The 57,671-nt window shown below is 60.3% G+C and carries 31 protein-coding genes; 12 read left to right on the top strand and 19 right to left on the bottom strand.

What is annotated here, in order from left to right; translation table 11 throughout:
* Positions 1–107: 107 nt before the first annotated feature.
* From FVE66_RS19700 to FVE66_RS19675, 6 genes are read right to left on the bottom strand one after another with little or no spacing between them, the layout of a single operon-like run.
* Positions 108–1,592, bottom strand: coding sequence for an RNA polymerase factor sigma-54 (locus FVE66_RS19700; protein WP_151449194.1), 1,485 nt, complete (start codon positions 1,590–1,592; stop codon positions 108–110).
* A 13-nt stretch (positions 1,593–1,605) separates the two neighbouring features.
* Entirely contained in the window at positions 1,606–2,346 is a 741-nt protein-coding gene (gene lptB, locus FVE66_RS19695; protein ID WP_151449193.1) for an LPS export ABC transporter ATP-binding protein, read from the bottom strand.
* A 1-nt stretch (position 2,347) separates the two neighbouring features.
* Complete coding sequence (gene lptA / locus FVE66_RS19690) at positions 2,348–2,899, bottom strand: lipopolysaccharide transport periplasmic protein LptA (protein WP_151449192.1); 552 nt, start codon at positions 2,897–2,899, stop codon at positions 2,348–2,350.
* A 26-nt stretch (positions 2,900–2,925) separates the two neighbouring features.
* The gene (lptC, locus tag FVE66_RS19685; protein WP_151449191.1) at positions 2,926–3,528 is read right to left on the bottom strand and encodes an LPS export ABC transporter periplasmic protein LptC; all 603 of its coding nucleotides are present in this window, start codon (positions 3,526–3,528) and stop codon (positions 2,926–2,928) included.
* The gene (locus tag FVE66_RS19680) at positions 3,525–4,067 is read right to left on the bottom strand and encodes a KdsC family phosphatase (protein ID WP_241673299.1); all 543 of its coding nucleotides are present in this window, start codon (positions 4,065–4,067) and stop codon (positions 3,525–3,527) included. The genes lptC and FVE66_RS19680 overlap by 4 nt, the downstream gene beginning before the upstream one ends.
* Positions 4,067–5,095, bottom strand: coding sequence for a KpsF/GutQ family sugar-phosphate isomerase (locus tag FVE66_RS19675; protein ID WP_151449190.1), 1,029 nt, complete (start codon positions 5,093–5,095; stop codon positions 4,067–4,069). The genes FVE66_RS19680 and FVE66_RS19675 overlap by 1 nt, the downstream gene beginning before the upstream one ends.
* Before the next feature lie 108 nt (positions 5,096–5,203).
* On the opposite strand from FVE66_RS19675, the gene FVE66_RS19670 reads away from it, so the two are divergent.
* Positions 5,204–7,189: a monovalent cation:proton antiporter family protein gene (locus FVE66_RS19670; RefSeq protein WP_151449189.1), complete on the top strand. Its 1,986-nt coding sequence runs from the start codon at positions 5,204–5,206 to the stop codon at positions 7,187–7,189.
* 24 nt (positions 7,190–7,213) lie between these two features.
* Here the strand turns inward: FVE66_RS19670 and FVE66_RS19665 are convergent, their stop codons facing one another.
* A complete protein-coding gene (locus tag FVE66_RS19665) occupies positions 7,214–7,489 on the bottom strand; it encodes an acylphosphatase (RefSeq protein WP_151449188.1) in 276 nt (91 codons plus the stop codon).
* A complete protein-coding gene (uvrA, locus tag FVE66_RS19660) occupies positions 7,486–10,341 on the bottom strand; it encodes an excinuclease ABC subunit UvrA (RefSeq protein WP_151449187.1) in 2,856 nt (951 codons plus the stop codon). The genes FVE66_RS19665 and uvrA overlap by 4 nt, the downstream gene beginning before the upstream one ends.
* 164 nt (positions 10,342–10,505) lie before the next feature.
* On the opposite strand from uvrA, the gene FVE66_RS19655 reads away from it, so the two are divergent.
* The 8 genes from FVE66_RS19655 to FVE66_RS19620 all read left to right on the top strand — a co-directional run bounded on the left by FVE66_RS19655 (position 10,506) and on the right by FVE66_RS19620 (position 22,563).
* A complete protein-coding gene (locus tag FVE66_RS19655) occupies positions 10,506–11,699 on the top strand; it encodes an MFS transporter (RefSeq protein ID WP_151449248.1) in 1,194 nt (397 codons plus the stop codon).
* Positions 11,700–11,709: 10 nt separating this feature from the next.
* Positions 11,710–12,198 carry a single-stranded DNA-binding protein gene (gene ssb, locus FVE66_RS19650; RefSeq protein WP_151449186.1) on the top strand — a complete coding sequence of 163 codons (489 nt, stop codon included), beginning with the start codon at positions 11,710–11,712 and terminating at the stop codon, positions 12,196–12,198.
* A 507-nt stretch (positions 12,199–12,705) separates the two neighbouring features.
* Positions 12,706–13,206, top strand: coding sequence for a hypothetical protein (locus tag FVE66_RS19645; RefSeq protein ID WP_151449185.1), 501 nt, complete (start codon positions 12,706–12,708; stop codon positions 13,204–13,206).
* Between the two features lie 164 nt (positions 13,207–13,370).
* A complete protein-coding gene (locus FVE66_RS19640) occupies positions 13,371–13,871 on the top strand; it encodes a hypothetical protein (protein ID WP_151449184.1) in 501 nt (166 codons plus the stop codon).
* Positions 13,872–14,260: 389 nt separating this feature from the next.
* Positions 14,261–14,761 carry a hypothetical protein gene (locus FVE66_RS19635; protein ID WP_151449183.1) on the top strand — a complete coding sequence of 167 codons (501 nt, stop codon included), beginning with the start codon at positions 14,261–14,263 and terminating at the stop codon, positions 14,759–14,761.
* A 239-nt stretch (positions 14,762–15,000) separates the two neighbouring features.
* Positions 15,001–20,280 (top strand): calcium-binding protein, encoded by a 5,280-nt coding sequence (locus tag FVE66_RS19630; protein ID WP_161993349.1) that lies wholly within the window; start codon positions 15,001–15,003, stop codon positions 20,278–20,280.
* A gap of 896 nt (positions 20,281–21,176) precedes the next feature.
* Entirely contained in the window at positions 21,177–21,506 is a 330-nt protein-coding gene (locus tag FVE66_RS19625) for a hypothetical protein (protein ID WP_151449181.1), read from the top strand.
* A 70-nt stretch (positions 21,507–21,576) separates the two neighbouring features.
* Positions 21,577–22,563 (top strand): ImmA/IrrE family metallo-endopeptidase, encoded by a 987-nt coding sequence (locus tag FVE66_RS19620; protein ID WP_161993348.1) that lies wholly within the window; start codon positions 21,577–21,579, stop codon positions 22,561–22,563.
* Here FVE66_RS19620 and FVE66_RS19615 read toward each other — a convergent pair whose 3' ends face one another.
* The 11 genes from FVE66_RS19615 to FVE66_RS19560 form a co-directional block, all read right to left on the bottom strand.
* Positions 22,564–23,379 (bottom strand): hypothetical protein, encoded by an 816-nt coding sequence (locus tag FVE66_RS19615; RefSeq protein WP_206668798.1) that lies wholly within the window; start codon positions 23,377–23,379, stop codon positions 22,564–22,566.
* 12 nt (positions 23,380–23,391) lie between these two features.
* Positions 23,392–23,691, bottom strand: coding sequence for a DUF4031 domain-containing protein (locus FVE66_RS19610; protein WP_151449179.1), 300 nt, complete (start codon positions 23,689–23,691; stop codon positions 23,392–23,394).
* A gap of 141 nt (positions 23,692–23,832) precedes the next feature.
* On the bottom strand, positions 23,833–24,771 hold the full coding sequence (locus FVE66_RS19605; protein ID WP_151449178.1) for an alpha-glutamyl/putrescinyl thymine pyrophosphorylase clade 3 protein: 939 nt from the start codon (positions 24,769–24,771) through the stop codon (positions 23,833–23,835).
* The gene (locus FVE66_RS19600; protein ID WP_151449177.1) at positions 24,764–25,738 is read right to left on the bottom strand and encodes a thymidylate synthase; all 975 of its coding nucleotides are present in this window, start codon (positions 25,736–25,738) and stop codon (positions 24,764–24,766) included. The genes FVE66_RS19605 and FVE66_RS19600 overlap by 8 nt, the downstream gene beginning before the upstream one ends.
* A 62-nt stretch (positions 25,739–25,800) precedes the next feature.
* A complete protein-coding gene (locus FVE66_RS19595) occupies positions 25,801–26,961 on the bottom strand; it encodes a methyltransferase (RefSeq protein ID WP_151449176.1) in 1,161 nt (386 codons plus the stop codon).
* A gap of 532 nt (positions 26,962–27,493) precedes the next feature.
* Positions 27,494–28,129, bottom strand: coding sequence for a 2-hydroxychromene-2-carboxylate isomerase (locus FVE66_RS19585; protein ID WP_151449175.1), 636 nt, complete (start codon positions 28,127–28,129; stop codon positions 27,494–27,496).
* A gap of 45 nt (positions 28,130–28,174) precedes the next feature.
* Positions 28,175–29,149: a Bug family tripartite tricarboxylate transporter substrate binding protein gene (locus tag FVE66_RS19580; protein WP_151449174.1), complete on the bottom strand. Its 975-nt coding sequence runs from the start codon at positions 29,147–29,149 to the stop codon at positions 28,175–28,177.
* Between the two features lie 241 nt (positions 29,150–29,390).
* On the bottom strand, positions 29,391–30,812 hold the full coding sequence (locus FVE66_RS19575) for an amidase (RefSeq protein WP_151449173.1): 1,422 nt from the start codon (positions 30,810–30,812) through the stop codon (positions 29,391–29,393).
* 32 nt (positions 30,813–30,844) lie between these two features.
* Entirely contained in the window at positions 30,845–32,308 is a 1,464-nt protein-coding gene (locus FVE66_RS19570) for a glutamate synthase subunit beta (RefSeq protein WP_151449172.1), read from the bottom strand.
* 72 nt (positions 32,309–32,380) lie between these two features.
* Positions 32,381–37,066 carry a glutamate synthase-related protein gene (locus FVE66_RS19565; protein WP_151449171.1) on the bottom strand — a complete coding sequence of 1,562 codons (4,686 nt, stop codon included), beginning with the start codon at positions 37,064–37,066 and terminating at the stop codon, positions 32,381–32,383.
* Between the two features lie 132 nt (positions 37,067–37,198).
* Positions 37,199–37,912 carry a transposase gene (locus FVE66_RS19560; protein ID WP_151449170.1) on the bottom strand — a complete coding sequence of 238 codons (714 nt, stop codon included), beginning with the start codon at positions 37,910–37,912 and terminating at the stop codon, positions 37,199–37,201.
* Between the two features lie 511 nt (positions 37,913–38,423).
* Here FVE66_RS19560 and FVE66_RS19555 point away from each other — a divergent pair.
* From FVE66_RS19555 to FVE66_RS19545, 3 genes are all read left to right on the top strand, one after another.
* Complete coding sequence (locus FVE66_RS19555) at positions 38,424–39,869, top strand: TolC family protein (protein ID WP_241673298.1); 1,446 nt, start codon at positions 38,424–38,426, stop codon at positions 39,867–39,869.
* Complete coding sequence (locus FVE66_RS19550; protein ID WP_151449168.1) at positions 39,866–40,696, top strand: efflux RND transporter periplasmic adaptor subunit; 831 nt, start codon at positions 39,866–39,868, stop codon at positions 40,694–40,696. Before FVE66_RS19555 ends, FVE66_RS19550 begins: the two co-directional genes overlap by 4 nt.
* Positions 40,697–40,810: 114 nt before the next feature.
* The coding region (locus FVE66_RS19545) for a cadherin domain-containing protein (RefSeq protein WP_151449167.1) at positions 40,811–57,671 on the top strand (16,861 nt) is incomplete at its 3' end.

Genomic DNA, 57,671 nt, shown 5'->3' with positions numbered 1-57,671 from the left:
GTTGCCGGAGGTACGGCGCAGGCCTCTGCCACGCAGCACGCAGCAACTGGTGTGACAAGACTTCAGTGACTTCAGTACATATTCAGCGACTACAACTACTACAACTACTATAGCGATTTGCGCAGATTGACCGGGGGTATCTTGAGAGCTTCGCGATATTTTGCGACTGTGCGGCGGGCCACCACCATTCCCTGTTCCGCCAGCATCTCTGCGATTTTGCTATCCGAGAATGGGTTCCGGGTATCCTCCGCTCCGATGAGTTGTTTGATGAGCGCCCTGATCGCAGTAGATGATGCTTCGCCGCCCGCTTCCGTTGCGACGTGACTGCCGAAAAAATACTTCAGCTCGAACACGCCGTGTGGCGTCAGCATGTACTTCTGCGTCGTGACGCGTGAGATCGTGCTCTCATGCAAACCCAGTGTATCAGCTATCTCGCGCAACACAAGTGGCCGCATGGCGACCGCGCCATGCGAGAAAAAATTGCGCTGGCGATCAACGATTGCCTGTGCCACGCGAAGAATGGTGTCGAAGCGCTGGCGCATATTCTTGATGAGCCATTTTGCTTCCTGCAATTGTGAACCCAGCGATCCCTCGCCTTTGCTTTGCTTGAGTATGCTGGCGTACAGCGCATTGACGCGCAGCCGGGGCATCACTTCGCGATTGAGCGACACCTGCCAGCCGTTACGGGAGCGTTTAACAATTACGTCGGGCACGACGAAATCTGAAGCGTCGGTGGCAAACGCGCTGCCGGGATGGGGGTTGCACTGCCGGATGACGACTTGCGCCTCGCGCAAATCCTCGTCATCGCAGTCCAGCGCTTTTTTCAGTTTGTTGAAGTCGCGCTGTGCGAACAGCGTCAAGTAGTCTTCGACGATGCGCAATGCCATGCGCCGCGTGACGAGAGCAACCTTCGGGAATCGCCGGATCTGGAGCGCCAGGCATTCGGATGCATTGCGCGCTCCCACTCCAGCGGGCTCGAAGCTTTGTATCAGCTTCAGCGCCATGGACAGTTCGTCGAATTCGATTTCCAGTTCTTCCGGCAGCCGCTGATGTATCTCCTCCAGGGGCTCTTCCAGATAGCCGTTGTCGTTGATCGCATCAATGATCAGTTCGACCAAGGCACGGTCGCGCTGGTTACGCACGGTGACGCGCATCTGTTCCAGCAAATGCTCGCGCAGCGTGGTCTGATGCGCTTCCAACTGTGGACGCGCATCGTCGTCCTCGGGCGCCTTCGAGGTGCGTGCAACGTCGTCAAAGCTCCAGTCGGACTCTGCCGGCGCCGTATTTTCGGCGCTGTCCGAGCCCTCGTAGCTGGCCTCCGGTTCCGCGCTCTCGCTGCGTTCATTGCTTTCGGCAGCCGATTCCGGCGAGGCTGGCGTGGACGCCAGGGTCGATACGGCGCCGTCGGCCAGCAAGCGGACGGAATTATCCAGCGGATCATCAAGCCGCTCGAGCATCGGATTGTCGGCGAGGATCTGTTCCAGTTCCTGATGCAGTTCCAGGGTGGACAGCTGCAACAGTCGAATCGACTGCTGAAGTTGCGGCGTTAGAGCCAGGTGCTGCGATACGCGTAATTGAAGCGATTGTTTCATTGGGTCTGATCCGTCACATCCGGAAATGCTCACCCAGATAAACGCGTCGCACGGACTCGTTGGCGATGATGTCATCCGGACTGCCGCTTGCCAGCACGGCGCCCTGGTTGATGATGTATGCCCGATCGCAAATTCCCAGCGTCTCGCGCACATTGTGGTCCGTGATCAGCACGCCAATACCGCGCTCTTTCAGGAAGCGGACAATGCGCTGGATCTCGATCACGGCAATCGGATCGACGCCGGCGAAGGGCTCGTCGAGCAGGATGAAGCGAGGATTCGTGGCAAGTGCCCGGGCAATTTCGACCCGGCGCCGTTCGCCGCCGGACAGGGACAGGGCTGCGTTTTCGCGCAGCTTTTCGATCTGCAGTTCTGCAAGCAGCTCGTCGAGCTTCTCGTTGATGCGGACCTTGCTGAGTGGCCGCCCGTCTTCCTGTTGCAGTTCAAGCACGGCGCGAATATTGTCTTCCACGCTCAGCTTGCGAAACACGGACGCTTCCTGCGGCAGGTAGGACAAGCCGAGCACGGCGCGCCGATGGATCGGCATGTGGGAGATATTTACCCCGTCCAGTTCGATCTCGCCGGCATCGCAGGGAACCAGGCCCACGATCATGTAGAACGACGTGGTCTTGCCCGCGCCGTTCGGGCCGAGCAGTCCGATCACCTCGCCGCTGTGGACTTCGAGCGAGACGTCGCGCACCACCTGGCGCGCGCCATAACTTTTTTGCAGCCCATTGACGGCCAGCCTGCTTGCCATTTCACTTGCTCCGGTTTTCAAGGCGCGGCTGTATCGTTGCCCGGATGCGGCCGGCGCCGGGCTTGCTTTCACCCGAAGCCGTGTTGTTGACCTTGTAGAACTCCGTCTTGCTGTCGTAGGAGATGAAATCACCCTCGACCTCGTCGGTGATTTTCTTGCCTTCGAGCAGGCGGATACGGGCGCGCGAAAACAGCTTCGCTACTTCGGTCTTGCCGTCGTATTCGATGCGATCGGCCGCTTGCGCCTCCATCCAGAGATCGGGGCCGCCGTCGCGCTTCTGCCGGAACGTGGCAAAGCCGCCCTTCGGGGCATACAGGGTCGCGTACTGGTAGCCGGCCGGATCCTGCACCACCACCATCTTCTCGGCATTCATCACGAGCGAGCCACGGGTAAGGACCACGTTGCCGGTGAACGTGTTGATCTGCTTGACGTCGTCATAGGCCATCTGGTTGGCCTCGACATTGGTTGGCTTGTCCTGGTCCGCCTTTTCTGCCAGCACTGGCTGGGACAGTGCCAGCAGTGTCAGCAGGGACAGGAAATATCGGTTTGTCATTCTTCCTTCTTCCTCGAAAGCCCGGCTCAGCGGGAACGCTCAGGTGAAGCGAAAGTGGCTTGCACGGCGTTGCCAAGTTGCAGCTGCCGGGTGGCATTGTTGGCCACCATGCCGGTGCCGCGCAGCACGGATTTGCCGAGCGTTATTTCAACCGGCTTGTCGGTCCGGACAATGTCTTCGTCGACCAATACCAGCAGGTAGTCCGAATTCAGGTGAAAGTGTCTGGATTGCCCTGACGCGGGCCGGTCGACATGGACGTCGTCGTACAGATGCACCTTGCTGTTGTCCGCGGTGACGATGCCTCGTTGCGCGGTGGATTTCACCGGAGGCCGTTCGTCGCTGAAGCTGTTCACTTCGGGCAGCTGGATATGATGCGTGTCGTCGACCGGATTGTGTTCCAGCCGCTTGCCCGAAATGCTGTAACGCGCTCCGCCTGCCTGCGACAGCCGAAGGAAGGTGAATGTTTCCACGAAATAATCCGGGTCGATCCGCTTTGCCTGCGGACCGCTGTCCTCGGCGGAGCGACGCATCACTTCCAGCACCCAGAAACTGACCAGCACCAGAACGGTGGTCAGCACGAGCAGGGTGACCATGCCAAACCGGCTGATGGAATGTGTCGCCGTCGTCATTGCAGGTATGCCGAAAGGATGTCCTCGTAGCGGCCCTGGGCGCGCAGGATCAGGTCGCAGGTTTCCCGCGCTGCGCCTTTGCCGCCGCCGGCGCTCGTCACGTAGTGAACCCGGCTTCGCACCTCGGGGTGGCCGTTGGGCACGCTGGCAGCAAACCCGGCGCGCCGCAGGATCGGCAGGTCGATGATGTCATCACCGATGAATCCGGCGGCCTCAGGTCCGATGCCAAGCTGCAGCAGCAACTCGTTGAAGGCGGCAAATTTGTCATGAACGCCCTGGTAAAGGTGGGCAATGCCGAGGTCCGCCGCCCTGCGCGCGACGTTGGCCGACTTGCGCGCGGTAATGATTGCCGTTGCAATGCCTGCCTGCTGCAACAGCTTGATGCCTAGGCCGTCCAGCACGTTGAAGGTCTTGATCAGTTCGCCATCCGGTCCGTAATGCAGGCTGCCGTCAGTCAGGACGCCATCGACATCGAAAATCATCAGCCGCACAGCACGTGCCCGCGCCATCAGTTCCGGCTGGATTGTGTCGGCATGCATCAGATCACCTTGGCCCGGGTCAGGTCGTGGATATGGAGCGCGCCCACCAGCACGCCCGCATCGTCGACCACCAGCAACTGGTTGATGCGGAACTGCTCCATGATCTCCACGGCTTCGACTGCCAGCTGGCCGGGGCGCACGAAGCGCGGGTTGGGGTGCATCAGGTTGTCGACCGTGATTCCGGTCAGGTCCTGCTTTGTTTCCAGCATGCGGCGCAGGTCGCCGTCGGTAAAGATGCCAACCGGATGGAACGATTGGTCCACCACAGCCGTCATGGCCATGCCTTTTCGCGTCACTTCGAGCAGGGCGGTTGTCAGCGGAACCTCCCTGAGAACCGCAGGAATCGCATCGCCGGTGCGCATCACGTCGCGCACATGGGTCAGCAGCTTGCGTCCCAGCGCGCCACCGGGGTGCGAGCGGGCGAAGTCCTCCTCCCGGAACCCGCGGGCGTCAAGCAGGGCGACCGCGATGGCGTCGCCAAGCGCGAGCGTGACCGTGGTGCTGGCGGTAGGGGCCAGGTTCAGCGGACAGGCTTCTTTTTCGACGGCAATGTCGATGTGCACGTCCGCCAGTTCGGCCAGGCTGGAACTGCTGTTGCCGGTCATGGCAATCATGCTGGCGCCCATGCGCTTGATGACGGGCACGATTGCCAGCAATTCCGCGCTCTCGCCGGAATAGGAGATCGAGATGAATACGTCGGTTTCGGTGACCATGCCGAGGTCGCCGTGCGCGGCTTCGCCCGGATGGACGAACATGGCCGGCGTGCCGGTCGAGGACAGTGTCGCTGCTATCTTCCGCGCAATGTGGCCGGATTTACCCATCCCGGACACCACCACGCGGCCGCGGCAGGCGAGCAGGAGTTCGAGCGCGCGGGTGAATGCAGGGCCGGCTGCGGACAGCAGGCGCCGCTCCGCCGCTGCGATCGCTTCTGATTCGATCAGGAGGGTGTCGCGCGCAAGCTTCAGCGCCCGGTTCGCTTGCTCAGGAGTAAAAGCGAGGGATTGCGGACTTTCATGGTTTACACTCATGAACGCAGTATAAACGAATAAGAAAAGCAAAAAACCTGCCAGAGCTTATTTTGCTGCTTGAGCGGTCGCAAAGCCGCTCGTCCACGGACCACCTTTACAGGATTTTTCTTGTTCTCCACGCTAGAACTCACACTGATATTGCTGGGTGCCGCCGTACTGGGCGTGGTGGTGTTCCGGATGTTGCACCTGCCACCCATGCTGGGCTACCTGTCGGTCGGAATACTGATCGGTCCACACGCACTCGGCCTGGCCGAGGATAGCGAGACTACCCATCGGCTGGCCGAGTTCGGTGTTGTCTTCCTGATGTTCTCGATCGGGCTGGAATTCTCCCTGCCCAAGCTGATGGCGATGCGGAGGGCGGTTTTCGGACTCGGGCTCGCCCAAGTCGTGGTGACCATCGCCGCGGCACTCGGTATCGGTTGGCTGGCTTCGGCCGTGTTGCCGGATTATTTCAATATTGACTGGCGCGCCGGCTTTGCGCTCGGCGGTGCGCTCGCAATGTCGTCCACCGCCATTGTCTCCAAGCTGCTGACCGAGAGGCTGGAACTGGAAAGCGAACATGGCCGGCGCATCATCAGCGTGCTGCTGTTCCAGGACCTGGCACTGGTGCCGCTGCTGATCCTGGTTCCGGCGCTGGCGGCGCCGGCAGATATCGGGCCGACCCTGATGTGGGCGGGGGCGAAGGCGGTTGCCGTGCTGATTGTCCTGCTCTTCTTCGGCCAGCGCCTGTTGCGCGGCTGGTTCAGGATCGTCGTACAGCGACGTTCGCAGGAACTGTTCATGCTGAACCTGCTGCTGATCACGCTCGGCGCGGCATGGATTACCGAAATGGCGGGCCTGTCCCTTGCGCTGGGCGCATTCGTGGCGGGGATGCTGATTTCCGAGACCGAATACCGGCACCAGGTCGAAGAGGACATCAAGCCGTTCCGCGACGTCCTGCTGGGCCTGTTTTTCATCACCATCGGCATGCTGCTCAACATCCGGCTAGTGCTGGAGAACTGGTGGCTGGTCCTGCTGCTGCTGGTGATTCCGCTGCTGCTGAAGTTCGGGCTGATCGCACTGCTGGCCCGCGCCTTTGGCGCCACCGCTGGCGTGGCGATCCGGACCGGGCTTGGATTGGCCCAGGCCGGAGAGTTCGGCTTCGTGTTGCTCAACCAGGCTGGCGGCCTGAAACTGGTCGATCCATTCCTGATCCAGCTGATCCTTGCCTCCATGGTGCTGTCGATGCTGCTGGCGCCGTTCATCATCAACAAGATGGACGCCATTGCCCTCAAGCTGTCCGCCAACGAGTGGATGATGCAGTCGGTGGCGCTGACGCAGATTGCGGCAAGAACCATGAACGTCCAGGGGCATGTGATCGTTGCCGGGTTTGGCCGCAGCGGCCAGAGCCTGGCAAAACTGCTGGAGGAGGAGGGGATCGGCTACCAGGCCCTGGATCTCGACCCGGAGCGGGTGCATGAAGCCCGGGCGGCCGGCGCCTCGGTATCCTACGGCGACGCCTCGCGGCGTGAGAGCCTGGTGGCGGCCGGCATCAATCGGGCCGCTGTGCTGGTCATCACTTACGCGGATACGCCATCTGCGCTCAAGCTGCTGCATCACGCGCACGAAATCGCGCCGGGTGTCCCCGTCATTGTTCGCAGCTACGACGACACCGATATCGAGAAATTGCTGGCAGGCGGCGCGGCCGAGGTCGTGCCCGAAGCGATCGAGGGCAGCCTGATGCTGGCTTCACATGCCCTGCTGTTGCTCGGCGTGCCGCTGCGCAAAGTGGTGCATCGGGTGCAGGCCGCGCGCGGCGAGCGCTATGCATCGCTGCGCGGCTATTTCCACGGAAGCACCAGTCATACTGACGAGGGCGACCACCTGAACCTGCGCTTGCACTCGGTGTCGCTGGGCGAGCGCGCGCGCGCCGCCGGCCGGCCATTGAGCGAGTTGAAATTGCACGAACTGGGCGCTGAAGTCACCGCGATACGACGGGGGAAGAACAGGATCGCGGTGATGTCCGCCACGGTTCTCGAAGCGGGCGACATCGTGGTTCTGCGCGGCGATACCGAAGGAATTGCCAGGGCCGAAGCACGCCTGCTCGGCGCCTGACGGCGGCAGGTCGCGCCAGCGGCGTCAGCCGCCGGCAGCGATGCGAAAGCCCGGTGCAAGCTGCACGTCTTCCCGGGTCACGGAAACGCCGATCACGCATGCCGCAGGCGGCCCCTTGCGAGACCAGCCGATGATGGCGTCGATCGCATGCTGCTCGCCGGCGACCAGGGCCTCGACCGCGCCATCGCTGCGGTTGCGGACCCACCCGTCAAGTTGCAGGCTGAGCGCCTCGCGGGCAAACGAAGCCCGGTAGCCGACGCCCTGGACCATGCCCGTGATGACGAGGCGGGCCGCCGTCATTTTTTCTTGCTCAGCAATGGCCCGAGATATTTCCCCGTGAAGCTGGCAGAGGCCTCGGCGATTGCTTCCGGCGTGCCTTCGGCGATGATCTGGCCACCGCCTGCGCCGCCCTCCGGCCCCATGTCGACCACCCAGTCCGCAGTCTTGATGACGTCCAGGTTGTGTTCGATGATGACGACGGTATTGCCCTGGTCGCGCAGCCGGTGGATCACCTTCAGCAGCAGGTCGATGTCGTGGAAATGCAGGCCGGTGGTCGGCTCGTCCAGGATATACAGCGTGCGCCCGGTGTCGCGCTTGGACAATTCCAGCGAGAGTTTCACGCGCTGCGCCTCGCCGCCGGACAAGGTCGTCGCGCTCTGGCCGAGCCTGATGTAGCCAAGGCCGACGTCAAGCAGCGTCTGCAGCTTGCGGGCAATCACGGGAACCGGCTTGAAGAACTCGTGCGCGTCCTCCACGGTCAGTTCCAGCACTTCGGTGATGTTCTTGCCCTTGTACAGGACTTCCAGCGTCTCGCGGTTGTAGCGCTTGCCGTGGCACACGTCGCAGGGGACGTAGACATCCGGCAGGAAATGCATCTCGACCTTCAGCACGCCATCGCCCTGGCAGGCTTCGCAGCGTCCGCCCTTGACGTTGAACGAGAACCGGCCGGCCGAGTAGCCGCGTTCCTTGGCCACAGGCACGGTCGAGAACAGGTCCCGGATCGGCGTGAAGACGCCGGTGTAAGTGGCGGGATTGGAGCGCGGGGTGCGGCCGATCGGCGCCTGGTCCACCGCGATCACCTTGTCGAAGTGTTCGATCCCCGAAACCGATTCATGCGCCGACGGCTCGGCATGCGAGCCGTACAGGTGGCGCGATGCGCTCAGGTACAGCGTATCGTTGACCAGTGTCGACTTGCCGGAGCCGGAAACGCCGGTCACGCAGGTCAGCAGGCCCACCGGCAAATGGAAGTCGACCGACTTCAGGTTGTTGCCGGATGCGCCGGTGATGACCAGTTGCCGTTTCGGATCCGGCGCCGTGCGTTTCTTCGGCACCTTGATCTGGAAGTTGCCGTTCAGGTACTGCGCCGTCAGCGACTTCTTGTTCTTCAGTATTTCCGGCAAGGTTCCTTCGGCGATCACTTCGCCGCCATGCACGCCCGCGCCCAGCCCCATGTCGACGATGTAGTCGGCGCTGCGGATCGCATCTTCATCATGCTCCACGACCAGCACGCTATTGCCGATGTCGCGCAGGTGCTTGAGTGTGTCGATCAGGCGGTCGTTGTCGCGCTGGTGCAGCCCGATCGACGGCTCGTCCAGCACATACATCACGCCGGTCAGGCCGGAGCCGATCTGCGATGCCAGCCTGATGCGCTGCGATTCCCCGCCCGACAGGGTGTCGGCGCTGCGATCGAGCGAGAGATAGTCAAGGCCGACATTGTTCAGGAATCGCAGCCGCGACACGATCTCCTTGATGATGCGGTCGGCGATCTCGCGCCGGGAGCCGGTCAGGGTCAGGTTCTCGAAGAACGCCAGCGTCTGGCGCAATGGCGTCGCGGCCACCTCGTAGATCGCGCGCTCCTGGTCGCCGTTGCCGACCTTGACGTAGCGCGCTTCGATCCGCAGGCGGGTACCTTCGCAGGCCGGGCAGGCTTTTTCACTGATGAACTTGGCCAGTTCTTCCTTGACCGCCATCGAGTCGGTTTCCCGGTAGCGCCGCTGCAGGTTGGGAACAATGCCTTCGAAAGTGTGTTCGCGCACGACAGCGCGGCCGCGCTCGTTCAGGTAGGTGAAGGGAATCGCCTGCTTGCCCGAGCCGGCCAGGATCACCTGCTGCGATTTCTCGTCCAGCTTCTCGAAAGGGGTGTCCAGGTCGAACTCGTAGAAGGCGCCCAGCGCGGACAACATCTGGAAATAAAACTGGTTGCGGCGGTCCCAGCCCTTCACCGCGCCCGAGGCGAGGGAAAGGTTGGGGAAGGCGACGATGCGCTTCGGATCGAAGAATTCGATATGGCCGAGCCCGTCGCATTCCGGGCAGGCGCCCATCGGGTTGTTGAACGAGAACAGGCGTGGCTCCAGCTCCTGCAAGGAATAGCCGCAGATCGCGCAGGCAAACTTGCTGGAATACACATGCTCGGTGCCGCTGTCCATTTCCTGCGCGATCGCCCGGCCGTCGGCCAGGCGCAGCGCGGTTTCGAAGCTTTCGGCGAGGCGCTGCTTGATGTCGGCCTTCACCTTCACCCGGTCGACCACCACGTCGATCGTGTGCTTCTCGGTTTTCTTCAGCTTGGGCAGGTCGTCGGCCTCGACGATGCGCGCTTTGCCGGTGCCGCTCTGCACGCGGAAGCGGACGAAACCCTGCGACTGCATCTGTTCGAACAGATCGACATGCTCGCCCTTGCGGTTGGCCACCACCGGCGCCAGGATCATCAGCCGCGTGTCCTCCGGCAACTGCAGTACCGCATCGACCATTTGCGACACCGACTGCGCTGCCAGCGGATGCTCGGGATGGTTGGGACAGTAGGGCGTGCCGACCCGGGCGTAAAGCAGCCGCAGGTAGTCGTGTATTTCGGTGACGGTGCCGACTGTCGAGCGCGGGTTATGCGAGGTTGCTTTTTGCTCGATGGAAATCGCGGGCGACAAGCCCTCGATCAGGTCCACATCGGGCTTCTCCATCAACTGCAGGAACTGGCGGGCATAAGCTGACAGCGACTCGACGTAGCGGCGTTGTCCTTCTGCATACAAGGTATCGAATGCGAGCGAGGATTTCCCCGAGCCGGAAAGACCGGTGATGACAATCAGTTTGTTGCGTGGCAGGTCAAGATTGATGTTCTTGAGATTGTGCGTACGCGCACCCCGGATTCGAATTTCTTCCATGACTGCTTTCGCGAAAGGCACGCGTACGGTGAAGTCAGGGCGCGTGCCGGGTAAATGGACCAACCTGCTACTATAGCGGGTTTTAAAAGCGGTCGTTACGCGACTGTTGGACGACAAGCGTCGACACCATGGCATCCACTCCTTCCTCCCCCCCGGTTTCGCGCATGACGCCAGTCGAGATACGCGCCAGCGCGTCGCTCGCGTCGATCTTCGCGCTGCGCATGCTCGGCTTGTTCCTGATCCTGCCGGTATTTGCGGTACACGCAAAAAGTTTGCCCGGAGGCAACAGCGCCACGATGGTCGGCCTGGCCCTGGGCATTTATGGCCTGACCCAATCCTTCGGCCAGATACCGCTCGGTGCCGCATCCGACCGTTTCGGCCGCAAGCGCATCATCGTCATCGGGCTGCTGCTGTTCGCCATAGGCTCCCTGATCTGCGCGCTGGCCGACAACATCTATTGGGTCATTGCCGGACGGGCAGTGCAGGGCGCCGGTGCGATCTCGGCTGCCATCACGGCCCTGATTGCCGATTCCACGCGCGACGAGCACCGCACCAAGGCCATGGCCATGGTGGGCGGATCGATCGGACTGACCTTTGCCGGATCGCTGGTGGCGGCGCCCCTGCTCTATGACCTGATTGGCATGTCGGGCATGTTCTACCTGATTGCAGCGCTTTCGATCACCGGCATATTCGTTGTCGCCTATATCACCCCGGAGGCGCCGCCCCTGCCAAAGAAGCCGGCTTCATTCACCGAAGTGCTGCGCGATCCGGAGCTGATGCGCCTGAATTACGGCGTGTTTGCGCTGCACGCGACCCAAATGGCAATGTTCGTCGTCATGCCCGCAGCCCTGATCAGCCATGCCGGGCTGCCTCTGCAAGAGCACTGGAAGATCTACCTGCCGGTCGTGCTCGCCTCATTCGTGCTGATGCTGCCGCCAATTTTCGTCGGCGAAAAGAAGGGAGCGATGAAACAGGTTTTCGTGGCAGCGATCGGCTTGCTGCTGCTGGTGCAGGTCGCGATGTGGCTGGTGTTCCGGAATGCCGGCACGCCGGCCTGGGTGCTGGTGGCAATGCTGCTGCTGTTTTTCATTGCATTCAACGTACTGGAAGCGTCGCAACCTTCACTGGTGTCGCGAATCGCGCCGGCCGCCGGCCGTGGCGCTGCGCTGGGTGTCTACAACACGTTGCAGGCGCTGGGCCTGTTCTGCGGCGGCGCACTGGGGGGCTGGCTGACGCAGAACGCCGGCCCGTCCACCGTGTTCATTCTTGGCGCGGTATTGTCCCTGGCCTGGCTTATAATCGCCGTCAACATGAGGAATCTGCCGCGGCGGAGCCAGCCCCAGGCTACCCCGGCGTAAAGGAGAGAATATGGCATCGGTAAACAAGGTAATCATCGTCGGCAACCTGGGTCGTGACCCGGAGACGCGCTACATGCCCAGCGGCGACGCCGTGACCAACATCGCAGTGGCGACGACGGACACGTGGAAGGACAAGACCACCGGCGAGAAGAAGGAACAGACCGAATGGCACCGCATCTCGTTTTTCGGCAAGCTGGCTGAAATCGCCGGGCAGTACCTGAAGAAAGGCTCGCAGGTTTATATCGAAGGCAGCCTGCGCACGCGCAAGTACACCGACAAGGACGGCGTCGAGAAATACGCCACCGAGATCAAGGCTGACAGCATGCAGATGCTGGGCAGCCGCCAGGGTGCAGGCGGCGGCATGTCGGCGGACGAGGGCAGTTATGGCGGCGGCGCACCGTCGCGCCAGGCAGCTCCCGCGCCTGCGGCGGCGGCCAATCGCCCGGCTTCGCGCCCGGCGCCGAATTTTTCGGACATGGATGACGATATTCCGTTCTGAGGAATACAGTCCACCGGAAGTATCTCCAAGCCTGCAAATCGTCAAGATTGCAGGCTTTTTGTTTTTTTGCACGGCCCGCATAGATCTGGCGATATCCGCAGTCCGCCAATTCCCTGCAAATCCTCTCCGGCTTGTTCTACGCATTTGCGCGCATTCCCGCACGCCATGTCAGCACCGCGTCACTTTTGCCGAGCGCAGGCCAATGCCAACTGTCGCCTTCTACCGACAGGCGCTACTAATACATTATTAACGCCAGTCCGATCTTCGACTACATCAGGCATCGTTGCCAATTTTCGACGATTTCTCATCCCGTCACCGCCCATTCTGTCTGGTGATCGAGCAATTCAATCTTCTTAGTCCATCTGTGCGAAAGCGCCCCTCTATCCGGCGAGGGCCGCAATTGCTAATGTCATCAACCGTTGCTGCCTGGATTGGCGACGACGCATTCGATCGCGTTGGCCGACGCTAAAAATTTCGCACCTCCGTTGCCTCTTGAAGGAACACCTCATGCCATTCGTGAACGAGTACATCCCGCCGGACGACGTCAAGAAATATCGCATCGAGGAGATCTTCAGGAAGGTGTACCCCGGCTTTAATGGATCGACACATTGGACCATTGACCGCGAACGCAACATTTACTTTCGGGAGGTCCAGCGCGGGAGTGGGGAGTATTTTTATCGGACAACCAACACCTTCTTTTGGAAGGAACGGCTGATCTGGGTAACCCTGGATGGACTGAACAATGAGGCAGCTCAGCAAGCTGAAGGAGAACGGTTTGGTGGGGACGAGCCAGCAGATCCAAAAGGCAGCGCTCTCACCTTCAAACTGGTGCATTGGAGCGAGGATGGCTTTGGCTTTCTTACCTCGGAATTGCAGCCAATGCGAGTCCAGATAATCCGGGATCTGAGGGAGGCGCTGGAGGCAAGTCATGGCGGCATCGGTGTTCGAGCAACCCGGAAACATCTGCCATGTCATGTGACGCTGATTGTGGGGGCGAAGGTGTCATGACCGGACCAGTCCAAGTAGTTCGCCCCCCTGAATCAATGCGCACACTGGCCTGACAAGTCGGCGCAAGGAATTGGATTTGAACGCGTCGTCGTTGACGACGGGGTCGATCGCGTTGGCCGGTACTAAGAATTTCGCGCCTCCCTTGCCCATTGAAGGAAGCCCTCATGCCATTCGTGAACGAGTACATCCCGCCGGACGACGTGAAGAAATATCGCATCGAGGAGATCCGCAAGAACGTGCAGGTCGGCTTTAGCGGATCGGCCCAGTGGACCATAGACCGCGAGCGTGACATCTGCTTTCGGGAAGTCTGGCGCGGGAGTGAGGATTTTTTTTATCGCACGACCAACCACTTCTATTGGAAGGGACGGCTGATCTGGGTAACCCTGAAGGGGTTGAGTAAAGAGGAAGCATGGAGAGTTGAAGGAGAGCGGTTTGGTGAAGAAGATCCAGCGGATCCAAGAAGTCGATTTCTTCGCTTCAGACTTGTGCATTGGACGCAGGACGATTTCAGTTTCTTATCCCCGGAGCTAAAGGCAAAGCGGGTCGAAATCATCCGGGATTTAAAGCAGGCGTTGGAGGCGAGTAAGGGCGGTGTGGGCGTCTACGCGTCTCAGCCCGACCGACCGTGCCATGTGACGCTGATTGTAGGGAAGGAAGTGTCATGACCTTCCTTACATTCCAGCAAGCGTTGGATTTTTTGCTGAGCAGTCCTGCGCAGGTCGTCAACCTGAATCAATGCGCACACTAGCCTCGCAAGTCGACGCAGCGAATTCGATCCGAGTCGTCCTGAAGAAGCGGCCAAAAAGGCGGTTTTCGCATGGCCTCGACCGGTCTCACGCATCCCCGTACGCGATGGCAGCGTCGCTTCATCTTTGCCGGCCGCTGACCAATTCCAACTGTCGCGTTCTGTCGACGGACGCCACTAATACATCATTAACATCCGCCCGATCGTCAACGGCATCAGGCATCGTTTCGTCATCGTTGACGACGCGTTCGATTGCGCTCGCCGGCACTAAAAATTTCGCCTCTCCCTTGCCCATTGAAGGAAGCCCTCATGCCATTCGTGAACGAGTACATCCCGGCGGACGATGTGAAGAAATATCACATCGAGGAGATCAACAAGAAGGTGTACCTCGGCTTTAATGGATCGACACAATGGACCATTGACCGGGCACGCGACATCTACTTTCGCCAAGTCGCGCGCGGGAGGGAGGAGTTTCGCTCAGAGACGATCAACACGTTCGATTGGAAAGGACGGCTGATCTGGCTAACCCTGGAGGGGTTGAGTAAAGAGGAAGCACAGCAAGCTGAAGGCGAGCGGTTCGGTGAAGGTGAGCCGGTAGATCCGAGAAGCCGCCTTGTAGCCTTCAAACTCGTGCATTGGAGTGAGGATGGTTCAGGGTATCTCTCATCGGAATTGAAGGCAAGGCGGAGTGAACTCATCCGGGATCTGAAGGAGGCGCTGGAGGCGAGCAAGGGGGGTATCGGAGTCTACGCGTCCCAGCCCGACAGACCTTGGCATGTGATGCTGATTGTGGGTAAGGAGGTGTCATGACCTTCCTCGCATTGCAGCAAGCGTTGGATCTGTTGCTCAGCAGTCCCACGGAATTCGCAACGCCGGAATCACTGCGCAGGCTGGTCGCGCAGGTTGATGCGACGAACTCGACCGGTTCTGTCACCGTTCTCTACAGCGGAAATATTGCTCCGGGGGTCAGAGGAGGCCAAGTTGTCAAGGGCATGCTGGCTAACGGCGAAAATATTCGCGTCTTAGACAAAACGGATGCCGGCCTTTTATTGGATAGGCCCGAGTTCCGCAATGCCGTAGCGCGAGCCCATGGTGTCGATGTCGAGGACTTTGACGTCAAAGATTTTGCGAGTCCCGAAAAGACCGCCGCCAACAATTTCCTCTACAGCGGTACAAATCCTGACGGCACCAGGATCGCCGGCGTCTGGGAAGACGCTGCAGTCCGCTTCGTTGCTTCGACCCACGGCGAAGTGCGCACGCTCGTCGGAGGCGCAGATCCCGAGCGTGTCTTCGCAACTGCCGAAGTCCAGGCAATGCGCGCGAACGTCAACATCACGCACGTGGACGGCATTCCCGCCGAAGCGCTGCGGGCTCGGCCCGAGTCGCAGATTTTCGAAGCAGTGCGCGCCCAATCCGAAGCATTGAGCGCCAATCTGAAGATTGCCGTCGATAGCGACGGAAACATCCTGAAGGTGGGCGAAGTTCCCCGCGTCGACACCCGCGACTTCTTTGCCAGCACCCCCGGCATCGCCGCCGCCGACCCCGTGATCCATACGGCGATGCGCAGCATGGCCGAACTCATTCCGCCCGACCGCATCAGCACCTACATCGAAGGCAGCCAGGTGCTGCGCGAAATCCGCTCGTCCTACGAGGACACACTGCGCCACTCCAGCGACCTGGATCTGAAAGCCGCTGCGTACAAGGCGCTGGATCGCATGGGCATTGCGGGCGACGTTCTGGCGCTGGGCCTGGTGGCGCGCGCGGCCAATGCCGCCCACGCAGAGGGCGACACCGCCAAGGCCTTCGAACTCGTCAGGGACTGGTCGGCCGAATTCCTCGGGGGCCTGGCCGGTGGCTTGTTGGCGGCCAAGCTGGCCAGCGCAGCGCTGACGCCGGTGTACCTGACCGGTCCGGCCGGCGCGATCATCGCTGGTGCGCTGACGCTGGCTTCAGGCTTTGCCGGCGCCGTGGTCGGGGGCGACCAGTTCAAGCAATGGGTTGGCCAGTTGAGTGACGCCGCCGCCGCGCTGGCTCTCAACGCCACCGTCGGCCCCAGGCGGCTGGATCCGCTGGCGATTGACCTGGATGGCGATGGACTGGAAACCACCAGCGCCACGACAGGCCCGGTCGTGCTGTTCGATCACGATGCCGACGGCATCAAGGCCGGCACCGGCTGGCTGGCGCCGGATGACGGCTGGATCGTGTTTGATCGTAACCGCAATGGCATGGTTGATTCCGGGCGCGAACTGTTTGGCGTGAACACGATCAAGAACAACGGCACACTCGCGACGGACGGCTTCGATGCCCTGAAAGAGCTCGACATCAACGGTGACGGCCGCATTGACGCGCAGGACGCTGCCTTCGGCAGTCTTCGCATCTGGCGCGACCAGAACCAGGACGGCGTAAGCCAGTCCAGCGAGCTGAGCACTCTCGGCGTTGCCGGCATCGTCGCGATCAACGTCAATGCCAGTGCGAGCATGACGAATCTGGGCAATGGCAATTTCCAGACCGCCACCGGCAGCTTCGTGTGGGCCGATGGCAGGGCTGGCACCACTGGCGAATCCATGGGCGATGTCGCCAACCTGGAACTGGGCGTCAACACCTTCCATCGGCAGTTTGACGACACGATTGCGCTCACCGACCAAGCCAGCGTCTTGCCCGACATGCAGGGTTCCGGCCGCGTGCGCGACCTGCGCGAAGCGGTCAGCCTGTCGCCCGAACTGGGTGAGGTGCTCCATGGCTATGCCATCGCGCGCACCCGCGACGGGCAGTTGGCCCTGCTCGACGATCTGATTGCCCAGTGGGCCGATACTTCCGACATGCTGTCGTTGAAGATGCAGGCCGAAGCACTGGCAGCCCAGGGCGTGACGCTCACCTATGACCTGCCTTCGCTGGCCGCCACACCGGCAGCGCGCGACGCCTTCCTGGACAAGCTTGGCGTGGTCGAGCGCTTCATGGGCTTTACCTATGGCACGACCGGCGGCGGTGCACGCTTCACCGCACTGAGCGCCGGCGATGGCGACCTGTCGGTTCGTATGGTGCCGAACCAGATCGCAAACGTCGAGCGGGCGTATGAACGCCTCAAGGCCGATATTTATGAATCGCTGCTGCTGGTGACCCGTCTGCAGCCGTATTACGACCAGGTCCAGGTCAGCGTGGCAGACGGTATCCCGGCTCTCGACCTGACCGGTGTGGCGGCTGCATTTCGTTCAGCCATCCAGCAGCACCGGGACAGCGGTGTGGTCGACATGATTGAATTCCTGAGCGTGCTCGGGCATCGCAGTGCGGCAAACACCGGACCGGACCTGGCAGCGCCGGTGATCGCCGAACTCGAGGGCACGCCCGACCTGGGCGCTTACACGAACGATCTCGCAAGCTGGGTCCTCAGCCTGGCCAATTCGGGGCGTGCCAGCCAGACTGGCGACAGCACCGCCGAACTGCTGGCGACATCGGACCTTGCCGACACCGTCCGTGCCCGCGACGGCAACGACGTAGTGATCGCCAGGGCCGGCGACGACATGATCTATGCCGAGGCCGGAAACGATACGCTGTCCGGCGGTGCCGGCGCCGACACGCTCGATGGCGGCTATGGCAGCGACACCCTGGTATTCCATCGCGGCGATGGCCATGACACCGTTGTCAGTCCCTATGCCCAAAGGAGCATGGGCGATGTCGATACCCTCTACTTCGCTGACCGCAATGCGGCCGACATCATTGTCGAAGGCCGTGGCAAGGACCTGGTATTTCGCTCCCGTGATATGGCCGGTAGCGAGACGGGTGGTGGTGAAGCCGACAGCGTGACGGTCGCCGCCTACTTCGGCGAAAAAGGCGCAGTGATCGACCGCGTGCTGTTTGCCGATGGCGTGCAATGGGACCAGGCGAGCTTGCAGGCCATTGCCCGGTCCGCGCCCAACTTCGGCACATCTGGCAACGATAATTTCGGTGGCTTCGACGCCATCGCGGCCACCTTCTTCGGTGGTAATGGCAACGATACCCTGCGCGGTGCAAACGGCGCCGACCTGCTCAATGGTGACGCAGGCCATGACAACCTCACCGGTTTCAAGGGCCACGACACGCTCGCCGGCGGCACCGGCAATGACACGCTCAATAGCGGCGCGGGCAGCGACACCATGGTCTACCGGCGCGGCGATGGCAGCGACACGGTCAACAACAGCCAGTTTGATCGTGGCGCTGGCGACATCGACACGCTGCAACTGCCCGACCTGTTGCCATCGGATTTGACGTTCGAGCGCATCGGCACCGACTTGCTGATCCGGGTGGCCGACGACGGCGGCACGATCCGGTTCTCTGGCATGCTCGCCGGCGCAAATCCAAACAGCATCGACCAGATCGTGTTTGCCGACGGCATGCTCTGGAGCCGGGCGCAACTGCTGGCGCCGGCCATACCGAACTACGGTAGTTCCAACAACGACACGATCGCGGGTTACGAAGGTGGGCCCAACATCAGCTACGGTGGTGACGGCAATGACGCGCTTCATGGCGCAAGCAGTGCCGATTTGCTGGACGGCGGCAGCGGCAACGACCTGCTGCGTGGCAACGCCGGCAATGACACCTTGAGTGGCGCAGCCGGTGTCGATACGATCAATGGCGGCGCAGGGAGCGACCGCATCATTTACCGGCGCGGCGATGGCCGCGACACGATCGACAATCCCGGTTACGACAAGAAGGCCGGCGACGTCGATACGCTGCAGTTGTCGGGTATTGATCAATCCGACCTTGGCTTTGAGCGGATCGGCAACGACCTGTTGATCCGTTTCGGCGAGAGTGACGACGGCAGCGCCGGCAACACGGCCAGTACCGATTCGATCCGCGTGACCGGCATGTTGGGCGGCACCAGTCCCGCCAGCCTGGACCAGCTGGTATTTGACGATGGCACCGTGTGGAGCCGGGCGCAATTGATGGCGCAGGCGATCCCTTTCTACGGCACGGCGGGCAACGACATCCTGCGCGGCTCCAGTGGTGCGCCCAACCGGATTTTTGCGGGTGACGGCAACGACAGGATCGTTGGGGCGGAGAGCCATGACTGGCTTGAAGGCGGCCACGGCAATGACACCGTGTACGGGCTTGCCGGCAACGACACCCTGATCGGCGGGACGGGAAATGACCTTCTGTACGCCAGCCACGGCAGCGACACCATTGTGTTGCGCCGGGGCGATGGCGAAGACGTGATCGATAACAGCTGGCGCGAAAAGAGCAGCGGCGACATTGATACGCTGCAATGGGTCGACGTGCTGTCAACCGACCTGAATTTCGAGCGCTCCGGCAGCGACCTCGTGATTCGCCTGGCCGGCGGCGCTGACTCGGTCCGGGTGGTGGGCTATCTGGAAGGTGCTAATCCTGACAGCATCAATCGCCTGGAATTCGCCGATGGCAGCGTGTGGGACAAGTCGGCATTGCTGGCGCAGCCGCTGACTACGCGGGGCACAGCGGCGAATGACACGCTCAAGGCGTCCTTCGCGGCGCCGAATTTCTTGCATGGCGAAGCAGGCAACGACACCATCACCGGTGGCAATAACAATGATTATCTCCATGGCGGTGCCGGCGATGACGCACTGACCGGCGGCAACGGCAATGACGTGCTGGTCGGCGGCGATGGCGCCGACGTTCTGCGCGACACCGGCACCGCTGGCACCGCGGGCATGACCGGCGGGCAGAACTTGCTTTCCGGTGGCGCGGGCAACGACGCACTTCACGGCGGCATGGGCGCCGAACTGTTCGCCGGCGGGACAGGGGACGACATCATCGATACTGGCGGCGGGCCGGACATCATCGTCTTCAATCGTGGCGATGGGCAAGACACCGTGCTGGCCGGCGCGGGCCAGGATGACACCGTGTCGCTGGGCGGCATCCAGTTCAGCGAGCTGGCGCTGAAAAAGAATGGCAATGACCTGCACTTGCTGACGGGCGGCTCGGACATGCTGAATCTGAAAGACTGGTTCCTGACGCTGGAGCACCGCAGCGTGGCGCTGCTGCAACTGATCCACCCGGACGCAAACGGCGCGGCGCCGCCCACGGTCAGCAGCGTCGACTTCCACGAACTGGTCGCGCATTTCGAGCAATGGCAGGCGATCGATGCATCAACCGCCGCCTGGGCGCCTGCCAATGACAGTACCGAGCTTGCGGTCTCGGCCAGCGCAGGACAGGCAATCGGCGGCGCGCTGGCCGCCGAGTATGCAGTCGGTGGATTCACCGGTGAAGCGGGCTACAGCACGGCGCAACTGGTGCTGGCCAACCCTGGTTTTGGTTGGCATCAGCAGGGGACGGAGTTTAGCGATACCGGGCTGGATCTGATTTTGCGGCTTGGTTGAGCGCTTGGCAGACCGTTTGGCAGGCCAAAAGGTCCCTTGTCTTGCCCGGCCTTTCCCGCTAAACCAGTGGGGCCAGTGGATTTGTGGATTGCAACTGGCCAATGGGGGGAGCAGGAATATGGCGACTACTCGGAATCAGAACGCACGTTCTTCCTTTTTTGAGTGAGGGGTGACCCTCCAAAGAAGAAAGAGTACCCATTTTTGCCGGAGAGTTCAAGAATATCTTTAATAATCAATGGCTTAGTATAGCCATGAGGAGCAAATTGTCGACTTCCCGAGTAATTCTCGCAACAGTTAAGTCCGACCGCTACTTTGATTTTTCAGCGGTCAGCGTTTTCACCCAGTTGGTCAATACGATCAGCTCAATCCAGGCGGGTGTCTGCGGGCCTTACCTAATAATGCTTATTATCAGGTAAGAATTTTTAGGGTTTTTCATCTCTGTCCGGCCAGCGTTTGCCGAGCAAGGCTATCTTGGCTCTGTAGCAGTATAGAAAAAATAAAATCTGACAAAAGTAGTAAATTTTGACAAAACGCTAGGCCCTGATTCGCGATGGCCTCATTGTTTCTAAGCTTGGAAGCTCCGGCCTTTCAGATTGCTTAAGATTAGCAATAACAGGCTCTGTGGGGGGCAAAGCCGGCTTGGACGGCTCAGTTCGCTGGGATCTATTCTAATTGACCGACGGATCGATGTGGCCGTTCCTGCTTGAAAACCTGCTAAGCAAGATCTACGCGGATTCGAGCTAATTTTAAGGGATCGCGGGGCCGACAACAAAACCGGTCGACCTAATTGTGGTGGCGCGCAGCAATCAGGAAAGCATAGTTAAGCTGCACCTATTACTAGTGGAAAGTGACCAAAATGCATTATCATTGCATCAATTCAACCTCCAATCCAAAACTTGGAACTCTCTTTCGTTTCGCCAGAAATTCGCGATCTTTGCTTGAACGTGCAAACCGCCATCGATGCGATTGGCGAGCACGACTTTTCGGTATTGAAACAACGACTAGCTGACTTGGATGCGGTGAACAATGCTGCTGAGTATATGGACCTCTTCCAGGACGATGTCAGCGTCTCTGAAGATGGTTCGGAGCTTTATATCAAGCTCAGCACCATGGTTCTTATCGTCGCACAGGCCCACACTAACCTTCCTGTTGCCGCCACTGGCCAAATAGACTGGTCGCGTGTTAAGCGAGTTAAAATAGTAAGCTTGGAGAGAATCGATGATTAATGCTACTTTCATACCAGACTGGGCAGTCCCGCCAGGGGCGACTGTCCGAGCCCTAATGGAAAAAAGGGGAATGACGCCACGTGACCTGTCCGGGTACTTACGAACGACTGCTGAAGACATTGAGCATCTCTTAGACGGCAACTATAAAATCAATGCTGAAATTGCCCAAGGGCTTTCTGGATTCGTCGGTGGCTCGCCAAGCTTTTGGCTGACTCGTGAAGCTCAGTATCGCGCATCGGTAGAACGTGTAGAGATAGCAAAGAGCTGGGCAAGCTTGTTCCCTGTTTCGGAGATGGTGCGGATGGGATGGCTCACATCAGCATCTGATCATTTGTCTCAGATCCATGCATGCTTAGCGTTTTTCGGCGTCGGGACAACAGACGAGTGGTTCCAGATGTATTCGAATGCTAGGGACCAGGCCGCATTCCGAAACACCTCTAAATTTGAATCCTCAGACGGAGCGGTACTTGCCTGGTTGCGGAAAGGCGAATTGGAGGCTCAAAAGCAATCATGCCGTAAATGGGACAGGCAAGAACTACAGAATCGCTTGCCTGCGCTGAGGGCTCTGACCCGATTTTCCCACCCGGAACAGTTCATCCCGCAACTTCAGAATATATTAAAGGAGTGCGGCGTTCGCGTTGTGATCTTGCGTCCCACTAAAGGATGCAAGGCACACGGGGCGACGTTCTTTTCAAATGGCCATCCGGTTGTGCTGCTTAGCTTCCGCTATCTATCCGACGATCAATTTTGGTTCACGGTATTTCACGAGATTGGGCATTTAATACTGCACAGTGAAACTAAGAGGTTCGTAGAGGGTGATGGAAGTGCGACTGGAAATGAAGAAAATGAAGCAAACGAGTTTGCTTCATTTTCTCTAATTCCTCGTGAGTATGTGCAAGCGCTGAAAACACTAGGCGCGAATGGTCGGGCTGTTATGAGGTTTGCGAAAGATATTGGCATTGCACCCGGGATCGTTGTTGGACAAATGCAACATCAAAAGTTGGTGACATTTTCCCAGCTAAACAACCTGAAGCAGCGATATAAATGGGCAGATTGATCAGGTAATAGATATCATTTCGCGCTTGGTCGTTGCCGAAATCCAAGAACCTATCGATTCACGCACCTTGCTCGTGACACCAAAACTACTCTGGATGTTGTGGCTATAACCGAGAACCAATATTTCTCTGTTTAGTTTCCTATTTCCGATTTTTGACAACTTGCCGAAATAAGAAAAGCCGCTCACCCCATCGCCTCGTGATCGCGGCAAAGTCCATTCATCCATCCTCAGCGCTTGTAACTTAACTTCGCAGAGGGATTCGAAAGTACGAATGACTGCTTGGCCATTCAGAACTAGAATTCTTATATCGGAATTTGCAATGAGGTTTCCAAGGAAATCTCCCCCTACATTAAGCAGAGCTTGCCTCGCTGTTCCGGATAGTTCACCCCATTTCGTTGAGGTTGCGTAGGGGCATAGGTCTAGATGACATGCTTCAGAAAACATCCCATAGAATGAACAATCAGAACCAATGATTATTTTATCTAGAGCTCTGAACCACCCATCATAGGGATTGCCAAAGAAATATTTCGAGCACGCATGGGCAATTGCATCGAACTGTTCGCCTGAAGCATCGCTCCACCGTTGGAGGCCTAATGATGTCAATGTAGGAAAGCGCCGACTATTCTCAGTTAGCTCTTCACCCATGGCATTCACAAACTCGCGATTGCTTGGATTCAAGCCCACTGTAGCCAGCTTGGCTGTATCTAAACTCCCAAAATAAGGGACTGGACAAGCCCAGGGTAGCGCTGACCATTTCTGCACATCCGACGACTCAAGCGCACTAGTCAATTGCCGAAAAATCTCTCTGCGCTTCAAGATATCCTCTTACTAAGGAAATAGATCAAGCTGAACGGGCGGCTTGGGAACTGATGCCAATTCATCCTTTAACGCCCGAGCACATTGGATAATTTGTCTTCTATCCCCTACTAATACCCCGAGTGCAATTGCTCGCGCACGCGTTTGAGCTGTCAGATCATAGTGGGGGTATGAGGCGCTTACTTGAAACCATTCATGTCGCAGGCCTAGTCGGCGCGCAATCTCATGCAGCTCGTTCAGCGAGTCCGCTACGAGATGGCACCAAGCATTACCTCTCCACTCAATCGCCACATTATCTACGTATGCTGCCATCAGACCATTTTGTAATTTGCAAATAAATCTAGATACACCCTCAGCGCGCGCACTAGGCGCACGCTTTGAGAAGTTTGCGATAAGGTCGGAACCTAACCGCCGTGCGGCTGAGCACATTTTTCTCGCATTGGAATCATTAATTCAGCCGGCGAACAATCGATAACGTTCAGGTGACTTTTGCCAATTGCAGAGCGAGTCCTCGATGACCTGCATGTTAACACCTAGTTGATCCCCCATGACGCGAAGCCGGCACTCCAACTCTCTCGATGATAGTCCTGCCCCAACATTTCCCTGCAACATCAACTTTGCGCCATTTTTGGGACCTGTCGAATCTGCGACGTATGCTTTGGGGGGCTTAATTCTGGCGATGGCCAATTTGCCCAACATGGTCAGATAATCGAACTTTGCAATTCTTCCGAACGAAATTACTGCATCCATCTGGTTGTACAGCGAATCAAAGGCAGCATAGTCGTCATTGTTATTGTCAGCATATACATTTGCGATCAGCTGGGCGTGGCCGCCGCCTTGCAGTACCCAATCGACATAGCTAAGCACCGCTGCACCGGTCCCCGTCGGGCTATCAGCATCCATGCTTTGATACTTTCGATGATTTCCAAATCCGCGGCGACGTCCACGTAACAGGTGCTCTTGATTAGCGCGCAACCAGTCACGAAAATCATCTGGGTGTCTGGACACATTGGCCCAGGTCCAACCAGGCTCCTCTCCTAGCTTCCCATAGACCTCTCGCAGGAATCGCCACTTTGCTATTGGGTGCATTCCGAAATGCACGAACAAAAAAGTAATCCAACAGGCTTCGTCCACGTTGCCGCGTCGATGAGCTAAGATAGCTGCCCGAACCGGATCGAACATTTCTTCGTTTGGGTTGGCTCTGCGAGGTGAAATCGGCCGCTGTGAGACAACAGAGACAAACTCGACACGACGAATGCTATCAACAACCTGCATAGCAAATGCGCGCCTTGCTGCATCCAGCTCAATGCCAGGAAGGGGGAAGTGTTCCTCCTCAACGATTAATAACGTGTCTTCGATTCTTTGAAGTGTTTGGGCGTTGTGTCTATACATTGCTGTCTCGTAGTTTGGAAACGCGAGCATCTATGAACATGCCGTATGCCTTGTTCGTGATTGCCCCGGCGATCTGTTCGCAGGCCGCAAGCGCACCTGCTGGCCTTAATTTGGTCAAGCTATAGATCGCAAGCAAGCGGCAGATGTCTGCCCAGTACGGATCCATCGCTGGTATTTCGGCGAACGGATCCACCCGAACCCCGGCTTCGAATTCCAGTATTTCTTTGATCCCATTCCATGGGTCACCCATAGGCATGGGGGCCATCGGAACAATATTCTGGAAGCCCTCACGCAGATATTCTCCAGCGCCCTCTATGTGCTTGTCATATAGATGGAAGCTACCAACTGTATGCAAGTAGGTGCCGAGCTCCACGTTCAAAGTTCGTGCAATCAGTTCCTGCAACATGGTGAAGGCAAAAATGTCATGCGGGAAGCCCAGGTAAGTATCGTTCGAGCGCATGCTGACTAATAGGTGGAGCTGTCCATCCCGCAACAGGAACTGCAAAGTACACGTACAAGGAATCGCATCCTCTTCCGAGTCCACATCGTCGGCATCGATTATTTGGATCACGGCTTGTCGTGACGACGGCTTCCGGCTGAGCAGGTCGATGACATTCTGAACCTGGTCAATACCTCGCCAGTTGAAAAGACGGTTCCCATATCCGCTGCGCACGGTCTTTTTGTCTGCCGACTCGTTCTGGTATTTATCCGGAACGAACCAATCGATGTAATCGAGCTCGTTAGCCTTTGAGAGATACCAGAAGAGTTCCCCAATTGCGCTAAAAACCTTACTGCGGCTCTCCGACCGGCTGAGGCGGGCACGAGGATTCGTCAGTACAAACGTCGGCCCAATTACTTCGCAAAAATCACCGCGCGTAGCTTTCCTTGGCTCACCTTTAGCAAACAGGTGCTGAAGTGCCTTATTCAGCAAATCATCGACAGTAGAAGCTTCAATACGGACGGACATAGAATTGCCATGCAGGCTATTAATGTTGCATGGTAACCAATTTATTTCCTCCTGAAAAGTGATCACTGGCGCGCGAGCCGCCACAGCGATGTAACCTCAGCAGAGCGCGCGGCATGCAGCAGATCGGTGCCGGCGGTTGCCTTGGCATGTGTTGGCCGCGTGTCGATTTTGCCGATCACTTTCAAGCCACCGGCCTCTATCCATGCCAGCAATTCGTCACGCGAGCGCAGGCCGAGATGTTCGGCGATATCGGACAGGATCAGCCATCCTTCGCCGTCAGCCTCGAGATGTTCCGCCAATCCCCCGAGAAAGCCGCGCAGCATGCGGCTCTCGGGATCGTAGATTGCGGACTCGATCGGGGAGCTGGGGCGTGCCGGAATCCACGGCGGATTGCAGACAACCAGCCCGGCGCGGCCGGCCGGGAACAGGTCGGTTCGTTGCAGCTCGACCTTTTGGAGCAAGCCAAGGCGCTCGATATTCTCGCGTGTACAAGCGAGCGCGCGGCTGTCCTGATCGGTGGCGACCACATGCGCCACGCCACGCATTGCAAGCACCGCTGCCAGCACGCCGGTGCCGGTCCCGATATCGAACGCGAGCGCCGTCGACGGTAGCGGTGCTTGTGCAACCAGGTCGATATATTCACCGCGCACCGGCGAGAACACCCCGTAATGCGGATGAATGCGCGCCCCCAACGCCGGAATTTCGACGCCGTTCTTGCGCCATTCATGGGCGCCGATCAGGCCGAGCACTTCGCGCAGCGACACTACCGATGCTTCGCCGCCCGCGCCGTATGCTTCTTCGCAGGCCTGTCGTACGTCGGGTGCGCGGCGCAGCGGAATTTTATAGTTCCCGTCCAGCGGCAGCAGCAGCATTGCCAGCGTGCGGGCGCGTTGCGATTGTGCCTGCCGGTGCAGGTGAAACGCTTCGGTCATCGACATCGGCTGTTGCGGCCGCCCTGCTGGCTTGACGGCTTTCTTTGGCTTGCGGTCAATGCGGCGCATCATTGCCTGCAGCAGCTGACGCGCATTCTGAAAATCACCGCGCCACAGCATCGCCGTTCCTTCGCAGGCAAAACGATAGGCGGTATCGGCAGTCAGGCGATCATCGGCGATAACGACGCGCTTTGGCGGCGGCAAGCCGGCTTCGGAGCGCCAGCGGGCAGCGCAGGGCGCGTCGTTTTCAGTCCAGCGTAGAACTGGCGCCGCATTATCTTGTTCTTGCATGAAATATGAGACTTTCGCGCGGTCGTGATGTCAGCCGCATCATACGCGCTAAAGCGGGATTTCCGGCAGCCTCCGGTCCGAACGAGAGCATGCCAATTCCGACGTTCCGGGAAAAATATTCGGCGACTCCTGCGGGAATCGAATCGGCCAGGTCACAGGAAGACCTTTGCGCCTTACGGCACTGGAGCGTCGCTTCTACCTGTGTATTCTGTCCATCAAACTGGTCTTGAGCCAGTCGCGGCCACCTGCGTTCATGGCGGCGGTTATGACTTCGGGTGGCAGGCTATAAACCGTGGCCCAGGTTGCGCGGCCGTCGGCGGCATTGGACGGGAAACTTGTCGTTTCTACAGGCCAGTGATATTTGCGCTTCAAGGTCCTGACGATCGCGGCAAGCGTCACGCGTCCGCGCAGCGGTTCGGCACGAGTCTGGTCCGTGTTTGAAAGCAGCACCGCAAGTACGGCGCCACGTCCCGTACGCGGGCCGGGAAACACGGGAGCCTTGGCAGGCATTTTTGTGGGCACGAGGCCAGGCTCAGATCAATTTGAAAGGCACGGCAGGGCGCTGGCTGGTGATCGCAGCGTCCAGCAGGTCAAGGCGATCCTGCCCCCAGAAAGGTTCATCCCGGTACATGTAGAAAGGCGTTCCGAAAACTTTTCGCTCCACGGCTTCGTCGGTCAATTGCTGTACTTCGGCATGGCGTTCGGCGGCGTTGCTTGCCTCAAGAAGTGCGGCGCCATCCAGGCCTGACTTGTCAGCCACGGCCACCATCACCGCCGGATCTTCCACATTCAGGTCGTCGACCCAGAGCACCTTCAGCGCATTGTGAACGAACTGCGTTACGTCCTGCCCCTGGGCCAGCGCTGCCAGCAGCATGCGGTGCCCGATCTCGGGATTGGATGGATGATGCTTGGGCTTCAGGACCAGTGGAATGCCGCGGATGTCCCGCCAGCGTTGCATCTCGACGAACCGGTAAGCTTGCCGCTGCGGTGGCCGTTGCGTGACAGGCAAGCCGCCGCCCGCCTTGAAAATTGCGTGCAGGTCGATCGGCTTGTAGATCACCTCGGCATTGTGCCGCTTTACAAGCTGCGCAAAGGCCTCGCTCCCGATGTAGGACCAGAGGGAGACGAAGCTGAAGTAATACTCAATGCGCGGGCGGGATGAAGACATCGATGGCTTGATTTGATAGTGGAGTCGGGTTACGCAAACGGGAAATCAGTCAACCCTGGCGCCAGAGGCCTGGACCAGCTTGGCCCAGCGTGGCGTCAGCCTTGCGAGTTCCTTGGCCAGGCCATCGGGCGAACTGGCCACGATTTCAAATCCCTGGGGGACCAACAGTTCCCGGATTGCACGGTCACGCAATATTGCCACGATATGCTTGTTCAGCGTGCTGATGATGTCGGCGGGCGTTCCAGCCGGCGCAAGAATCCCCTGCCAGGAATTGAGCTCATAGCCGGCCACGCCGGCTTCGGCGATGGTGGGGATCTCGGATGCGCCGGTTGAGCGTTTGGCCGAGGTTACGCCGAGCGCTTTCAGGCGGCCGGCCTTGATGTGCTGGAATGCGGCCGGCAATGTCACCATCAGGGCATCCACATGACCTGCCAGCAGGTCGGCAACCGCGGGCGCACCGCCTTTGTAGGGGACATTGGTGAACTTCAACCCGGTATGGGTTTCCAGCAAGGTGCCGGCGAGGTGGCCCGGGCTGCCACTGCCCGCATTTGCCAGGGTAAGGCCGCCAGAAGCTTTCCGGGCTGCTTCGATGAATTCTTTCAGGTTGTTGACCGGCAACTTGGATCCAACCACCAGCACCTGGGGTGATGTGATGGCCAGGGTAATCGGCGCGAACTGCTGCAGTGTGTACGGTATCGAGGAATACAGGCTGGGATTGATGACAAGGCTGTCCCAACCCAGCAGCAAGGTGTGGCCGTCAGGCTGTGCTTTGGCAACATGGCTGAAAGCGATGTTGCTGCCGCCGCCAGCCATGTTTTCCACCACCACCGGTTGGTTGAGCTTGGGGGTCAATTCTTTGGCAATGGTCCTGGCCAGGATGTCCAGGCTACCGCCCGGCGGTACGGGAACGACGATGCGGATCGGCTTGGCAGGCCAGTCCGACTTGGCCAGGGCCGGGAAGGGGAGGGATACCGAAGCGGCGAGTCCGATCGATTTGATGAGAAAGTTTCTGCGTTGCATTTGTAGATACCGTTGGTTCGTAGACGTATGCGAATCTTAGGCATCATTCTTTATGCGGTGAACTATCGATTTTTTCTAAAACCATAATAAAAACATCTAAGCTCCTCCCGAAGCGCATCCCGAGGCGATTCCCGCGGGACTTGAAACAGCCTGTTTGCCTGTCGATGCACAAAAATAAAGCGGGAAGCGCGAGCTTCCAGCTTTTCAATTTTGCCGCGGCCCGTTGGGCGGGGCCGTGCGCTTATTCGACGGCCGCTTCCAGCGCTTGCGGTATTGCCGGGCTCCAGGGGCAGGCGGCTTCAAACGCTGAAGCGATGCAGAACAGATCGGCCTCGGCATAGGGCCGGGATACCAGCTGCATTCCCACCGGGTGACCCCTGGTCGTGAAACCGACGGGTACCGACGCAGCAGGGTTGCCGGTGAGATTGAACGGGTAGGTATAGGAGGTCCAGGTCACCGGATTGCAATGCTCGAACCCGGGCGGAATGGTGATGCCTGCTTCGACGGACGACAGCGGCAATGTGGGTGAGACGAGCAGGTCGAATCGATCGAACAGGCCACGCAGGCGCTGGTAGAGCTCATGCCGCACGTTTGCCGCCTGGCAGTAATCCATCACCGATCGCTGTTTCGCGGCCTGAAGCCAGGGACGGACCGCGGGGTCGAGCAAGTCCGGATCCGTCTTGAGAATGGACTCGACGCGGGCGGCGACCTGCGAGTAAAAAATGAGGCTCCATGCATCGGCGGGATCTGGTCCGAACGGCGCCTCCACCAGTTCGATCTCGCATCCCAGCGTGCCCAGCGTCTGCACCGCGCGCTCGACGATTGCCAGCACCTCGGGATCGGGCCTGGCATAACCGAATGTCGGGGACCAGGCGATCCGGAACCGGCGCATTGGCTGATCGCAAGCCTGTACGAAATCGGGCACCGGTTGCGGCAGCGATCCGGGGTCGCGCGCATCGTAGCCGGAGATGATGCCCAGCAGCAGTGCTGCGTCACGAACGGAGCGCGACAGCGGGGCAACGTGGGCCAACTCTGGCGTGGCCGAGCGCGGAAAGACTGGCACGCGCCCGAACTGGCCCTTGATCCCGAACAGTCCGGTCAATGCAGCCGGTATGCGAATCGATCCGCCGCCGTCAGTGCCAAGCGCGATCGGCGTGATGCCGGCCGCGACGCTGGCCGCAGCGCCGGCGCTCGAACCGCCAGGCGTCGTGGACAGGTCCCATGGGTTGCGGGTAATTCCGGTCAGGGGCGAGTCGCCGACTGCCTTGCAGCCGAGTTCGCTGGTCGTGGTCTTGCCGATCACGATGGCGCCGGCGCGGCGCAGCCTTTCAACCGCGGGTGCATCCGCCGCTGCGATGTTGTCGGCAAAGGCCCGCGAGCCGAAAGCATACGGCACCCCGCCAACGGCAATCAAATCTTTCACCGAGACGGGAATGCCGTGCAATGGAGGAAGGGGTTCCCCGGTCGAGCACCTTGCTTCGGCCTTGCGAGCCGCGGCCAATGCCTCGGCGCGCATTACATGGCTGAAGGCATTGATGCGGGGTTCGAACTGGTCGAGCCGGGCCAATGTCCGCTCCATTAACTCGAGCGGCGACAGCTGGCCCGAGGCGATCAGTCCGGCAAGCTCGGTGGCATCCCTATACGCCAGCGGGTATGACGTCATCAGAATGCCACCGTTGTGAATGCCACGTTGACTTAGCGCGGCAGGACGCTGCTACCCATCAGGAACTCGTCGACAGCACGAGCACACTGGCGGCCTTCGCGGATAGCCCACACCACCAGCGACTGGCCACGGCGCATGTCGCCGGCCGCGAACACCTTGTCGACGGACGTCTTGTAGCAGCCCTCGCCGTCCGTTGTGGCGCGGGCGTTGCCGCGTGCGTCTTTCTCCAGGCCGAATGCATCCAGTACCTGGGCAACTGGCGAAACGAAGCCCATCGCCAGCAGCACCAGGTCGGCTTTCATTTCGAATTCGGAGTTCGGCACTTCCTGCATCTTGCCGTCCTTCCATTCGACGCGGGCGGCGATCAGCTTTTCGACCTTGCCATTCGAGCCTTCCAGTCGTTTGGTGGCGACTGCCCAGTCGCGTTCGCAGCCCTCTTCGTGCGAGGAGGAGGTGCGCATCTTGATCGGCCAGTACGGCCAGACCATGGGCTTGTCTTCCAGCTCGGGTGGCTGCGGCATCAGTTCGAACTGAATGACCGAGGCGGCGCCCTGGCGGTTCGAGGTGCCGACGCAGTCGGAGCCGGTGTCGCCACCGCCGATGACGACGACATGCTTGCCGGCCGCCAGGATCTGATCCTTCAGCTTGTCGCCAGCGTTGACCTTGTTCTGCAATGGCAGGAACTCCATCGCATAGTGCACGCCCTTCAGTTCGCGTCCGGGAACGGGCAGGTCGCGCGCTTGCTCGGCGCCACCCGCAAGGACGATTGCGTCGAAGTCCTTCTGCAGCTGCTCATGCGAGATGGTCTTTTTGGCGTCGTTCAGCACGATGGCCGGGAAATCCTTGCCGACCAGGACGCCGGTGCGGAAGCTCACGCCTTCAGCCTTCATTTGCTCGACACGGCGGTCGATCGCGGACTTCTCCATCTTGAAGTCGGGGATGCCGTAGCGCAGCAGACCGCCAACCCGGTCGTTCTTCTCGAATACCGTCACGTCATGGCCGGCGCGGGCAAGCTGTTGCGCCGCCGCCAGTCCGGCCGGGCCGGAACCGACAACTGCCACCTTCTTGCCGGTGCGCGCTGCCGCCGGAGCGGGCACTACCCAGCCGTTTTCCCAGCCCTTGTCGATGATGAAGTGCTCGATCGACTTGATGCCAACTGCTTCGCTGTTGATGTTCAGCGTGCATGCCGCCTCGCACGGGGCAGGGCAGATGCGGCCGGTGAACTCCGGGAAGTTATTGGTCGAATGCAGGTTGTCCAGCGCTTCGCGATAGTTGCCGCGATAGACCAGGTCATTCCAGTCGGGGATGATGTTGTTGACGGGGCAGCCGTTGTTGCAGAAGGGGATGCCGCAGTCCATGCAGCGCGCGCCTTGCACCTTGGCCTGCTCGTCGCTCAGGTGCAGTACGAACTCCTTGTAGTGCTTCAGGCGCGACGTGGATGCCTCGCTTGCTTCTTGCAGACGCTGGTACTCCAGAAAGCCGGTTACTTTTCCCATTTTTCACTCACGTTTCTTGCGGCGCATCGGCCCGCCTGCCCGGCAGGCAGGCCGATGCGCACTTGTTGATCGTTATGCTGCGACTTTTTCGCTGGCCGCCTTGTTGCGGGCTGCATCCATTTCCAGCAGGGCCCGCTTGTACTCGGTCGGGAACACCTTGACGAAGCGGGCGCGTGCATTGGCCCAGTCGTCCAACAGGGCCCGGGCGCGGGTGCTGCCAGTGTGCTTGAAGTGCCGCTCGATCAGGGTACGCAGGATCGCTTCGTCGGACTGAGTCTCGCCGCCCCGCAGGATGGCGTGCCATGCAGCGCGCGGCAGATTGGCTTCCTGCTCGGCGGTGCTCGATACCTTGTCCAGCGCGACCATGGCGGTGTTGCACTTTCCGGCGAAGTCGCCGTCCGGGTCGTAGACGTAGGCGATGCCGCCTGACATGCCCGCCGCGAAATTCCGGCCGGTGTCGCCGAGTACCACCACCGTGCCGCCCGTCATGTACTCGCATCCGTGGTCGCCGGTGCCTTCAACGACAGCGGCTGCGCCGGAATTGCGCACTGCAAAGCGTTCGCCGGCCACGCCGTTGAAATAAGCTTCGCCCGCAATCGCGCCGTACAGGACCGTATTGCCGATCACGATGTTGTCGAGCGCGCGGCCACGGAATTCATTGTTCGGACGAACAATGATGCGGCCACCCGACAAGCCCTTGCCGACATAGTCGTTGCCTTCGCCTACCAGGTCGAAGGTGATGCCGTTCGCAAGGAAGGCGGCGAACGACTGGCCGGCGGTGCCATGCAACTGGATGTGGATCGTGTCGTCAGGCAGGCCGTCGTGGCCGTAGCGCCTGGCCACCTCGCCGGAAAGCATGGTGCCGACGGTGCGGTTGACGTTCTTCACTGGCGTGATGAAGGAGACGCGTTCGCCTTTTTCCAGCGCTGGCATGGCTTGGGCGATCAGCTTGTGGTCGAGCGCACGCTCCAGGCCGTGATCCTGTTCTTCAACCTGATAGCGCGGTTCCGATGCCGGCATTTCCGGCTGGTGGAAGATGCGGGAGAAGTCCAGGCCGCTTGCCTTCCAGTGCGAAATCGCCTTCGACTTGTCGAGCAGGTCGGAACGTCCGATCAGTTCGTTGTAGGTCCGGATGCCCAGTTGGGCCATCAGCTGGCGCGCTTCTTCGGCGACGAAGAAGAAGAAGTTCACCACGTGTTCCGGCTTGCCCGCGAATCGCGCGCGCAGCACCGGGTCCTGCGTGGCAACGCCGACCGGGCAGGTATTGAGGTGGCACTTGCGCATCATGATGCAGCCTTCGGCAACCAGCGGCGCGGTCGCGAAACCAAGTTCGTCGGCGCCGAGCATGGCGGCGATGACGACATCGCGGCCGGTCTTGATCTGGCCGTCGGTCTGCACCCGGATCCGGCTGCGCAGGCGGTTCAGCACCAGCGTTTGCTGTGTCTCGGCCAGGCCCAGTTCCCAAGGCGTGCCGACGTGCTTGATGGATGACAGCGGCGAGGCGCCGGTGCCGCCGTCGTGGCCGGCGATGACCACATGGTCGGCCTTGGCCTTGGCCACACCTGCTGCGACGGTGCCAACCCCGACTTCCGATACCAGCTTGACCGAGATCGATGCTCTCGGATTGGCGTTCTTCAGGTCATGGATCAGTTGCGCCAGATCCTCGATCGAGTAGATGTCGTGGTGCGGCGGCGGCGAAATCAGGCCGACGCCAGGGACGGAGAATCGCAGCTTGGCAATGTATTCCGACACCTTGTGGCCGGGCAGCTGGCCGCCTTCGCCGGGCTTGGCGCCTTGCGCCATCTTGATCTGGATCTGGTCGGCCGAAATCAGGTATTCGGCAGTGACGCCAAAGCGGCCGGATGCAACCTGCTTGATCTTCGAGCGCAGCGAATCGCCCGCCTGCAGCGGCAGGTCGACCTCGACCCGGTCGCGTCCGATGACCGAAGCCAGCGTATCGCCCTGCTTGATCGGAATGCCTTTGAGCTCGTTGCGATAGCGCATCTCGTCCTCGCCGCCTTCGCCGGTATTGGACTTGCCGCCGATTCGGTTCATGGCAATGGCGAGGGTGGCATGTGCTTCGGTCGAAATCGAGCCGAGCGACATCGCGCCAGTGGCAAAGCGCTTGACGATCTCCTTGGCCGGCTCGACTTCATCGAGCGGAATGGCCTTGGATGGATCGAGCCGGAATTCGAACAGCCCGCGCAGGGTCATGTGACGGCGCGACTGGTCGTTGATGATCTGGGCGTATTCCTTGTAGGTGTTGAAGTTGCCCGAGCGTGCGGAATGTTGCAGCTTGGCGATTGCATCGGGCGTCCACATGTGGTCTTCGCCGCGGACCCGGAAAGCGTATTCGCCGCCGGCATCGAGCGCGTTGGACAACAGCGGGTCGCTGCCGAACGCCAGGTTATGCAGGCGCAATGCCTCCTCGGCTACCTCGAACACGCCGATGCCTTCCACATTGGAGGCGGTGCCCTTGAAGTACTTGGAGATCAGCGCGCTGTTGAGTCCGATCGCTTCGAAGATCTGGGCGCCGCAGTAGGACATGTAGGTGGAGATGCCCATCTTCGACATCACCTTCATCAGCCCCTTGCCGACGGCCTTCTGGAAATTGTAGATCGCCTTCTCCGGCGACAGGTCGCCGGACATGCCCTTCGCCATCTCGGCCAGCGTATCCATTGCCAAGTACGGGTGGATTGCCTCGGCGCCGTAGCCGGCCAGCAGGGCAAAGTGGTGCGTCTCGCGAGCGGAGCCGGTTTCCACCACCAGGCCGGTCGAGGTGCGCAGGCCACGGCTTACCAGATGCAGGTGGATGGCCGAAGTGGCCAGCAGGGCCGGTATCGCGACCTGGGTCGCGTTGACCATGCGGTCCGACAGGATCAGGATGTTCGCGCCGGACTGGACTGCGTCGACTGCTTTCGCGCACAGGGATGCCAGGCAGGCTTCGATGCCTTCCTTGCCCCATCCGATCGGATAGCAGATGTTCAGCTCATGCGACTTGAATTTGCCGCCGGTGTGCTTGCTGATCTGGCGCAGTTTCGCCATGTCGGCGTAGTCCAGGATCGGCTGCGTCACTTCCAGCCGCATCGGCGGGTTGATGTTGTTGGTGTCGAGCAGATTGGGTTTCGGGCCAATGAACGAAACCAGCGACATCACCATCGCCTCGCGGATCGGATCGATCGGCGGGTTGGTCACCTGGGCAAACAACTGCTTGAAGTAGTTGTACAGCGGCTTGTTCTTGTTGGACATGACCGCCAGCGGCGAATCATTGCCCATCGAGCCGATCGCTTCTTCGCCCTGCAATGCCATTGGCGCCATCAGGAACTTGAGGTCTTCCTGGGTATAGCCGAAGGTCTGCTGGCGGTCGAGCAGCGATACCTCGGAAGCCGGTTCGGCCGCTTCGCTCTTCAGATCGCCGAGCCTGACGCGAACTGATTCGATCCACTGCTTGTAGGGCTTGGCGCCAGCGTAGGTCGCCTTCAGTTCCTTGTCGTCGATGATGCGGCCGGCATCCAGGTCGATCAGGAACATCTTGCCTGGCTGCAGGCGCCATTTCTGGATGATGCGCGCTTCCGGAATCGGCAGCACGCCGGATTCGGACGCCATCACCACCAGGTCGTCATCGGTGACCAGGTAGCGCGCAGGCCGCAGGCCGTTGCGGTCCAGGGTGCCGCCAATATGGCGGCCGTCGGTGAACGCCATCGCGGCGGGGCCGTCCCATGGCTCCATCATTGCTGCGTGATATTCGTAGAATGCACGGCGGTTATCGTCCATCAGCGTGTGGTTTTCCCACGCCTCCGGAATCATCATCATCATCGCTTGCGCGATCGGGTAGCCGGCCATGACCAGCAGTTCGAGCGCGTTGTCGAAGCAAGCCGTGTCCGACTGGCCTTCATAGATCAGCGGGAAAAGCTTTTGCAGGTCTTCACCCAGGACGGCGGATTTCATTACGCCTTCGCGCGCCCGCATCCAGTTGAAGTTGCCCTTGACGGTGTTGATCTCGCCGTTGTGGGCGATCAGGCGATACGGGTGGGCCAGCGGCCACTCCGGGAAGGTGTTGGTCGAAAAACGCTGGTGAACCAGCGCCAGCGCCGAGATGCAGCGCGGATCCTGCAAGTCCTTGTAATAGACGCCGACCTGGTCTGCCAGCAGCAAACCCTTGTATACAACAGTGCGGGCCGACATCGACGGCACGAAGAATTCCTTGCCATGCAGGAGATTCAGGCGCTGGATTGCATGACCCGATGCCTTGCGGATCACGAACAGCTTGCGCTCGAGCGCGTCGGTGACCATGATGTCGGCGCCGCGGCCAATGAAAATCTGGCGGATCACCGGTTCCCTGTCCCGCACGGTCGGCGACATCGGCATGTCGTGGTCAATGGCGACATCGCGCCAACCCAGCACAACCTGGCCTTCTGCCAGCACCGTGCGCTCGATCTCCTGCTCACAGGCCATGCGCGAGGCGCTTTCCTTGGGCAGGAAGATCATTCCCACGCCATATTCGCCGGGCGGCGGCAGGCTGACGCCCTGCTTTGCCATTTCTTCGCGATAGTACTGATCCGGTACCTGGATCAGGATGCCCGCGCCGTCGCCCATCAGCTTGTCCGCCCCGACCGCGCCGCGGTGATCCAGGTTCTTCAGGATCTGCAAGCCCTGCTCGACGATCGAATGACTTTTCTGGCCTTTTATATGGGCAATGAAGCCAACGCCACAGGCGTCGTGTTCATTTGCCGGGTCGTACAAACCTTGCGCGCGCATAACCTACTCCAATGCTGATTCAGATCGAACCGCAAGGATAGTCCACGCACCGGCACAGTACAAGGAAATAAAATAGGGTCGTACACCAATTTAATTGCACCAACAAGGTGCGGTCGTTTAATTGGGGACAGATCAATTTTGCTTTGGTGCATTACTTGCACCCTGGCTGGGCGGCCGCCCTCTTTTTCCTGGCAGCAGCCTGCGGCCGGCGTCCTTTTGCAGCGATTCTGCAAATGCAGCAGAACCGATAACCCAACCGCCCCGCAAGGCGTTTTCGATGAGCTGGAGTTCACTCGCCGGGAGCGGATGCTCCAGGCGTCGCTGGTATGCAGCCTCGCGATCGAAGGGGGTATTTCCCAAGGCCCAATAGCCCTGGTGCTCAGTCAGCAGCGGGTTCTGCTCCCTGCCGGCATGGGCGCGGAAGCTCGACCAGGGATACTCACCCGCGGTGCCGGCAAGGCCTTCGCGAACGGGACTTTCTTCCACATATTGGCAGGCAGGAAGGAAGTGCTCGGGTGCCTCGACCGGGGCTGCCCTGAAACGCGCGCCCCAGAGTGTGCCGGCGCGTCCGTACTTGCGATTGAAATACGGGACATATCGCCGTCCTATCCATTGCATCAGTTCAGACAAGGAGTTGGCGGCAAATGGCGTAGCAATAATCATCACACTGCGGGGCAGTAATGCGTATCCGTGTATTGCTACCTTGCTCACCTTTGCTGAATTTTTAAGCAATTCAAGAAAATAAACGAAATCGTCATTTTCCTGACATAAATGCATGCCATCCAATGCGGATTGCGCAAGTAAATGTGGTTGCTGAATGGCAACGAATCTGGGTGGTCTTGCCATTGGGCAATAAATCCTGTTTTAGCTATGAAGAATCGTTCGATAATCGGCTCAATAGGCCAATTATTTCCGGACAATAATATTGTCAATAAGAAATTAATTAAAAAAAATTTCCAGACACTAACATCGGTACCGGAGAGGCCGATATACTCGTGCTATTGCTGTGGATAAAAGGTAAGGTTGACATCTTTTGCGTCAAGTCAAAAGCAGCCAGTCGTTTCGGCTGCAGGTCAATGACCCTCTCTCTAGTCAGCATGGGGAATGTTCCCGTGTGCGAACGTCGGCGGTTTGATGTGCCCGGTGGTAATCCCTTGGTCTGCAGTGCGAATTCGGCGCTGCAGCTTCGACCGTTTGTGCCTGGAATCACGGTAGCACAAGCGCTTGTATTCAATCCGTAAGCAATATCCGATCGACCTGCATGCATAAAAGTTTAACAAGACTGTCGGGGGGCGCACTACTCATGTTCGTCGCAGCGTGTACCACGATCGCGCCAAATCCTGTATCGGACAAGGACATGCTCGAGCAGACGGCTGCCGATCGTGCCGCCGCGCAGAAGGGAGTCGACGCGATAAAGGGACCGCTCACGCTCGAGCAGGCAATGGCGCGCGCGCTCAAGTACAACCTGGACCGGCGTACCAAGTTGATGGAAGAGGCGATCGCCCTCAACCAGCTCGATGTCGCCCGGCTGGACATGTTGCCGAAGCTGGTTGCACAGTCCGGTTTTTCCTCACGCGACAGTGACCGTACCACCTTGAGCCGCAACATCCAGACTGGCGCGCTGGTGCCGTCCAATTTTGTTTCCCAGGACCGAAGCCATACCGCAAGTCAGCTGGGATTGACCTGGAACATGCTCGAAATGGGCGTCGGCTACCTGAACACGGTGCAAGCCGCAGATCGCGTGCTGATCGCAACCGAGAAGCGCCGCAAGGCGATGCATGTGCTCATGCAGGATGTGCGCACCGTGTTCTGGAGAGCCGTCAGTGCTCAAAAGCTCAAAGGGGAAGTGAAACGTATCATCGCCAGTGCGGAAGAAGCGCTGGTCGATTCCCGCAAGACCGAAGAAGAGCGCCTGCGCAATCCCTTGGACGCGCTGCGGTACCAGCGCCAGATCCTGGAGAACCTGCGATTGCTGGAAGCGATCGAGCAGGAGCTGTCGTCCGCCCAGGTCGAACTTGCCACGCTGATCAACGTTCCGCAGGGCACGGCCATCGAGTTGGTGGACACGGCTTTCAATATCAATTCGGATGCGTTGAAAATCTCGCTCGACCAGCTGGAGGAAACGGCCCTGGTCAACAATGCCGACCTGCGGGAGCAGCAATATAACGCGCGCATCGCGCGCACCGAGACGCGCAAGGTGTTGTACCGGCTCTTCCCCAACTTGTCGTTCAGCTATTCGGTGAGTTACGACACCGACAGCTACCTGGTGAACCAGAGGTGGAACGAGGCTGGCTTGCAGGTTTCCTACAACATCCTGAACCTGCTTACCGCCTCCACGCAAACCAGGCTGGCGGATGCCGGTGTGGCACTTGCTGACCAGAAGCGCGTCGCTGTGCAACTGGCAGTGCTGACCCAGGTTCATCTCGCACGCCTGCAGCTCCTGAATGCGACCAGCCAGTTCGGCCGCGCGGACGAGATCTGGAACGTCGACCACAAGATCTCCAAAATCGTCATCAATCGTGAAGCGGCTCGGGCACAGAGCAAGCTCGAGCGCATCAGCAATGAAACTGCAGAGGTCCTCAGCCTTCTGCGCCGTTATCAGGCTGCTGCCCAAATGCAGGCGGCCGAGAGCCGCATGCAAGCAAGCCTGGGCGTGGAGCCACGAATCGCCAGCGTCGATGAAATCGCAACCGACGAACTGGCGCAGAAACTCACCCTGCACGGGCTGGTCTGGCAGTCGATCCTGGCTGAACAGGCGAAGAAGCAAGGCCTGGAAAAAAACAAGGAACAGCAACCAAAATGAAGGCGATCCCGAAAATTTTCGCGTTACTGGCGTTGATCGCCGTGTCAAGCGCACATGCCGCCGGCGAGGTCGCCAGGCCAGTGGCCCCGTCAGTGGCCCCGTCGGCGGGCGGCGCGCCAAAGGCAGCGGTCGGGTCGACGCCGCGTTCCTCCCTCGAACGGCAGGAAATTCGCGCGCAGTTGCTGCCACGCCGCTTTACCACCATTGCGGCCGAGATCGGCGCCAAGGTCAGCCGTTTGCCGGTGGCCGAGGGCGGATCTTTCAGGGCCGGACAGCCGCTGGTGACATTCGACTGCACGATCCAGCAGGCCCAGATGGCCAAGGCAAAGGCCGAGCTGGACGCAGCCCAGACCACCTACAAGGCCAATGTGCGCCTTGCCGAATTGAACTCGGTGGGTTTGATGGACCTTGATCTGTCGAAAGCAGCCGCAGACCGGGCGCTCGCGGAAGTGGCTGCCAACCAGGCGGTGCTGAGCAAGTGCGTGATCCCGGCCCCGTACGCCGGCCGGATCGCGGAGCAGAAGGTCAGGGAGCAGCAGTATGCGCAGGCCGGGCAGCCCCTGCTGGAAATCCTGGACGACAGCGTTCTTGAACTCGAATTCCTCATCCCGTCGCGCTGGCTCAATACCGTGCGTGCGGGTGGATTATTCAAAGTCGACATCGACGAGACGCGAAAGAGCTATCCGGCGCGATTCATCCGTATCGGCGCCCGGGTGGATGCCGTCAGCCAGTCAGTCAAAGTGGCGGCGGCAATCGATGGCCGATTCCCGGAACTGATTTCCGGCATGAGTGGCCGGGTCCGGATCACCGGAATGGACGGCCAGTAAGGATACGGGCGCAAGGCTCCGGCCTTGTGGTCATGGTGGTGTGAAGAAAAAGTCCGATGCGGCGATGAATGCCGCCAGCGTCGAAAGCAAGTAGCCGCAAAAGCGGGAGGTCCTATGTCTACCAAAAAAACGAGCCAGAAAAAAGCAATTGCATCTTCGACGGCCAAGTCGCCAAGGAAGAAGCAGGACATAGTCGCTTCCGCCACGCCTGATGATACGAAAAAGAAGGCAGGCAAGAAGTCGTCGCTGAAACGACGCAGTCCGGCGCCGATGGTGCTGGAGCAGCGCTTCATGTTCGATGCGGCTGCCGTCAGCACCGCAGCCGATGTGATGGACCGAGTGCCGGACGCGGCAACGCCGGTGCCGGCTTTGCCGGACACGCTGGCGCCGCTGACCCACTTGCTGGATGCATCGCTTGACGCGTCTGTTGTAGCCGATGCCGAAAAGGCCGGCACTGACAGCCAGGCGGTCGTGGATGTCGACGCTGGCGCTGGCGACGGAAAGGCCACTGTTGATCCGATAGCTGAACTCGACAAGCTGATCGCGGAGCAGCCTGCAATCGCAGCCCAGCTGGAGGCGCACAAGGAAATTGTATTCATTGATTCATCGGTGCAGGATTACCAGCAGCTGATCAACCAATTGCGCCCCGGTATCGGGGTGGTTCTCCTGGATCCGAACGTAGACGCGTGGTCCCAGATGACTGGCGCCCTTCAGTCGGCTGGAAAGGTCTCTGCAATCCACATCCTGTCGCACGGCTACGAGGGCGGCATCGTCCTCAACGGTCAAAGGGTGGAGCAATCGACGCTGAGCGTCGTTCAGCAGACGCTGGAATCCTGGAAGGATTACCTGGCCGCGGATGCCGACATCTTGCTGTACGGCTGCGACGTGGCGGAGGCAGATGGCCGTCAGTTCGTCCAGTCACTGGCTGCGCTGACAGGCGCGGATGTCGCCGCGTCTACCGACGCGACTGGTGATGTCGGCGTCGGCGGCAACTGGGTGCTTGAGGCAAAGACCGGCGTCATTGAAACCGATACGCTTGCCTTCGAGAATTATGACCATCTGCTGATCATAACTTACACAGACACGACCGGCACCGGCGCAGTCATTTCGGGATCGACAACTCCTGGCAAGATCCTTTTCGCCACAAGCGACCTTAAAGGACAGGGCTCAATTACATATCAGTGGTACCGCAGTACAACCAGTTCGGGCGCCGGAACGGCGATATCCGGCGCTACGGCGCAAAGCTACACAACTGTCGCTGGAACAGACGCCGGTAATTACATCTATGTAATCGCAACCAAGGGTAGCACCACTGATCAGGGCACCTACGTACTGATCACTTCCACCAACAACGCCCCGGCGTTGGCCGATACCAACCTCGTATTCAACGCCCCGGTATCAGGGGCTGCACCAAGCGGTGCAGTCGGCAGCCTGGTCAGCACCCTGACCGGCGGCGTATCGGACGTCGACGCTGGCGCGAGCAAGGGTATCGCCATCGTCAGCACGAACGAGACGCAGGGCACCTGGTACTACACGACCAATAATGGCAGCACCTGGACGGCGGTCAGCACCGTCAGCGGCGCCAGCGCACTGCTGCTCGCGGCGGACGCCAACACCCGGCTGTATTTTGCGGCCACCTCCGCTACTGCCGGCGTGGTGGAAACCGCGGGCCTGACCATCCGTGGCTGGGACACCACCAGCGGCACCGCTGGCACCAAGGTCAATATCGCTACCACCGGCGGCACCAGCGCCTTTTCGACGGTCACCGATACCGTCGCCGTGTCGCTGAAGCAGAGCTACAGCCTGACGTCTTCCGATGCCGCATTCTTCGACTTGCAGGCGGGCACCCGCTTCGACCCGGCCAGGGACACCCAGGCCAACTCGTCGGATCTCGACCTGAACGGAAATGGCGCATCATTCCCTCTGTTGCAGGGCGCTTACGATTCGATCAACGGCGACCTGTATTACCGGGTCCGGATCGGCAATCCGACCATGCAAGGCGGCGTGCCCAGCTTCTCGGCGGTGCTGCTGGTGGGCATGGACGTCAATGGCGACGGCAAGATCGACATTTTTGTCGGTGTCGATGGCCGCAACAATGGCTTGGGTGTCGTAACTTTCGGAGCAGGCAGCGGCCTGAATATCAGTCCGAGCACGACCTCCATCAGCAATCCGCAGTCCGCCGGCGGCAGCTTCGACGTCAAACTGGCCTCTACCTATGGCGCTGGCGGCGACCTGAATGCGGATGGCAAGGCCGATGCCTACGTGACCTTCAAGCTGTCGTTCAGTGCCCTGGCCAATCGCGTGGCCCTGCTGACCGGTACTACCCTGACGCCGTCATCCACCATCGGCATGGTGCTGATGACGATGACCCAGAACAACAGCATCAACGGCGATATTGGCGGCATCGGCGCCCTGACCAACGCCCAGAAGTCCATGACCTGGGACAGCCTGGGGCTGATGCAGCAGGTGAATTTTTCGGTGCCGAGCATTGACGTTTCCGGTACCTACATCTATACCGAGAATGCCAGCGGCGTAAACGTCGCTGCGGCCGCCCGGCTGACCGACCTGGACAGCGTGATCTACACCGGCGGCAAGCTGACCGCGAGCATCTCGGCCAACTTGTCGACCGGTGACGCGCTGGGCTTTGTGGACAGTTCGGGTGCCGTTACCTACACCGGCACCACGAGCGGGAACGTGGTGGTAAGTGGCACCACCGTCGGGACCTGGGCGTATTCCAGCGGCACGCTGACCGTCAACTTTACCGCCGCCGGCGTGACCCAGGCGCAGGTGCAGTCGGTCATGCGCGCGGTCGCCTATTCGAACTCGGGCGACGCACCGGCGACGGCCACGCGCACCATCAGCTTCGTCGTCACCGACCCGGACAATTTCGTGAGCGTGGCAAAGACCGCAAGCGTGATCGTGCAAGCGGTCAACGACGCGCCGACCATCACGGCAAGCAGCGGCAGCAGCACCCTGAATCGCGCCGGCCTGACCACCGAAACCATCAATACGACAGCGACGACGGCAGCTCTGCTGCTGCAGAACGGCATCGCGTCCGGACTTTCGATTGCCGATGTGGACGCATCCTCATCCAGCGTGGTTGCGACCCTTTCCGTCGCCGGCGGCATCATCGAAGTCTATGACAGTGCAAACGCCCAAAAAGCCGGCTCCTACACGATAGGCGGCGTCACGATCACCGGCATTGGCACCAACAGCATCGTGATGACCGGGACCGCCACCAGCATCAACACGCTGTTGGCCGGCAGCACGGGTACCCAGTTCCTGTACCAGCCCGGCAGCGCAAGCGGTTCGGTAGCTGTCACCTTCAGCGTGAATGATCAAGGCAATATCGGCAGCGGCGGCGCCCGCACGGCGAGCCAGGTGGTCGGCACGCTTACCGTAATCAATGCGCCTTCGCTGATCGGCACCTTCATCGGGTCGGTCATCGAGGACTCATCTCCCACGACACTGACCGCAGGCGGCTCCCTGACGAGCGGTACGCTGATGGCAGGTGCTGGAACCTTTGTCGGCAATTCGCTCGGTGGCGCATCGGCGCTTGGTTCCCTGACGGCCAGTGCTACCGGCTGGACCTACACGGTAGCCAATACGAATGCCAGTGTGCAGGCACTCACCGCCGGTGGAAGCATTACGGAAACCTTCCAGGTTACGTCCACTGGTGGCAAGACCGCTTATGTCACGGTCACGATCGTCGGCGCCAACGATGCGCCAACTTTGTCGGCCACGGCCGGCTCGGCCAACTTCACTGAAAACAGTACGGCAGTCAGCCTGTTCACAGCAGCAACGGCTGCTTTTGGCGCCGGCGAGACCGGCCAAGCCTTCACCCAGCTGGGCATTACCGTCAGCAATGTATTCGACGGCGACCAGATCACGATTGACGGCTCGACCATCTACATCGACGCCAACAGTTCGGGCACCGTTACGGCTAGCGGCTATACGGTAAGCGTCAGCCTGAGCGGCACCACGGCAACGGTAACTGTATCGACCCCGGAGATCGGAGTGACCGCCCTGCAGTCCCTGGTGACCGGGCTGCAATATGGTTCGACCAGCGACAATCCGACCAACTACGGCGCGGCGACCAGTCGCGTCATCACGCTGAGCGCACTGAAGGACAGCGGCGGGACAGCGAACGGTGGATCCGATACCGCTGCGCCGGGAATTACGCGCACGGTAACGATCACCCCCCAGGCCGACGGTCCGACCATGCTGACCGCGCCTGTCGTGGTTTATCCGGCGACGCCGGTGGTGATCGATACGTCTTATCTCAGCACCTTCGATCCGGATACCCAGTCGGGCAGCCTGACCTACACACTGACGTCCTTGCCGGCGAACGGTACTTTGTATCGCAGCGGCGTGGCACTCACGACGTCCAGTGGCAGCAACACGTTTACCCAGGCTGACGTTGAGGCGGGGTTGATCACATTTACGCCAGGCACGGTCGCCAGCGATACGCTTAATACCGCCAATCTTTCCGTATCTGACGGCACGACGTCGCTGACCGGCACGCTGAGCCTGACGCTGAAGGCAACGCCCGACATACCTACCGTGAGCGTCAACGATGTCACTGTCAGCGAGGGGTCAAACTACATCGTCTTTGCTGTAACGGTGAGTGCGACGACCACGCAGAGCATGACGTTTACGCCGACCTTGAACTCGGGTACTGCAACGCTGGGTTCCGACCTGAGCAGCGCGCTGGAGTATTACAACGGATCGCAGTGGGTCTCGGCATCCTCGGGTATTACCGTCGCTGCGGGAACTGGCGTCAGGACGGTTCTGGTACGGTCGGCTGTCACCAGCGATACCGTTTATGAAGGCCCGGAATATTTCACCTTCAATACTGGGGCGATCGGCGGATCTCAAACCGTACGCAATTCGGCGGGGGCAAGCAGCTCCGGCACGATTGTGGATGACGGCACCAGCACAAATGTTTTCCTGACGGGCTCTGCCAGCGGCACGCCGACGACGGGTGCCGCCGACAATGACATGCCGGTAGCGACCATCACGGCAATCAACGACGACGTTGCCGCGGTGACGGGCACGATCAGCAATGGCGGTACGACGAACGATACGACCCCGACCCTGTCGGGTACGCTGACTACCAGCCTGACTGGCAATCTCGTGCTGGCCGTGTATCGCGACGGTGTCAAGATCGGCAACGCGAGCGTCACCGGCACCAGTTGGACTTATGCCGACAGCGGGCTGAACAACGGCAGCAGCTACACCTACACTGTCCGGGTTGAGGATAGCGTGACCGCTGTCATGCAGTCCGGGTCAGGTTCGTGGGCAATTACGGTAGATTCCACCGCCCCTGGATCGACAAGCGCCGGACTCAATATTGCAGAGAATTCGGCCAACGGTACTGTGGTCGGTACGCTTTCGGCCTCTGATAACACCACCCTTATCTATAGTCTCGTCTCCGGCGCCGATGCCGGTGGACGGTTCAGCGTCAGCGGCAACCAGATTGTCGTTGCGAACAGTGCTTTGCTGAACTATGAAGCGAATACCTCGCACAGCATCACGGTGCGCGCGACCGATGCAGCGGGCAACTACACCGACACCACCCTGACTGTCCTGGTTGGCGATGTGAACGAAGCGCCGACCAACCTTGTGATCAGCGCCAATGCGATCAACGAGAACCTTGCGGCGGGTACGACGGTAGGCACCTTCACCTCGACCGACCCGGATGCGGGCAACACCTTCACCTACAGCCTGGTGACGGGCACTGGCGACACGGACAATGCGTCGTTCAGCATTGTCGGCAATGCGCTGACGATCAGCGCGTCGCCGGACTTTGAAGCGAAATCGAGTTACAGCGTTCTGGTCCGCACGACGGACCAGAACGGTCTTTCGTTCGACAAGGTGTTTACGGTGAACGTGAACGATCTGAACGAGGCGCCGACGATCACGTCTGGAGCCTCGGGCAGCGTTGCCGAGAACCAGGCCGGTGCGGTCGTTTACACGGCTACCGCGACGGATCCGGATGCAACTGCCCCGAACAAGACGCTGACCTACAGCCTGGGCGGTGCGGATGCATCGGCATTCACGATTGACGGCACGACTGGTGTAGTGACGATCAACGGTGCGGCTGATTATGAGACGCAGTCGAGTTACAGCATCACGGTGGTAGCAACCGATGCCGGCACCGGTACGCTGTTTTCCAGCAAGGCGGTCACGATCAGTGTGACTGACGTCAACGAAGCGCCGACCAACCTTGTGATCAGTGCCAACGCGATCAACGAGAACGTTGCGGCGGGTACGACGGTAGGCACCTTCACCTCGACCGACCCGGATTCCGGCAATACCTTTACCTACAGCCTGGTGACGGGCACTGGCGACACGGATAATGCGTCGTTCAGCATCGTCGGCAATGCGCTGACGATCAGCGCGTCGCCGGATTTTGAAGCGAAGTCGAGCTACAGCGTTCTGGTCCGCACGACGGACCAGAACGGCCTTTCGTTCGACAAGGTGTTTACGGTGAACGTGAACGATCTGAACGAAGCGCCGATGATCACGTCTGGGGCCTCGGGCAGTGTTGCCGAGAACCAGGCCGGTGCGGTCGTGTACACGGCTACCGCGACGGATCCGGATGCAACTGCCCCGAACAAGACGCTGACCTACAGCTTGAGCGGTGCGGATGCATCGGCATTCACGATCAATGGCACGACTGGTGTAGTGACGATCAACGGTGCGGCTGATTATGAGACGCAGTCGAGTTACAGCATCACGGTGGTAGGAACCGATGCCGGCACCGGTGCGCTGTTTTCCAGCAAGGCGGTCACGATCAGTGTGATTGACGTCAACGAAGCGCCGACCAACCTTGTGATCAGTGCCAGTGCGATCAACGAGAACGTTGCGGCGGGTACGACGGTCGGCACCTTCACCTCGACCGACCCGGATTCCGGCAACACCTTCACCTACAGCCTGGTGACGGGCACTGGCGACACGGATAATGCGTCGTTCAGCATTGTCGGCAATGCGCTGACGATCAGCGCGTCGCCGGATTTTGAAGCGAAGTCGAGCTACAGCGTTCTGGTCCGCACGACGGACCAGAACGGCCTTTCGTTCGACAAGGTGTTCACGGTGAACGTGAACGATCTGAACGATCTGAACGCAGCGCCGACCAATCTTGTGATCAGCGCCAACGCGATCAACGAGAACGTTGCGGCGGGTACGACGGTAGGCACCTTCACCTCGACCGACCCGGATTCCGGCAACACCTTCACCTACAGCCTGGTGACGGGCACCGGCGACACGGACAATGCGTCGTTCAGCATTGTCGGCAATGCGCTGACGATCAGCGCGTCGCCGGATTTTGAAGCGAAGTCGAGCTACAGCGTTCTGGTCCGCACGACGGACCAGGGCGGCCTTTCGTTCGACAAGGTTTTCACGGTGAACGTGAACGATCTGAACGAAGCACCGACGATCACATCTGGCGCCTCAGGCAGCGTTGCCGAGAACCAGGCCGGTGCGGTCGTGTACACGGCTACCGCGACGGATCCGGATGCAACTGCCCCGAACAAGACGCTGACCTACAGCCTGAGCGGTGCGGATGCATCGGCATTCACGATTGACGGCACGACTGGTGTAGTGACGATCAACGGTTCGGCTGATTATGAGACGCAGTCGAGTTACAGCATCACGGTGGTAGCAACCGATGCCGGCACCGGTACGCTGTTTGCTAGCAAAGCGGTCACGATCAATGTCAACAACGTTGACGAAGTTGCGCCGACGATCACCTCGTCATCGACGGCGACGGCGATCAATGAAAACAGCGGCGCCGGCCAGGTGATCTACACCGCGATTGCGACCGACAGTGGTGACATCAGCGCTGGCGTGACGTACAGCCTGTCCGGCGACGATGCTGCCCTGTTCACGATCAACGCGACGACCGGTGCCGTGACGCTGACGGGCAATCCGGACTACGAAGCGAAATCGAGCTACAGCTTCAACGTTGTTGCCAGCGACGGCGTGACGACGGCCAGCCAGCAGGCAGTGACACTGACGATCAACAACGTCGATGAAGTTGCGCCGACGATCACGTCGTCGACCACGGCGACGGCGATCAACGAGAACAGCGGTGCAGGCCAGGTGGTCTACACGGCGATTGCGACCGACCTTGGCGACATCAGCGCCGGCGTGACGTACAGCCTGTCCGGAACGGACGCGGGCCTGTTCACAATCAATAGCAGCACGGGCGCCGTGACGCTGACGGGCAATCCGAACTACGAGACAAAGTCGAGCTACAGCTTCAATGTCGTCGCCAATGACGGCGTGACGGCAGCGAGCCAGCAGGCAGTGACACTGACGATCAACAACGTCGACGAAGTTGCCCCAACGATCACGTCCTCAACGACGGCCACGGCGATCAACGAGAACAGCGGTGCGGGCCAGGTGGTCTACACGGCGATTGCGACCGACCTTGGCGACATCAGCGCCGGCGTGACGTACAGCCTGTCCGGTGACGATGCATCCCTGTTCACGATTAACGCGACGACTGGTGCGGTGACGCTGACGGGCAATCCTGACTACGAGACCAAATCGAGCTACAGCTTCAACGTCGTTGCCAGCGATGGCGTGACGGCAGCGAGCCAGCAGGCAGTGACGCTGACGATCAACAACGTCGATGAAGTGGCACCGACGATCACGTCGTCGACGACGGCAACCGCGATCAACGAGAACAGCGGCGCTGGCCAGGTGGTCTACACGGCAATCGCGACCGATACCGCCGACACCAGCGCGGGCGTGACTTACAGCCTGTCCGGTACGGACGCGGGCCTGTTCACGATCAACCCGACGACTGGTGCGGTGACGCTGACCGGCAATCCGGACTACGAGACCAAATCGAGCTACAGCTTCAATGTCGTTGCCGATGACGGCGTGACGACGGCAAGCGAGCAGGCAGTGACGCTGACGATCAACAACGTCGATGAAGTCGCCCCGACGATCACGTCGACGACGACGGCGACCGCGATCAACGAGAACAGTGGTGCAGGCCAGGTTGTCTACACGGCAATTGCGACCGACAGCGGCGACATCAGCGCCGGCGTGACCTACAGCCTGTCCGGAACGGACGCGGGCCTGTTCACGATCAACGAAACGACCGGTGCGGTGACCCTGACGGGCAATCCGGACCACGAGACCAAATCAAGCTACAGCTTCAACGTCGTCGCCAGCGATGGCGTGACCACGGCAAGCCAGCAGGCGGTGACGCTGACGATCAACAACGTCGACGAAGTCGCACCGACGATCACGTCGTCGACGACGGCGACCGCGATCAACGAGAACAGCGGCGCCGGCCAGGTCGTCTACACGGCGATCGCGACCGATACCGCTGACACCAGCGCCGGCGTGACCTACAGCCTGTCAGGCACGGACGCGGCCCTGTTCACGATCAACGCGACGACCGGCGCGGTGACGCTGACCGGAAATCCGAATTACGAGACGAAGTCGAGCTACAGCTTCAATGTCGTCGCCGATGATGGTGTGACAACGGCAAGCCAGCAGGCAGTGACGCTGACAATCAACAACGTCGATGAAGTTGCCCCGACGATCACGTCGTCGACCACGGCGACCGCGATCAACGAGAACAGCGGCGCCGGCCAAGTTGTCTATACGGCAATTGCGACCGACACCGCCGACATCAGCGCAGGCGTGACGTACAGCCTGTCCGGAGTCGACGCGGGCCTGTTCACGATTAACGAGACGACCGGCGCGGTGACCCTGACGGGCAATCCGAACCACGAGGCGAAATCGAGCTACAGCTTCAACGTCGTTGCCAGCGACGGCGTGACGGCAGCCAGCCAGCAAGCAGTGACGCTGACGATCAACAACGTCGATGAAGTGGCACCGACGATCACGTCGTCGACGACGGCAACCGCGATCAACGAGAACAGCGGTGCAGGCCAGGTGGTCTACACCGCGATTGCGACCGACACCGCCGACATCAGTGCCGGCGTGACCTACAGCCTGTCCGGAACGGATGCGGCCTTTTTCACGATCAACCCGACCAATGGAGCGGTGACGCTGACGGGTAGTCCGAACTACGAAGCGAAATCGAGCTACAGCTTCAACGTCGTCGCCAGCGACGGCGTGACGACGGCCAGCCAGCAAGCGGTGACGCTGACGATCAACAACGTCGACGAAGTGGCACCGACGATCACGTCCTCGACGACGGCAACCGCGATCAACGAGAACAGCGGCGCAGGCCAGGTGGTCTACACCGCGATTGCGACCGACAGCGGCGACACCAGCGCCGGCGTGACCTACAGCCTGTCCGGAACGGATGCGTCGCTGTTCACGATCAACGCGACGACCGGAGCGGTGACGCTGACGGGGAATCCGGACCACGAGATGAAGGCGAGCTACAGCTTCAATGTCGTTGCCAGCGATGGCGTGACGGCAGCGAGCCAGCAAGCAGTGACGCTGACGATCAACAATGTTGACGAAGTGTCCCCGACGATTACGTCGTCGACGACGGCAACGGCGATCAACGAGAACAGCGGCGCCGGCCAGGTGGTCTACACAGCTATCGCGACCGACACCGCCGACACCAGCGCAGGCGTGACGTACAGCCTGTCCGGAACGGATGCGTCGCTGTTCACGATCAACGCGACGACCGGCGCGGTGACGCTGACGGGGAATCCGAATTACGAGTCGAAGTCGAGCTACAGCTTCAACGTCGTCGCCACTGACGGCGTGACGACGGCCAGCCAGCAGGCGGTGACGCTGACGATCAACAATATCGATGAAGTCGCACCGACGATCACGTCGTCGAGCACGGCAACCGCGATCAACGAGAACAGCGGCGCCGGCCAGGTGGTCTACACGGCAATCGCGACCGATACCGCCGACACCAGCGCGGGCGTGACCTACAGCCTGTCCGGAACGGATGCGGCCCTGTTCACGATTGACAGCAGCACGGGCGCCGTGACGCTGACCGGCAATCCGAACTACGAAGCGAAGTCGAGCTACAGCTTCAACGTCGTCGCCAGCGATGGCGTGACGGCAGCGAGCCAGCAGGCAGTGACGCTGACGATCAACAACGTCGACGAAGTCGCACCGACGATCACGTCGTCGACGACGGCAACCGCGATCAGCGAGAACAGCGGCGCGGGCCAGGTGGTCTACACGGCCATTGCGACCGACAGCGGCGACACCAGTGCTGGCGTGAGCTACAGCCTGTCCGGCACTGATGCGGCCCTGTTCACGATCAACGAGACGACCGGAGCGGTGACCCTGACGGCGAATCCGGACCACGAGACGAAGGCGAGCTACAGCTTCAATGTGGTCGCCAGCGATGGCGTGACGACAGCCAGCCAGCAAGCAATCACGCTGACGATCAACAACGTTGATGAAGTTGCCCCGACGATCACGTCCTCGACGACGGCAACCGCGATCAACGAGAACAGCGGCGCCGGCCAGGTGGTCTACACCGCTATCGCGACCGACAGCGCCGACACCAGCGCAGGCGTGACGTACAGCCTGTCCGGAACGGATGCGGCCTTGTTCACGATCAACGAGACGACCGGCGCCGTGACGCTGACGGCCAATCCGAACTACGAAGCGCAATCGAGCTACAGCTTCAACGTCGTCGCTAGCGATGGCGTGACCACGGCAAGCCAGCAGGCAGTGACGCTGACGATCAACAACGTCGACGAAGTGTCGCCGACGATCACCTCATCGACCACGGCGACCGCGATCAACGAGAACAGCGGCGCCGGCCAGGTCGTGTACACCGCGATCGCGACCGATACCGCTGACACCAGCGCCGGCGTGACCTACAGCCTGTCAGGCACGGACGCGGCCCTGTTCACGATCAACGAGACGACCGGCGCGGTGACCCTGACGGGCAATCCGAATTACGAGACCAAATCGAGCTACAGCTTCAACGTCGTTGCCAGCGACGGCGTGACGACGGCGAGCCAGCAGGCAGTGACGCTGACGATCAACAACGTCGATGAAGTTGCGCCGACGATCACTTCGTCATCGACGGCGACGGCGATCAACGAGAACAGCGGTGCGGGCCAGGTGATCTACACGGCCATCGCGACCGATACCGCCGACACCAGCGCTGGCGTGACGTACAGCCTGTCCGGAACGGATGCGGCCCTCTTCACGATCAATGGCAGCACGGGCGCGGTGACCCTGACAGGCAATCCCGACCACGAGACGAAGGCGAGCTACAGCTTCAATGTCGTCGCCAGCGATGGCGTGACGACCGCTAGCCAGCAGGCAGTGACGCTGACGATAACCAACGTCGACGAAGTTGCCCCAACGATCACGTCCTCGACGACGGCAACGGCGATCAACGAGAACAGTGGCGCCGGCCAGGTCGTGTACACCGCAATTGCGACCGACAGCGGCGACATCAGCGCCGGCGTGACCTACAGCCTGTCCGGAACGGACGCGGCCCTGTTCACGATCAATGGCAGCACGGGCGCCGTGACGCTGACGGGTAATCCGAACTACGAAGCGAAATCGAGCTACAGCTTCAATGTCGTCGCCAGCGATGGCGTGACGACCGCTAGCCAGCAGGCAGTGACCCTGACGATAACCAACGTCGACGAAGTTGCGCCGACGATCACGTCGTCGACGACGGCGACGGCGATCAACGAGAACAGTGGCGCCGGCCAGGTGGTCTACACGGCAATCGCGACCGATACCGCCGACACCAGCGCGGGCGTGACCTACAGCCTGTCCGGAACGGATGCGGCCCTGTTCACGATTGACAGCAGCACGGGCGCCGTGACGCTGACCGGCAATCCGAACTACGAAGCGAAGTCGAGCTACAGCTTCAACGTCGTCGCCAGCGATGGCGTGACGGCAGCGAGCCAGCAGGCAGTGACGCTGACGATCAACAACGTCGACGAAGTCGCACCGACGATCACGTCGTCGACGACGGCAACGGCGATCAACGAAAACAGCGGCGCGGGGCAGGTTGTCTACACGGCGATTGCGACCGACACCGCCGACATCAGCGCAGGCGTGACGTACAGCCTGTCCGGAACGGACGCGGGCCTGTTCACGATTAACGAGACGACTGGCGCGGTGACGCTGACGGCGAATCCGGACCACGAGGCGAAATCGAGCTACAGCTTCAATGTCGTCGCCAGCGATGGCGTGACGACAGCCAGCCAGCAAGCAATCACGCTGACGATCAACAACGTCGATGAAGTTGCCCCGACGATCACGTCCTCGACGACGGCAACCGCGATCAACGAGAACAGCGGCGCCGGCCAGGTGGTCTACACCGCTATCGCGACCGACAGCGCCGACACCAGCGCAGGCGTGACGTACAGCCTGTCCGGAACGGATGCGGCCTTGTTCACGATCAACGAGACGACCGGCGCCGTGACGCTGACGGCCAATCCGAACTACGAAGCGCAATCGAGCTACAGCTTCAACGTCGTCGCTAGCGATGGCGTGACCACGGCAAGCCAGCAGGCAGTGACGCTGACGATCAACAATATCGATGAAGTCGCACCGACGATCACGTCGTCGACGACGGCAACCGCGATCAACGAGAACAGCGGCGCGGGCCAGGTGGTCTACACGGCCATTGCGACCGATACCGCCGACACCAGTGCTGGCGTGAGCTACAGCCTGTCCGGCACGGATGCGGCCTTGTTCACGATCAACGAGACGACCGGAGCGGTGACCCTGACGGCGAATCCGGACCACGAGACGAAGGCGAGCTACAGCTTCAATGTCGTCGCCAGCGATGGCGTGACGACAGCCAGCCAGCAAGCAATCACGCTGACGATCAACAACGTCGATGAAGTTGCCCCGACGATCACGTCCTCGACGACGGCAACCGCGATCAACGAAAACAGCGGCGCGGGCCAAGTAGTCTACACCGCGATTGCGACGGATACCGCTGACACGAGCGCCGGCGCGAGCTACAGCCTGTCCGGAGCGGATGCGGCCCTGTTCACGATCAACGAGACGACCGGCGCGGTGACGCTGACGGGGAATCCGAATTACGAGTCGAAGTCGAGCTACAGCTTCAACGTCGTCGCCGATGACGGCGTGACGACAGCGAGCCAGCAAGCGGTGACGCTGACGATCAACAACGTCGACGAAGTGGCACCGACGATCACGTCGTCAACGACGGCGACCGCGATCAACGAGAACAGCGGCGCGGGCCAGGTCGTGTACACGGCCATCGCGACCGACAGCGGCGACATCAGTGCTGGCGTGACGTACAGCCTGTCAGGCGACGATGCTGCCCTGTTCACGATTGACGAGACGACCGGCGCGGTGACGCTGACGGGAAATCCGAATTACGAGTCGAAATCGAGCTACAGCTTTAATGTCGTTGCCAATGACGGCGTGACCACAGCGAGCCAGCAGGCAGTGACGCTGACGATCAACAACGTCGATGAAGTTGCACCGACGATCACGTCGTCGACAACGGCGACCGCGATCAACGAGAACAGCGGCGCCGGCCAAGTTGTCTATACGGCAATTGCGACCGACACCGCCGACATCAGCGCAGGCGTGACGTACAGCCTGTCCGGAGTCGACGCGGGCCTGTTCACGATTAACGAGACGACCGGCGCGGTGACCCTGACGGGCAATCCGAACCACGAGGCGAAATCGAGCTACAGCTTCAACGTCGTTGCCAGCGACGGCGTGACGGCAGCCAGCCAGCAAGCAGTGACGCTGACGATCAACAACGTCGATGAAGTGGCACCGACGATCACGTCGTCGACGACGGCAACGGCGATCAACGAGAACAGCGGTGCAGGCCAGGTCGTGTACACCGCTATCGCGACCGACAGCGCTGACACCAGCGCCGGCGTGACGTACAGCCTGTCCGGAGTCGACGCGGGCCTGTTCACGATTAACGAGACGACTGGCGCGGTGACGCTGACGGGCAATCCGAACCACGAGGCGAAATCGAGCTACAGCTTCAACGTCGTTGCCAATGACGGCGTGACGACGGCGAGCCAGCAGGCAGTGACGCTGGCGATCAACAACGTTGATGAAGTTGCGCCGACGATCACGTCGTCGACAACGGCAACCGCGATCAACGAGAACAGCGGCGCAGGCCAAGTGGTCTATACGGCGATTGCGACCGATACCGCCGACACCAGCGCGGGCGTGACGTACAGCCTTTCCGGATCGGATGCGGCCCTGTTCACGATCAACGCGACGACCGGTGCTGTGACGCTCACGGGAAATCCTGACTACGAAGCGAAGTCGAGCTACAGCTTCAACGTCGTCGCCGATGACGGCGTGACCACAGCGAGCCAGCAGGCAGTGACGCTGACGATCAACAACGTCGATGAAGTGTCGCCGACGATCACGTCCTCGACAACGGCAACGGCGATCAACGAGAACAGCGGCGCCGGCCAGGTTGTCTACACGGCAATTGCAACCGATACCGCCGACACCAGCGCTGGCGTGACGTACAGCCTGTCCGGAACGGACGCGGCCCTGTTCACGATCAACCCGACGACCGGCGCGGTGACGCTGACGGGAAATCCGAATTACGAGACCAAATCGAGCTACAGCTTCAACGTCGTTGCCAGCGACGGCGTGACGACGGCGAGCCAGCAAGCGGTGACGCTGACGATCAACAATATCGATGAAGTCGCACCGACGATCACGTCGTCGACAACAGCAACGGCGATCAATGAGAACAGCGGCGCAGGCCAGGTTGTCTACACGGCCATTGCGACCGACAGCGGCGACACCAGCGCCGGCGTGACCTACAGCCTGTCCGGAACGGATGCTGCCCTGTTCACGATCAACGCGACGACCGGAGCGGTGACGCTGACGGGGAATCCGGACCACGAGACGAAGGCGAGCTACAGCTTCAATGTCGTTGCCAGCGATGGCGTGACGACGGCCAGCCAGCAAGCAATCACGCTGACGATCAACAATGTCGATGAAGTTGCCCCGACGATCACGTCGTCGACGACGGCAACGGCGATCAACGAGAACAGCGGCGCCGGCCAGGTGGTCTACACCGCTATCGCGACCGACAGCGCTGACACCAGTGCCGGCGTGACGTACAGCCTGTCCGGCGACGATGCTGCCCTGTTCACGATCAACGCGACGACCGGAGCGGTGACGCTGACGGGCAATCCGAACTACGAAGCGAAATCGAGCTACAGCTTCAACGTCGTCGCTAGCGATGGCGTGACCACGGCAAGCCAGCAGGCAGTGACGCTGACGATCAACAACGTCGATGAAGTCGCACCGACGATCACGTCGTCGACGACGGCGACCGCGATCAACGAAAACACTGGCGCGGGCCAGGTTGTCTACACCGCGATCGCGACCGACAGCGGCGACACCAGCGCTGGCGTGACGTACAGCCTGTCCGGAACGGATGCGGCCCTGTTCACGATCAACCCGACCACTGGAGCGGTGACGCTGACCGGTAATCCGGACTACGAAGCGCAATCGAGCTACAGCTTCAACGTCGTTGCCAGCGATGGCGTGACGGCAGCAAGCCAGCAGGCAGTGACGCTGACGATCAACAACGTCGACGAAATTGCGCCGACGATCACGTCGTCGACGACGGCGACGGCGATCAACGAGAACAGCGGCGCGGGCCAGGTCGTCTACACGGCCATTGCGACCGACAGCGGCGACACCAGCGCCGGCGTGACTTACAGCCTGTCCGGAACGGATGCTGCCCTGTTCACGATCGACAGCAGCACGGGCGCCGTGACGCTGACGGCGAATCCGGACCACGAGACGAAGGCCAGCTACAGCTTCAATGTCGTCGCCAGCGATGGCGTGACGACGGCCAGCCAGCAGGCAGTGACGCTGACGATCAACAACGTCGATGAAGTTGCCCCGACGATCACGTCGTCGACGACGGCAACGGCGATCAACGAGAACAGCGGCGCGGGGCAGGTCGTGTACACGGCAATTGCGACCGATACCGCTGACACCAGTGCTGGCGTGACGTACAGCCTGTCCGGCGACGATGCGGCCT

This window comes from Lacisediminimonas profundi, assembly GCF_008831265.1.
Taxonomy (GTDB): Bacteria; Pseudomonadota; Gammaproteobacteria; order Burkholderiales; family Burkholderiaceae_D; genus Lacisediminimonas; species Lacisediminimonas profundi.
This window is presented reverse-complemented; position numbering and strand designations above follow the sequence as displayed.

Excerpts from the sequence above, each read along its gene's own strand:
- FVE66_RS19595 (WP_151449176.1), bottom strand. The coding sequence starts at position 26,961 with ATGCAAGAACAAGATAATGCGGCGCCAGTTCTACGCTGGACTGAAAAC.
- FVE66_RS19620 (WP_161993348.1), top strand. The coding sequence starts at position 21,577 with ATGACGCCACGTGACCTGTCCGGGTACTTACGAACGACTGCTGAAGAC.
- FVE66_RS19665 (WP_151449188.1), bottom strand. The coding sequence starts at position 7,489 with ATGACGGCGGCCCGCCTCGTCATCACGGGCATGGTCCAGGGCGTCGGC.
- FVE66_RS19640 (WP_151449184.1), top strand. The coding sequence starts at position 13,371 with ATGCCATTCGTGAACGAGTACATCCCGCCGGACGACGTGAAGAAATAT.
- ssb (WP_151449186.1), top strand. The coding sequence starts at position 11,710 with ATGGCATCGGTAAACAAGGTAATCATCGTCGGCAACCTGGGTCGTGAC.
- uvrA (WP_151449187.1), bottom strand. The coding sequence starts at position 10,341 with ATGGAAGAAATTCGAATCCGGGGTGCGCGTACGCACAATCTCAAGAAC.
- FVE66_RS19655 (WP_151449248.1), top strand. The coding sequence starts at position 10,506 with ATGACGCCAGTCGAGATACGCGCCAGCGCGTCGCTCGCGTCGATCTTC.
- FVE66_RS19580 (WP_151449174.1), bottom strand. The coding sequence starts at position 29,149 with ATGCAACGCAGAAACTTTCTCATCAAATCGATCGGACTCGCCGCTTCG.
- FVE66_RS19555 (WP_241673298.1), top strand. The coding sequence starts at position 38,424 with ATGCTCGAGCAGACGGCTGCCGATCGTGCCGCCGCGCAGAAGGGAGTC.
- FVE66_RS19680 (WP_241673299.1), bottom strand. The coding sequence starts at position 4,067 with ATGCATGCCGACACAATCCAGCCGGAACTGATGGCGCGGGCACGTGCT.
- FVE66_RS19605 (WP_151449178.1), bottom strand. The coding sequence starts at position 24,771 with ATGTATAGACACAACGCCCAAACACTTCAAAGAATCGAAGACACGTTA.
- lptB (WP_151449193.1), bottom strand. The coding sequence starts at position 2,346 with ATGGCAAGCAGGCTGGCCGTCAATGGGCTGCAAAAAAGTTATGGCGCG.
- lptC (WP_151449191.1), bottom strand. The coding sequence starts at position 3,528 with ATGACGACGGCGACACATTCCATCAGCCGGTTTGGCATGGTCACCCTG.
- FVE66_RS19570 (WP_151449172.1), bottom strand. The coding sequence starts at position 32,308 with ATGGGAAAAGTAACCGGCTTTCTGGAGTACCAGCGTCTGCAAGAAGCA.
- lptA (WP_151449192.1), bottom strand. The coding sequence starts at position 2,899 with ATGACAAACCGATATTTCCTGTCCCTGCTGACACTGCTGGCACTGTCC.
- FVE66_RS19550 (WP_151449168.1), top strand. The coding sequence starts at position 39,866 with ATGAAGGCGATCCCGAAAATTTTCGCGTTACTGGCGTTGATCGCCGTG.
- FVE66_RS19560 (WP_151449170.1), bottom strand. The coding sequence starts at position 37,912 with ATGGCAAGACCACCCAGATTCGTTGCCATTCAGCAACCACATTTACTT.
- FVE66_RS19575 (WP_151449173.1), bottom strand. The coding sequence starts at position 30,812 with ATGACGTCATACCCGCTGGCGTATAGGGATGCCACCGAGCTTGCCGGA.
- FVE66_RS19600 (WP_151449177.1), bottom strand. The coding sequence starts at position 25,738 with ATGTCCGTCCGTATTGAAGCTTCTACTGTCGATGATTTGCTGAATAAG.
- FVE66_RS19635 (WP_151449183.1), top strand. The coding sequence starts at position 14,261 with ATGCCATTCGTGAACGAGTACATCCCGGCGGACGATGTGAAGAAATAT.
- FVE66_RS19675 (WP_151449190.1), bottom strand. The coding sequence starts at position 5,095 with ATGAGTGTAAACCATGAAAGTCCGCAATCCCTCGCTTTTACTCCTGAG.
- FVE66_RS19565 (WP_151449171.1), bottom strand. The coding sequence starts at position 37,066 with ATGCGCGCGCAAGGTTTGTACGACCCGGCAAATGAACACGACGCCTGT.
- FVE66_RS19645 (WP_151449185.1), top strand. The coding sequence starts at position 12,706 with ATGCCATTCGTGAACGAGTACATCCCGCCGGACGACGTCAAGAAATAT.
- FVE66_RS19700 (WP_151449194.1), bottom strand. The coding sequence starts at position 1,592 with ATGAAACAATCGCTTCAATTACGCGTATCGCAGCACCTGGCTCTAACG.
- FVE66_RS19585 (WP_151449175.1), bottom strand. The coding sequence starts at position 28,129 with ATGTCTTCATCCCGCCCGCGCATTGAGTATTACTTCAGCTTCGTCTCC.
- FVE66_RS19610 (WP_151449179.1), bottom strand. The coding sequence starts at position 23,691 with ATGGCAGCATACGTAGATAATGTGGCGATTGAGTGGAGAGGTAATGCT.